The following is a 56,952-nucleotide window of genomic DNA, read 5'->3' on the forward strand; positions in this document are numbered from 1 at the left end:
TCGTCACTCTCAATGCCATCGTGCGAGATCAGACCCCCTTCAAGGCATGACACTCGCTCAACTACAGTTGCCGGAATTCGCCAGCGTATCAAAAGGCGCTCAGGCGGACGCCAGCATAGACGCCCAGCCCCGGCTGCTCGAAACCGACCGGGGTTTCGTAACGACGGTCGAACAGATTGTCGACGCGGGCGAACACGCTCGCGCGCTCGTTGAGCTTGTAGTCGGCCGCCAGATTCACCGTCGCATAGCCGGACGCCTTCAGACGCGGGACCGAGAAGCTGCGATTGCCGTCGATCCAGGAACCGACATAGAGCAAGGTGGCCGATAGATTGAGCGCCTCCATCGGCGACCAGGCGACCTGAAGGCTTGCCTTGTGCTTGGGCCGCCGCAACAGGCTGAGTTCGGTGACGTCGTTGCGAGCAATGGTGAAGGTGTAGTCCCCCCTCAACGATACCTGCTCGTTTACCCGGACCGAGACGAAGGATTCGTTGCCATAGGTCGTGGCGCGGCCAACATTCACATTGGTGGTGAAGGTCTCGTTGTAGTCGATCAGGTTGCGGATGCGGTTGTAATAGAAGGTAGAACCGATGCGCAGGCGATCTCCCCACAGAGGCTGCTCGAAGCCGAGGTCGTAGCCGCTGCTTTCTTCGGGCTTCAAATTGCGGTTGGCATAGAAGAAGGGTGTATAATCGCGATAGAGCTGGCTGAGGGTCGGCGCCTTGAAGCCGGTGCCGTAGCTCGCACGCAGCACCGTACCGGTCGCCGCGATGGTATAGGCCGGCGCGATGCGCCAGGTGAGACGGCCGCCAAAATCATCGTTGCGGTCGTAGCGCAGGTTCGAGGTGAGATAGAAATTCTCGAACCAGTTGGACTGAATCTGGGCAAAGACCGCCGAATTGCCGCTGGAGGCGGTAAGATCCTCGGTCTGGAGGCGATAATTTTCTCGTTCCAGCCCGAAAGTGACCTTGTGCGCGTCGGTAAGGGCGATCTCCTGGCGCAGGTCGAACTTCAGGCGCTCGCCGATGCTGGTGGAGGGCGGCGTCATGTTCTCCGGCGAGGGCACGCTGCGGCGGCGATCCCTGAGATAGTCGACACCCAGGACGGTGCGATAGCGCTCGTCGAGCGAGTGCCAGACCACCTCGCCGCGCGTGAGCAGCAGGTCTTCGGTCTGCGAGCTGTGCAGGGCATTCGGTCCGGTGAAGGAATCGCCGGTGAACAGGAGTTTCGAATCCGAATAGCGCGCGATCAGGCTGGCGCTGAGACTGTCGCTGAAATCTGCCCCGAGTCTGGCCGAGTAGACGGTGTTGTCATAGAGATTGCCGATGGCCCGCTGGCCCGGCGGCAGCAGGGCGACCGGCGTCACCGGCGTGTCCGTGGCGCGGAAATGGTCGATGCCGAAGGCATAGTTGAAGATCGAGTGCGAGCCGCTCAGGCCGATGCGCTGGTTGAAGGTGCCGAAGGAACCGCCTTCCAGCAGGGCCGTCAGTTTCGGCGTCCCCGATCCCTTCCTGGAGGTGATGGCGATCACACCGCCGATCGCATCGGCACCATAAAGGCCGCTTTGCGGGCCGCGCAGCACCTCGATCCGCTCGACATCGCCGGCCAGCAATTTGCCGAAATCGAAGGCGCCGTTGGGATTGCCGGGATCGCCGACATCGATGCCGTCGACCAGCACCTTGACGTGATTGGCGTTGGTGCCGCGCATGAAGACCGCGGTCTGGCTGCCCGGGCCGCCCGCCTGCACCACATTGAGGCCGGGCACGGTGGCCAGCACGTCGCTCACCGTGCGGCGCTGCGCCTTCTCGATCTCCTCGGCCGTGACGACCGTGACGGTGCTGCCGAGTTGGTTGGCGGGCGTGGGCGCTCCCGTCACGACGACGGGATCGAGTTCGATCGGTTCTTCGGCGCCTGCCGGCTGCGCCTGGGCGGGAAGGATCGACAAAACGGCAAGGGAGGCAAAAAGCCCAAGCCCGATGGCGGGCAGCTCGGCTACAGGGAAACGGTTGATCACGTCAGACCTCGTCGCGACGTCCAGTGGCCGTCACCGCGAGGAGGCCCATACCACAGCGTCTACGGACGCGAACGGTTCGGCTTCCATCGGAACACCCCGCCCGATGTCTTCACGCGTGACCACGGCTGACGGCAGGTCTCCTGGCTGGCGGATCGCCGTTTCCTGCCGCCTTCCCGGATCGCGATCCAGTGGCCGTACTGGCAGGAACTCACCGCTCACAGTTGCGGGGGCAGCCGCGCTTCGGGCGTATCCGCCCTCGTCGCGTTCCCATTTGATCCTCGAAAGGAACCGTCCCCTGACGCCGTAGTGGGGTTGGACACCATGGTCAAGCAGCAACGACAAGACATCCCCACATAAACATGTCTTTATATCTCTCTTGACTTCCGAGACGCCTTGTCGTTTGGTGTCGCGGTCGAGGTTCTTCCATTCTCGCAATGGAAGCTAAGAGGGAAGCCGGTGCGATGCCGGCGCTGCCCCCGCAACTGTAGACGGCGAGAGCTTGCCTCATCATGCCACTGCCTGCCCCGCGCAGGTGGGAAGGCAGGCAGGTTCGGTGAGCCGTGAGCCAGGAGACCTGCCCCGACGAATGTAAACGTCCTCGGGCGGGGTGTCCCGGTGGTTGCATGACAGAGCCGGTGTCCCTGGCCGCGTCAGGCGCTCCCGTACGGCCTTTGCCCCCAGTTCTCATGGGGTCTGCCGATGTTCAAGCTTCAAACTGCCATCATGCGTTACGATGCCGTCGATCCGGCTGTCCGACGACGAATGCGTTGCGGCGTGCCCTGACCGCACGCCGCCTCTCCGCCTCGACCCATTCACTCATCGCGAACCGGGACCGCAAAGGTCACCGGCCGGAGACACGCATGTCCATTCCCATTTCGACGCTCGGCACGCCACGCATCGGCCCACGCCGCGAACTCAAGACGGCCCTGGAGGCCTTCTGGGCCGGAAAGCAGGACGAAACCGCCCTGCTCTCGACGGCAGCCCAGCTGCGCGCCAGCAACTGGGCCCGGCAGAGCCTCCTCGGCGTCACCCATATCCCCTCCAACGACTTTTCGCTCTACGACCAGGTTCTCGACATGAGTGCGACGGCCGGCGTCATTCCCCGCCACTATGGCTGGGAAGGCGGCCCCGTTCCGCTTTCGACCTATTTCGCCATGGCGCGCGGCAGCCAGGGCCGTAACGATCGTGGCCATGACGATCGCGACCATGCGGGCTGCAGCCATGGCGGCCATGGCGGCGGTGTCCCCGCTCTCGAGATGACCAAATGGTTCGACACCAACTATCACTACATGGTCCCCGAATTCCGTCGCGGCCAGGCCTTCGAACTGGCCTCGGCCAAGCCCATCGACGAATTCAGGGAGGCCGCAGCGCTCGGCTTCCACACCCATCCCGTGCTGATCGGGCCGGTGACCTATCTGCTGCTCGGCAAGAGCAAGGATACGGACCTCGATCCTCTCGCCCTTTTGCCAGGGCTCCTGCCCGTCTATGCCGAGATCCTGCGCAGGCTTGCCGCTGAGGGCGCGGACTGGGTGCAGTTCGACGAGCCCTGCCTGGTACTCGATCTCGACGAAAGGACGCGAAAGGCGCTGCGCCACGCCTATGACGTTCTCACCGGCGCCGTCTCCGATCTGAAGATTATGATCGCGACCTATTTCGGCGGCCTCGGCGACAATCTCGACTTGGCACTCGGCCTGCCCAGCGCCGGCCTGCATCTCGATCTCGTCAGGGCGCCCGCGCAGTTGCGACAGGCGGTCGAACGGGCACCGGCGGACAAGGTGCTGTCGCTGGGCGTGATCGACGGGCGCAATGTCTGGCGGAGCGACCTGACCGCCTTGCTGGATCGCATCGAGCCGGCAGTTGCAGCCCTCAGGCCCAACCGCGTCGTCCTCGCCCCGAGCTGTTCCCTGCTCCACGTTCCCTACGATATCGAGGCCGAGAGCGCGTTCGATCCCGAACTTCGCAGCTGGCTGGCCTTCGCCGTCCAGAAGATCGGCGAGCTGAAAACCTTGTCGACAGCCCTGGTCGACGGGCGGCGGGCCGTCGCTGATGAGCTTGCCCAATCGGACGCGGCAGCTGCGGCCCGCCGCATATCCGCCCGTATACATGATACTGGCGTCGCTGCCCGAATGGCTGAGCTCACACCGGCCATGGGCGAGCGGCAACATCCCTATCCGCTGCGCCGCCGGGCCCAGGAGTGGCTCGGTCTGCCGCCCTTCCCCACCACGACCATCGGCTCCTTCCCGCAGACCGGCGCCGTGCGCAAAGCGCGCGCCGACCATGCCAAGGGCCTGATCGGCGATGCCGATTATTACGACTTCCTGCGCGAGGAGACCAGGCAGGCAATCGCCTGGCAGGAGAAGATCGGCCTCGACGTGCTGGTGCATGGCGAATTCGAACGCAACGACATGGTGCAGTATTTCGGCGAGCAACTGGCCGGCTACGCCTTCACCCGACATGGCTGGGTCCAGAGCTATGGCTCGCGCTGCGTGCGCCCGCCGATCATCTATGGCGATGTCTCGCGTCCTCGGGCCATGACGGTGGAATGGGCCCGCTTCGCACAATCCCTGACCAAGCGCCCGGTCAAGGGCATGCTGACCGGACCGGTCACCATGCTGCAATGGTCCTTCGTGCGGGACGACCTCGAGCGCGAGCAGGTCTGCCGGCAGATCGCCCTCGCCTTGCGCGACGAGGTCGGCGATCTGGAACGGGCCGGTATCCGCATCATCCAGATCGACGAGCCGGCCATTCGCGAAGGCCTGCCGCTCAGGCACGCCGAAAAGGAGGCCTATCTCGCCTGGGCCGTCGCCTGTTTCCGTCTCGCCGCCTCGGGGGTCGACGATGCCACGCAGATCCATACCCATATGTGCTATTCGGAATTCAACGACATCATCCATGCCATTGGCGGCCTGGACGCGGACGTGATCTCGATCGAGACTGCCCGGTCCAGAATGGAGCTGCTCGATGCGTTCCGAGCCTATCGCTACCCCAATGAGATAGGGCCCGGCGTCTACGACATCCACTCGCCCCGCTGCCCCACCGTGGCTGAAATGCGCGACCTCCTCGCCAGGGCGCAGGAGCGGATCGCCGGCGACCAGCTCTGGGTCAACCCCGATTGCGGCCTGAAAACCCGTGGCTGGGACGAAGTCCGCCCCGCCCTCGTCAACATGGTTGCCGCCGCCCGTATACTTCGTGAAGAGATCGCTCCAGCGAGAGTGGCGACATCCGCCTGAAAAAGTATGCCGGGGCATGAATTTTGTGCCCCGGCATCCTCTGTCCCCATTGAACAAAAGGGCGATACACACCATCTATTGACACATAGACACCAAAGCATACTAGATACGGTATTCACAGGTCGCCGGATTCGCCTCCGGCGCTAAGAGGGAATCCGGTAGGCCTTAGGGCAAAGCCGGGGCTGCCCCCGCAACTGTAAGCGGAGAGCGGCTGTCGATTGGCCACTGGCCGAGAGGTGGGTTTACCCCGCCCTCCCCGGGAAGGCAGGCAGTCCGCAACGACCCGCGAGCCAGGAGACCTGCCTGTGGATGCGTATCGTTTCCTCGGGCGGGGTGCCCCGACGGATCGCCTTGCTCGCGGCGCATCATCCTGCGTCGGCGCGGAATGCGCTCCTCGGCCCAAGCCTCCAACATATTGGGGTTTGCCGAATGTCTCTTGATCTCGAAACTGCCACGACCACAAAGACGCCTTTTCCGGCTGCCGGCGCCGACAGGGCGAAGCCGGCCTCGGAACCGGGCTACCAGGTCATCCGCCGCAATGGCAGCGTCACGCCTTTCGATGCCTCCAAGATTTCGGTGGCCCTGACCAAGGTCTTTCTCGCCGTCGAAGGCCATTCGGCCGCCGCCTCGCGCCGAGTGCATGACATCGTCGCCGACCTCACCGCCCAGATCGTTGCCGGCCTGACCCGCCGTGCCGACACCGGCCGAACCTTCCATATCGAGGATATCCAGGACCAGGTGGAACTCGCTTTGATGCGCGGCGAGCACCCCAAGGTGGCGCGCGCCTATGTGCTCTATCGCGAACAGCACGCCCAGGAACGAGCCCTGGAGCGCGCCGCCAAGGCGGAGGCACAGGCCGGCACTACCCCTGCTTTGCGCATGAAGACGGCGGAGGGTTCCCTGCTGCCGCTCGACCACGCGCGCCTCGCCGCCCTGGTGCTCGAAGCCTGTGCAGGCCTTGCCGACACCAACGCCGAAACGGTGCTGAACGAGACGCAGCGCAACCTCTATGACGGCATCAGCCAGGACGAACTGGCGCTGGCGCCGATCCTCGCCGCCCGCACCCTGATCGAGACCGAACCCGATTATGCCAAGGTCAGCGCCCGGCTGCTCAACGACAAGCTGCGCCGCGAAGCCCTCAGTTTCGTCGCGGGCCGTCCCGACCAGGCGACGCAGGCCGAGATGGCGAGCCGCTATGCCGAATATTTCCACGATTATGTCCGTGTCGGCATCGCCAACGAACTGCTCGATCCGGAACTCGGTCGCTTCGACCTCGCCCGCCTTGCAGCCTCCCTCAAGCCCGAGCGCGACTTGCAGTTCGACTATCTCGGCCTGCAGACCCTTTACGACCGTTACTTCCTGCATGTGCGGGGCACGCGCTTCGAGCTGCCGCAGGCCTTCTTCATGCGCGTGGCCATGGGCCTGGCCCTACGCGAGATCGACCGGGAAGCCCGCGCCATCGAGTTTTACGATCTTCTGTCCTCCTTCGACTTCATGGCCTCGACGCCCACCCTGTTCAATTCCGGAACGCTGCGCGCCCAGCTCTCCTCCTGCTTCCTGACCACCGTGTCCGACGACCTCGAAGGCATCTTCAAGGCGGTGAAGGACAACGCGCTGCTCGCCAAATATTCCGGTGGCCTCGGCAATGACTGGAGCAATGTGCGTGGGCTCGGCGCCCATATCAAAGGCACCAATGGCGAAAGCCAGGGCGTGGTGCCCTTCCTCAAGGTCGCCAACGATACCGCCATCGCCGTCAACCAGGGCGGCAAGCGCAAGGGCGCGGTCTGCGCCTATCTAGAGACCTGGCATGTCGACATCGAGGAGTTCCTCGATCTGCGCAAGAACACGGGTGACGACCGCCGCCGCACCCACGACATGAACACCGCCAACTGGGTGCCGGATCTGTTCATGGAACGTGTGGAGCAGGATGGCCCCTGGACCCTGTTCTCACCGGACGAAACGCCGGATCTGCACGATCTCTACGGCCCCGCCTTCAAGGCCGCCTATGAGGCGCATGAGGCACGCGCCGCGCGCGGCGAGCTGAAGGTCTCCAGGCAGGTCCGTGCCCAGGATCTATGGCGCAAGATGCTGACCATGCTGTTCGAGACCGGGCATCCCTGGATCACCTTCAAGGATCCCTGCAATATCCGCTCGCCCCAGCGTCACGTCGGGGTGGTGCACTCCTCGAACCTGTGCACCGAGATCACGCTGAACACCTCCCATGACGAGGTTGCCGTGTGCAATCTCGGCTCGGTCAACCTCGCTGCCCATGTCGATGCCAGGGGCCTGATGTTCGACAAGCTCAGGGCGACGGTGACGACGGCGATGCGCATGCTCGACAACGTCATCGACATCAATTTCTACACCATTCCCGAGGCACGGCGCTCCAACCTCAGGCACCGGCCCGTCGGCTTGGGCATCATGGGCTTCCAGGATGCGCTGCAGACCCTGCGCCTGCCCTACGCCTCCGAAGCCGCCGTGCGGTTCGCCGACGAGAGCATGGAAGCCGTATCCTTCCACGCCATCTCGGCCTCGACGGATCTGGCGGCCGAGCGCGGTCGCTATCCCAGCTTCGAGGGCTCGCTGTGGTCGCAGGGCATCCTGCCGATCGACTCGGTGGGCCTGCTGGCCGAAACGCGCCAGGGCGCAAGCTTCGACGTGAGCTCCACCCTGGCCTGGGACGCGTTGCGCCAGCGCGTGAAGACGGTCGGCATGCGCAATTCCAACACCATGGCGATCGCGCCGACGGCGACGATCTCCAACATCTGCGGCGTCTCGCAATCGATCGAGCCGGCCTATCAGAACCTCTTCGTCAAATCGAACATGTCGGGGGATTTCACGGTGGTGACCTCGGCCCTGGTCCGCGATCTCAAGACGCGCGGCCTGTGGGACGAGGTCATGATTTCCGATCTCAAATATTTCGATGGCTCGCTCGGACAGATCGATCGCATCCCCGAGGATCTGAAGGCTCTCTATGCCACCGCTTTCGAGATCGACACGGCCTGGCTGATCGAAGCCGCGGCGCGGCGGCAGAAATGGATCGACCAAGCCCAGTCGCTCAACCTCTACATTGCCAATCCCTCCGGCAAGAAGCTCGACACGCTCTACCGCCTGGCCTGGAAGCGTGGCCTGAAGACGACCTATTACCTGCGCTCGCGCTCGGCCACCCATGTCGAGAAATCGACGCTGAAGGGCACCGACGGCAAGCTCAACGCCGTCTCCGCCACGGTGCCGCAGGCGGCCGCGCCGATCCTGATCGAGGCTCAGCCGGACCTGGCTGCATCGGAAGCCTGGGGCAAGGCCTGCTCCATCCACGATCCCGATTGCGAGGCGTGCCAGTGAGCCGAGAACAGGGTGGAATGCGCTCCAAGAGTTCGTCCGCCAATAAGTGCCTCGAATTGGCTCGACCTTTGTCATTGCCGGGCTTGACCCGGCAATCCAGTTCCCTCCTCCGGACGACGAAGTGCGGTTCCTGGATGCCCGGGTCAAGCCCGGGCATGACAAAGGTGCCGCTTCAGTTACTTCCGGACAATGTCTCCGATGAGAAGAAAACGATGACGATGCTCGACTGGTCCGAACCCACCTCGCCCGCAAGCCAGCTTCCCCTGCCGCAGGGCGCGGCAGATGCAACCGGCCTTGGCGCCATCGACCGCAAGGGCGGCCGCGTCACGGTCGACGAGAAGCGCATGATCAATGCCCGTGCCGACGTGAACCAGCTGCTGCCGCTCAAATACAAATGGGCGTGGGAGAAATATCTCGCCGGCTGCAACAATCACTGGATGCCGACCGAGGTCTCGATGCAGGCCGACATCGCGCTGTGGAAGTCGCGTGACGGCCTGACCGAGGACGAGCGGCGCATGCTCAAGCGCAATCTCGGTTTCTTCGCCGCCTCCGAGAGCCTGGTCGCCAACAACATCGTGCTGGCGATCTACCGCCACCTCACCAATCCCGAATGCCGGCAATATCTGCTGCGCCAGGCTTTCGAGGAGGCGGTGCACACCCATACCTTCCAATACATCGTCGAGAGCCTGGGGCTCGACGAGGGCGAACTCTTCAACATGTATCGCGAGGTCCCCTCGATCACCGACAAGGCCGCCTGGGCGCTCAAGCACACCCAGCATCTCGACGATCCCGATTTCAAGACCGGCACGCCGGATGCCGACCAGGCCTTCCTGCGCGACCTCGTCGCCTTCTACGTCATCTTCGAGGGCATGTGGTTCTATACCGGCTTTGCCCAGATCCTCTCGCTCGGCCGGCGCAACAAGATGGTGGGGATCGCCGAGCAGTATCAATACATCCTGCGCGACGAGAGCATCCATCTCAATTTCGGCATCGACGTGATCAACCAGATCAGACATGAGAACCCGCATCTGTGGACGCTGACCTTCCAGGCCGATCTGCAGCGGATGATCCGCGAGGCCGCCGAGCTGGAAGCCGCCTATGGCCGGGATACCATGCCGCGCGGCTTTCTCGGCCTCAACGCGGTGTCGTGCGAACAATATATGCGTTTCATCGCCAACAGGCGCTGCGCCCAGCTCGGCCTCATGCCGGTATTTCCTGATGTCGAGAACCCCTTCCCCTGGATGAGCGAGGCGATGGACCTGAAGAAGGAGAAGAACTTCTTCGAGACGCGCGTCATCGAATATCAGAACGGCGGTGCGCTGAGCTGGGATTGATGGCGGGCATTCAAGGAGCAGGCCATTGGGCAGGAATTGCATTCCCTTGTCGTCGGGCGCGCGCTGCCCCTCACCTTACCTCTCCCCGTAAGAACGGGGCGAGGGGGCGCACGCGTAGCGAATAGTCTTCAAAACTCTCATCTCGCTCTGCCGGTGGGCGAGATGACGGGTTTTCGGCATTAAACTCGACGCCGGAGTCTCCTCGCCCCGTTCTTACGGGGAGAGGTAAGGTGAGGGGCAGCGCTACCGAGAATAATTTCATTCGCGCTTAAGCACCGCGCAAATACCTCGAAAAGAGCGTGATTGGTTGCTTTGTCGTTCCCCGCCGCGCGGGGGATGATGGACATTCGGTGTCCCCTTCCCGACCTGCCTCTCCAAGCCCTCGACAACAATGTCCTGAACACACCATCATCCGTCGCATCGTCTCTAGTCGGCGCGCCGACTCGATGTATTCTAATCCTCATTCGAGGTGCCGGTCCGCTCCCAAGGCGGCCCGGAGAATTGGGAAGCCGGTCCAAATCCGGCGCTGCCCCCGCAACGGTAGAGGAGAAGATCGCGGCAGGTGCCACTGGGTCGGGAAGACCTGGGAAGGCGTCGCGATCGGGCCGGAAGGCCGCTCCTGAGCCCGGAAACCAGCCCCGATGAAAACCGACGGACGCGGTGGGCGTTCCGGAAGGAGGTTCGGCTGTGCCTTTTCACCGGCGCAGACCGCCGGGCCGCTTTCCCCTCCCGCCGTCAAGTCAACGCATTGGTTGTCACGCGGGATTTTGACATGACAGCGCATCAGGACATGCTGGGCCGTCTCCGGACCCATCAGCCGGGCACGACACTCGAGGGCAAATTCTACACCGACCCGGAATTCTTCCGGCTGGATATGGAGAACATCTGGTATCGCGAATGGCTGTTCGCGGGCCATGACTGCGAGCTCGGCAAGCCGGGCAGCTATTTCACCCTCCAGGTCGGCGATTATCCGGTGATCGTGCTGCGCTCCGGCGACGGCGCCATCCGCGCCTTTCACAATTCCTGCCGGCACCGCGGATCGCGCCTGTGCGCAGCGGCAAGCGGCAGTGTCGCCAAGCTGGTCTGCCCCTATCATCAATGGACCTACGAACTCGACGGCCGCCTGCTGTTCGCCCGCGACATGGGGCCGGGCTTCGACGCGACGCAATACGGGCTCAAGCCGGTCCATTGCGAGAGCGTGGCCGGCTACATCTGGATCTGCCTCGCCAAGGAGGCGCCGGATTTCGAGACCTTCCGGGCCGGCGCCATGCCCTATCTGGCACCGCATGGCCTGAAGAACGCCAAGGTCGCCTTCGAAAGCACCATCGTCGAAAAGGGCAATTGGAAGCTGGTCTGGGAGAACAACCGCGAATGCTATCATTGCGCGGGCAACCATCCCGAACTCTGCCGCACCTTCCCCGAGGCCCCGACCGTAACGGGCGTGCAGGGCGCCGACAAGGATCCGCTCATCGGCCAGCATTGGCGGCGCTGCGAGGAAGCCGGCCTGCCCAGCACTTTCAGCATTTCCGGTGACGGCCAGTTCCGCATGGCGCGCATGCCGCTGTTGCGCAATGCCGTCAGCTACACGATGTCCGGCAAGCCGGCCGTGCAGCGCCCCCTCAGCCCAACGATCGAGGAAGGCAATATCGGCGCCCTCCTGCTCTTCCACTATCCCACCACCTGGAACCACGTGCTGGGCGACCATGCCGTGAGCTTCCGCGTGCTTCCGATCGGGCCGAGGGAAACCCAGGTCACCACCAAATGGCTGGTGCACAAGGATGCGGTCGAAGGGGTCGACTATAATCTCGATGAACTCACCCATGTCTGGCAGATGACCAACGACCAGGACCGCCAGATCGTCGAGGAAAACCAGCTCGGCGTCTCCTCGCCCGTCTACACACCCGGCCCCTACGCCCCCGAACACGAGGGCGGCGTGATGCAGTTCGTCGAATGGTATCGCAACGCCATGGAAGCGGCGCTGGGTAATGACGGCGTCCGCCTGCGCAGCGTGGCCTGAGGCCTTTTCACCCTCCCCTGGAGGGGGAGGGTCGGACGAAGTCCGGGGTGGGGTGAGAAACACAGCAGCCGACGAAAACACCCCACCCCGACGCTTCGCGTCGCCCCTCCCGCTCCAGGGGAGGGTGTTAGCAAAACCGATATATACAGGGGTAGACACCATGCCGACGTCCTCCGCAGCCCTGGCGAAATTCAGGCATATCGACGAAACGCCGCCCTGGAACGATCAGAGCCAGGCACTCGAATGCGTTTCGATCATCCATGAGGGCCGCGATGTCGCGACCTTCACCTTCCGCGCCGCCGAACAGGGGTGGTTCCGCTACGAGCCCGGCCAGTTCATCACGCTGGAGATCCCGGCCGAGGCCGGGCCGGTGCTGCGCACCTATACGCTGTCGTCGAGCCCTTCCCGCCCGCTTTCGATCAGCGTCACCGCCAAGGCGCAGGCCACCAGCATCGGCACGCGCTGGATGCTGGACAACCTCAAACCCGGCACGCGGTTGAAGGCCTACGGCCCGCTCGGCGAGTTCAGCTTCTCTCGTCATCCGGCCGAAAAATACCTCTTCATCTCGGCCGGCTCGGGCATCACGCCGATGATGTCGATGACCCGTTTTGCCGAAGACCACGGCGCCGCCACCGATATCGCTTTCGTCAACTGCGCACGCCGGCCCGGCGAGATCATCTTCCGCCAGGAACTGGAACGCATGGCCGGACGCATGCAGCGCCTCCGCCTCGCCTGGATCGTGGAAGAGACCGAGGCCCATGAAGCCTGGACCGGCTTCCAGGGTCGGCTCAACGCCCCGGCCCTACGCCTGATCGCACCGGATTTCCGCGAGCGCGAAGTGTTCTGCTGCGGCCCCGCGCCCTTCATGGCAGCGGTCAAGGACATGCTCGAAGCCAATGGCTACGACATGCGCCGCTATCATGAAGAGAGCTTCCAGCCGGCCGAAACGCCAATGGAGGAAGTCGGTGCGGACGAGGCCCTTGCCGGCGAAGCCAGCGTGGCCTTCACCAAATCCGGCATCGAGGTGCCGGCCTCCAGCCGCGACACCATTCTCCAACTCGCCCGTGGCGCCGGCCTCAACATTCCGACCGGCTGCACCATGGGCCTGTGCGGCACCTGCAAGGTGCAATGCCTGTCGGGGGAGACCGCGATGACCCATCAGGGCGGCATTCGCGAGGAGGAAATCGCCGCCGGCCTGGTGCTGGCTTGCTGCACCAGGCCGCTCGGCCGCGTCGAGATCGAGGCCTGAGATGACGATCGCCGCGCAGAACACCGTCGATGTCGACGCCGCCATCGTGCACTCCATCCTGCGGGCCACTCGGGATGATGGCCCCGTCATGCCCGAGGAGCGGGCCCGTACCCTCCTGCTGGCCTGGATCCTCAGCCGTGAAGACGGCGCGGACCTGGCCAGGGAAGCCGCCGATTTGAAAGTCCTGCTGCTCGAGGCCTCGACATCGGACAATCCGCTGCTGCCGCATCTGAGCAGCCTGCTCGACGAGGTGCGCGATCATGCCGGCCGGCGACGGGGCCGGCGACGTTTGCGGGCGGATGCCTGAAGAAGCGGACGAGACGTCCGCGGTCCCAGCCGAGGCGTTTCCCGCATGATACCGGACAGCATAGCGCTTGCTTTATGCTAGATAGAAGAGGTGCTGTCATTCCCGGCGCCGCCGCAGGCGGTGGGAAGGGAATCCAGGGCCGAGGCATGTCGCTCACAGCCCCTGGATCCCCTTCCCTCGCTTCGCTCGCCGGGGATGACAGGCCCGTCTTTCTAACCGGGTACGACACCTGCATTGTCTGCACCGGAGCCGTGGACTCCTGTCTGACCTTCCTATCCATCCCGCAATCCCAGACAGAAAACCGGCGCTTCCAGGACAGTTCACCTTGACCTCGCCTTTCTCGGCGCTATCATATAAGGATATCTTGATATCGTAATTCCGTTATAGGAGCTCGTTATGAGCGCTCCGGTCGAAGCCCTGTTCGCCGCGCCTGCCCAGACCGATCGGGGCGCGGAGATCCTTGCCGCCCTTACCGCCGCCGCGCGGGAGCGCATCCTGATCCTCGATGGCGCCATGGGCACGCAGATCCAGGGGCTCGGCTTCGAGGAGGACCATTTCCGGGGCGAGCGCTTCGTCGGCTGTGACTGCCACCTCAAGGGCAACAACGACCTCCTCACCCTCACCCAGCCTGCGGCGATCGAAGCGATCCACTACGCCTATGCCATGGCCGGGGCCGACATATTGGAGACGAACACCTTCTCCTCCACCTCGATCGCCCAGGCCGATTACGGCATGCAGGAAGCGGTCTACGACCTCAACCGCGACGGTGCGCGCCTTGCCCGCCGTGCCGCTATCAAGGCGCAGCAGCAGGACGGGCGCCGGCGCTTCGTTGCCGGAGCGCTCGGCCCGACCAACCGCACCGCCTCGATCTCGCCCGACGTCAACAATCCCGGCTATCGCGCCGTCAGCTTCGACGATCTCCGCATCGCCTATGCCGAGCAGATCCGCGGCCTCATCGACGGCGGCGCCGACATCATCCTGATCGAAACCATTTTCGACACGCTCAACGCCAAGGCGGCGATCTTTGCCTGCGAGGCAGTGTTCGGCGAAAAGGACGTGCGCCTGCCCGTGATGATCTCGGGTACCATCACGGATCTCTCCGGCCGCACCCTCAGCGGGCAGACGCCGACGGCGTTCTGGCATTCGGTGCGGCATGCCCGCCCCTTCACCATCGGCCTCAACTGCGCGCTCGGCGCCAATGCGATGCGGGCGCATCTCGACGAGATCTCCACCGTCGCCGATACCTTCGTCTGCGCCTATCCCAATGCCGGTCTGCCCAACGAATTCGGCCAGTATGATGAAAGCCCCGAGGCGATGGCGGCGCAGATCGAGGGCTTTGCCCGCGACGGCCTGGTCAACATCGTCGGCGGCTGCTGCGGCTCGACGCCGGAGCATATCCGCGCCATTGCCGAGGCCGTGGGTCGCCACAAGCCGCGCGCCATTCCCGAAGCTGAGCCCAGGATGAAGCTGTCGGGCCTGGAACCCTTCACGCTCGACACCACCATCCCCTTCGTGAATGTCGGCGAGCGCACCAACGTCACCGGCTCCGCCAAGTTCCGCAAGCTCATCACCGCCGGCGACTACGCCACTGCCCTCGACATCGCCCGCGACCAGGTGGCCAATGGCGCCCAGGTCATCGACATCAACATGGACGAAGGCCTGATCGATTCCGAAAAGGCCATGGTCGAGTTCCTCAATTTGATCGCGGCCGAGCCGGACATCGCCCGCGTGCCGGTGATGATTGATTCCTCGAAATTCTCGATCATCGAAGCCGGCCTGAAATGCGTCCAGGGCAAGCCGCTGGTCAATTCGATCTCCATGAAGGAAGGCGAGGAAGCCTTCCTTCATCACGCCCGCCTGGTGCGTGCCTATGGCGCGGCCGTGGTGGTGATGGCCTTCGACGAACAGGGACAGGCCGATACGCTGGAACGCAAGGTCCAGATCTGCACCAGGGCCTACAAGCTGCTGACGCAGGAAGCCGGTTTCCCGCCCGAGGACATCGTCTTCGATCCCAACATCTTCGCCGTCGCCACCGGCATCGAGGAGCATAACGGCTATGGTGTCGCCTTCATCGAGGCGACGCGGCAGATCAGGGAAACCCTGCCCCACGCCCATATTTCGGGCGGCGTCTCCAATCTCTCCTTCTCCTTCCGCGGCAACGAACCCGTGCGCGAAGCCATGCACGCCGTGTTCCTCTACCATGCCATCCAGGCCGGCATGGATATGGGCATCGTCAATGCCGGCCAGCTTGCCGTCTATGAATCCATCGATGCGGAGCTGCGCGAGGCCTGCGAGGACGTGGTGCTCAATCGCCGCGACGACGCGACGGAGCGCCTGCTGGCGCTGGCCGAACGCTTCCGTGGCGCAGGCCCGAAGGAGGCCAAGGTCCAGGATCTCGCCTGGCGGAGCTGGTCGGTGGAAAAGCGCCTCGAACATGCCCTCGTCAACGGCATCACCGACTATATCAACGAGGACACCGAGGAAGCCCGGCTGGCGGCAGAGCGCCCGCTCCACGTCATCGAAGGCCCGCTGATGGCCGGCATGAACGTGGTGGGCGACCTGTTCGGCTCGGGCAAGATGTTCCTGCCCCAGGTGGTCAAGTCGGCCCGCGTGATGAAGCAGGCCGTGGCCGTGCTGCTGCCCTATATGGAAGCGGAGAAGGCAGCCAATGGCGGGCAGGTCCGCCAGAGCGCCGGCAAGGTGCTGATGGCCACCGTGAAGGGCGACGTGCACGACATCGGCAAGAACATCGTCGGCGTCGTGCTCGCCTGCAACAATTACGAGATCATCGATCTCGGCGTGATGGTCCCTTCTGCCAAGATCCTCGAAGTCGCGCGCCAGGAGAAGGTCGACATCATCGGCCTCTCCGGCCTGATCACGCCCTCGCTCGATGAAATGGTGCATGTCGCTGCGGAGATGGAGCGCGAGGGCTTCGACATTCCCTTGCTGATCGGGGGAGCCACCACCAGCCGCGTCCACACCGCCGTGAAGGTGCATCCGCGCTATGACCGTGGCCAGGCCGTCTATGTGACGGATGCGAGCCGCGCCGTCGGTGTGGTCTCCAGCCTGCTCTCGCCGACGATCAAGCCGGGCTATGTCGAGACCGTCCAGGCCGAATATGCCAAGGTCGCGGCCGCCCATGCCCGCAGCGAGGCCGACAAGCTGCGCCTGCCGCTCGCCAAGGCCAGGGCCAACGCCCACAAGGTGGACTGGACCGGCTTCGTCGCCCCCAGGCCGAACTTCCTCGGCACGCGCATGTTCGAGAATTACGACCTCGCCGAACTGGCGCGCTATATCGACTGGACACCCTTCTTCCAGACCTGGGAGCTCAAGGGGCGCTATCCCGCCATCCTCTCAGACGAGAAGCAGGGTGCGGCGGCACGCCAGCTCTTCGACGATGCCCAGGCCATGCTCGCCCGCATCATCGAAGAGAAGTGGTTCCACCCCAAGGCCGTGATCGGCTTCTGGCCGGCCAATGCCGTCGGCGACGATATACATCTGTATACGGACGAGGGCCGCGGCCGGAAACTCGCCAGCCTGCACACCTTGCGCCAGCAGCTCACCAAGCGCGACGGCCGGGCCAACGTCGCCCTCTCCGATTTCGTCGCGCCTGCAACCAGCGGCCAGGGCGACTATCTCGGCGGCTTCGTGGTTACCGCCGGCATGGAAGAGGAAGCGATCGCCCATCGCTTCGAACGTGCCAATGACGACTATGGCTCGATCCTGGTCAAGGCCCTGGCCGATCGCTTCGCCGAGGCCTTCGCCGAACGCATGCATGAGCGCGTGCGCAAGGAGTTCTGGGGCTATGCGGCCGACGAGAACCTGGCCCCCGACGAACTGATCGGCGAGCCCTATCGCGGTATCCGCCCTGCCCCCGGCTATCCCGCCCAGCCCGACCATACCGAGAAGGGCACGCTGTTCCGCCTGCTCGACGCCGAGGCTCGCATCGGCGTGCAGCTGACCGAGAGCTATGCGATGTGGCCGGGCGCCTCGGTGTCTGGGCTCTATTTCGCTCATCCCGATGCCTATTATTTCGGGGTATCGAAGATCGAGCAGGACCAGGTCGAGGACTATGCGGCCCGCAAGGGCATGAGCGTGGAAGAGGTCGAGCGCTGGCTTTCGCCGGTGCTCAACTATGTGCCCGGCGTCAAGGAGGCGGCGGAATAGACCTGGGAGCGCGGGCGTCCTCGCCCGCCCTTGGAAGCGCTTCGCCCTCAGGACGGCAAGAGCGGGCGAGGACGCCCGCGCTCCCAGGAACACCATTGATTTCCAATCACCGCAGGATTAACTCTTCTCCCGTGGTGATTTGGCCGGCCGGCTTGCAGCCACGTTAAACAACTCGCTAAAGGGCCGCTGGATGCATTCCATCCGTGGACCTGTCGCATTGCTTTCCGGCTGGCCCAACGTCGATCGAGTGCAACATGCCTATCAAGATTCCGGATACCTTGCCCGCCTTCTCCACCCTGGTCAGCGAAGGGGTGCGGGTGATGACGGAAACCGCCGCCATCCGGCAGGACATCCGCCCGCTGCAGATAGGCCTGCTCAATTTGATGCCCAACAAGATCCGCACCGAATTGCAGATGGCGCGCCTGGTCGGGGCCACGCCGCTGCAGGTCGAACTTTCGCTGGTGCGGGTCGGCGGCCATCGCGCCAAGAACACCTCGGAAGAGCATCTGCTCGCCTTCTACGAAACCTGGGAAGAAGTACGCGAGCGCAAGTTCGACGGCTTCATCATCACCGGCGCACCGGTGGAGACCCTCCCCTTCGAGGAGGTGACCTATTGGAAGGAGCTCGAGCAGATCTTCGACTGGACCACGACCAACGTGCATTCCACGCTGAACGTGTGCTGGGGGGCGATGGCGGCCATCTGGCATTTCCATCGCATTCCCAAATATGAGCTCACGGAGAAGGCCTTCGGCGTCTACCAGCACCACAACCGCAAGCCTTCCTCGATCTATCTCAACGGCTTTTCGGACGACTTCCACATCCCCGTCTCGCGCTGGACGGAGGTGCGCGGCGAGGACGTGCGCAAGAACGCCGAGCTGGAGATCCTGATGGATTCGGACGAAACCGGCGTTTGTCTCATTCACGAGCAACAAGGCAACCGGCTCTATCTGTTCAACCATGTCGAATATGAATCGACCTCGCTGGCCGATGAATATTTTCGCGATGTCGACGCAGGCGTGCCGATCAAGCTGCCGAAGAACTACTTCCCCTATGACGACCCGTCCTTCCCGCCGCGCAATTTCTGGCGCAGCCACGCCCATCTCCTGTTCGGCAACTGGATCAACGAGATCTACCAGACGACGTCCTACGATCTGAGCGAGGTCGGCAAGGGACGCTGAGGCCTTCCGGGCACAGAGGGCGCCCTGCCCATAGACGCCAACTTGAGGGTCGGGCGAGATGACCGAGCTGGAGATTATGCTCCACGTCCGAGCCCCCTCGCCCCGTTCTTACGGGGAGAGGATAGAGGTGAGGGGCTCCGCAATGCCCGGTTTTTCAAGGTTTGCGCCGCCCCTCGTCCTTACCTTCTCCCCGTTCTTACGGGGCGAAGGAGCGTTTGGCGTCGCAGCTCTCGCCTTAGGTTCGCCTCTATGAGCATTTTGCTCGTTCCCTCCTCCTTCTCGCATCGCATTCAAAGAGCGCCCGAGACGCCCGCGCCCCCGGGAACCTCTCAATCCTTGGCGCGATCGATACGCATCAGCAACTGCTCGGTCTTGGCGTCCTCGATGCGGTTGTGCAGCCGGCCGGCCTCCTGCTGGTCGCGCAGGGTCTTGGTCAGCGTCACGCAGGTCTGGATCAGCATCACCGTGCCCATGGCCAAGTAGGCCTTGATCCAGATGTCGACCGGGATGAACAGGATGCCGAGGCCGACCATGCCGGCAGCGCCCGCGAAGGCGGCATAGGTGAAGGTCATCCAGGCATTGGAGTGCTTGATCAGGTTCGACTGTTCCATGGCATTGTCTCGATTTTCCAAGAATTGAAAGGCAGGAGTTGAAAGGATGCTGGCTCAGGCCGCCTGCGCCGCTCGCGCTTGCAGCCGCGCCAGCACGTCCTCGGCCGTCGTCCGCGTCGTGGGACCGAACCCTGCCGCTTCGAGCTTCTCGGCCGTTGCCGCCGAGCGCGCCTCGGCGTCGAGGGCCTCGAGTTCAACCTCCACATCGTCCTGATGGGCCTGCCGGTGCCTGAGGCGGGCCAGCGTCTTTTCGGCATCGGCGAGAGCCGTACCGGGCGCGGCGGCGGCGAAGCCGGACTTGAGCTTATTCACCGTCTCAGCGGCTGCAGTGATGCGCCTGCCTCGTTCGATTTCGAGAAAGCGGCGCTCGGCTGCCGCCAGCTTCGTGCGCAGCCGTCCCGCCTCTTCGGCGAATGTCGCCTGGGCGGCGGCAATCGTCGCGGCATCGTTCTCAAGATTGGCGATCTCACCAGCGGCCTCGCCCGCCAGGTCGTCACGGCCGCCGCGCAGGGCCTCGATCGTGCGATCGTTGAGATCGGCGATGCGCCGGCGCACCTCGCCGAGCCGCCGCGCCTCGGCCTTGTCCTGGGCGATGGCCACCGCCAAGGCACCCCTTCCCTGTTCGAGGCCGGCCCGAGCATCCCGAATCTGCTGGTCCAGTATCCGCACGGCATTGCGGTCGACGAGATTGTCCTCCGCTTCTGCGGCCGCACCGCGGAACAAGGTCACGATGGTCTTGAACATCACGCTCTCCGTGTTATGAACAATGTTCACAATCCGAACGTTAACCTAACCGTGAACGGCGTTCAAGATAAATTTTGAACAATGTTCAGAGAGGAGTTGCCAGGCATGGCCAAGGCAAGTGCAAGGCGGGAAGAATTACGCGAGAAGCTGATCGAAGCGGCGGAGAAAACCATTGTCACGCAGGGCCATACGGCCTTGAAGGCTCGGGCCCTCGCCGAAGAGGTAGGCTGCGCCCTCGGCGCCATCTATACGGTCTTCCCCGATCTCGCCGCCCTCGTCCTGGCGGTGAATGCCCGCAGCTTCGCTCTGCTCAGCGCCATGCTCGGCCGAGAAGCAGAAGCTGCCGCCGCCGAAGGAGGCAGCCCTCGCGCCATCGCCAATCGCACCTTGATCGCGCTCGCCAACGGTTATCTCGACTTTGCCGCCGAGCATGGCGGGCGCTGGCATGCCCTGTTCGACTTCCGCTTGCCGGACGGCCAGGATCTGCCGGAAGACCATTTGCGCCAGCAGGATGCGCTGTTCCAGCATCTGGAAGCTCCGCTCGCCGTGCTCCAGCCCGGCCTCGCTAGAGACGAACGGGCCCTGCTCGCCCGCTCCCTCTTCTCGGCCGCCCATGGCATGGTACTGCTCGGTCTGGAGGGCAAGCTGGTGCAGTTGCCCCTGCCCTATCTGCGCGAGCAGATCGCGCTGGTGGTCAGCGCCATGGGCCGGGGTCTCGAAGGCGGTTGAGACGCGATCGATAAGAATGGCTGCCATCCACTCAACAAAATCGTTCGTATACGCGCTGCCGGCAATCCCTAACGAGACTGCACCGCCCTGTCGCCGAGAGCCGAAGTAACGGCCCAGGAAAAGCCCGGCGGAATGGTGGTACGGTGGTTCCGGCCGGGCACCACCAGCGAGCGAATGGTAAGGCCTGGAAAACCGCGCGATTTGAGCTGTTTTTCGAACCTCCTGACGTCGCCGACCATGTCCTGGGTGTCGCCGCGCCGGCCCGGGTCGTAGCGGCGAATTTCGTCACCACCGACATAGATCAGGACGTTGGCCTTCAGATCACGGTTCGCCTTGGCATATTTGGCTGCCATCGCCAGGATGGCATGATCGGCAAACCAGAAGGAAGGGCTGCCGAGAATGTAGGACTGGAAGAGGCCGGGCTCGGTCAGCAGGACGCGGGCGCCGAGGAGCCCGCCATAGGAATGTCCCCAATAGAGGCGGCGCTGCACATCGGCGCGATAGGTCTTCTCGATGAAGGCAATGACGGTCTGCTTGAGATAAAGTTGATAGGCCTCGGCCCCGCCATAGCCGGGTTTGTCGGCCACCGGCGTGTAGTCGCGCGCCCGACTGGCGGCAAAGCCTTCGCCCTTGGCGTAGGAAAGACCGACCAGAATCGGCTCCTCGCTCAGCTTGCCTTCGCGATGGAGCGCTCTCACCAGTCTAAGCGCTTCCTGTCGCCGCGGCTCCTTCGTCAGGCAAGTGGAGCCGTCGGAAAGATGCCCGCCATCGGCATAATAGAGCACCGGATAGCGCCTGGCGGGCTTGGCCTCATAATCCTCGGGCAGGGTGACTTCGATGTCGTAGGATCGCCCTGTCGCCGGATCGGGCAAGGAGCGGATCCGGGTGCCCCCCAGGTCGCAGTTCACCGGAGCCTTGTCCCTGGCCTCCACCGGCACCGTCATCGCGCCGAGCAGCGCCACGCCGGCGACGGTCCAAATTTTCATCTGAAAAAACAATGAAATAACACCGAAAACGACAGCTGGACCAATGCTTCACGCTGGCACGGCGAGCCCGACAGTGCAAGCCAGGAAGCGGGGCACTGCCGACACCGCATGCACCGCCAGCCATGGAGCCGTCACTGCGACCGCGGCTCTACGGCTTCATGTTGGACTTCACGGCCTCGACCAATTGCTTCATCGAGAAGGGCTTGGGCAGGAAGGCGAACTCCTCGCCCTCCGGCATGTTCTTGGCGAAGGCTTCCTCGGCATAACCGGAGACGAAGATGATCCGCGTCTTCGACTGGCGCTTGCGCATCTCCTTGAGCAGGGTCGGCCCGTCCATTTCCGGCATCACCACGTCGGAGACGACGAGATCGATCTCGCTCTCGCCCTCGTCGATGATCTGCAGGGCCTCGATGCCGGAGCCGGCCTCGATCACCTCGAAGCCGCGCGCCGCCAAGGTGCGGGCGGAGAGCGCGCGCAGAGCTTCCTCGTCCTCGACCAGCAGGATGCGGCCGCGCCCGGTGAGATCGGTCATCTCCTTGGCCTTGGCCGGCGCCGAACCCGCCTGGTCCGGAGCACTCTCGGCCTCGACGATTGCGGCCTTCGCCGGCTCGACCAGCCGCGGCAAGAAGATCTGGAAGATCGTGCCCTTGCCCTCCACCGAATGGACGAGAATGGAGCCGCCTGTCTGCTTGACGATGCCGTATACGGTCGAAAGCCCGAGGCCGGTGCCCTTGCCGACATCCTTGGTGGTGAAGAAGGGCTCGAAGATCTTGTCGAGCACAGCGGGTGGAATGCCGCTGCCATTGTCCTCGACCTCGACGGTGACATAGTCGGCCGGTGGCAGTTCGCTGCGGTCGAGGGCGCTCGCTTCCGAGATCGGCACATTCCGCGTGCGGATGATCACCTTGCCGCCATCGGCCATGGCATCGCGCGCATTGACGGTGAGGTTCATCACCACCTGTTCGAACTGGTTGACGTCCACCTTCACCGGCCACAGATCGCGGCCATGCACGACCTCCAGCGCGACCTTCTCGCCGAGCAGGCGCCGCAGCAGCATCGACAGGTCCGACATGGCGTCGTTGAGGTTCAGCACCTGCGGGCGTAGGGTCTGACGGCGCGAGAAGGCAAGCAACTGGCGCACCAGATTGGCGGCGCGGTTGGCGTTGCTCTTGATCGCCATGATGTCCTGGAAGGCGGGATCACCGGGCTTGTGGCTGCCGAGCAGGGAATCGGCGGCCAGCATGATCACGCCGAGCACGTTGTTGAAATCGTGCGCCACGCCGCCGGCAAGCTGGCCGACAGCGTTCATCTTCTGGCTCTGGGTGAACTGCTCCTGCAGCGTGCGCTGTTCGGTGGTGTCGATCATGTAGACGATCGCCGCTTCCTTCTCGTTCTCGCCGCGGTCGACGGGCGCGAACCAGAAGCGGGCGGAGCGGCTGCCCTGGCCGACCAGGGAAGCCTCGGCCGGTTCGATGTCGCCCCGGCCGGCCATGGCGAGGCGGGTCAGTTTGCTCAGCCCCTCGCGGTCTCGCTCGATGACGGCCTCAAGCAGGGAATGGCCCGGCGCATCGCCGTTGAGAGACTCCTTGAACAGCCGCATGAACGCTGCATTGGTGCGCACGATCCGGGCATTTTCGTCAATGGTGGCAATGGCCAAAGGCGAATTGTTGAAGAAGCGGGCAAACCGCACTTCCGCCGCCCGCAGACCTTCGGAGACGTCGCCGCCCGGGCCGCGATAGATCACCAGAGTGCGCGACGGGCCGGGCTGGCCGTCGGCGGCGAAGGCGATCTTGTGGAACAGGCGCACGGGCATGATGGTGCCGTTGCGGCGCCGCAAGTCGATGTCGAAGATCTCGGTGCGCACGCTGCCCGGTTCGCTGGCCTGCGTCACCACCAAGGCGCCGGCATTGCCGGGGGCGATGTCGGCCAGCGTCAAACCACCCGTGCCGAACTGGGCAAGGTCATAGTCGAGCCAGCCGGCGAGCGTGGCGTTGAGATAGACGATCTCGCCCGAGGGATCGGCGGAGAAGAAACCGGCCGGCGCGTGGTCGAGATAGTCGATGGCGTGCTGCAGTTCCTGGAAGACGTTTTCCTGGCGCTCGCGCTCGCGCGTGATGTCGGCAACCGTCCAGACCGTCTCGCCCGCGCCGGACGGACGCGCGATCGGACGCACGCGCACACGGTACCAGGAGGCCGTTCCGGAAGGTGGAGCCGAGGCGATGCGAAATTCCTCGGCGAGGCGCTGCCCGGCCCGAGCAGCTTGCGCCAAGCGATAGGTCGCCTCGGAAACGTCGGGGTCTCCGGTGAAAGCCCGCTCCACCGTACGGATATCCTGCTCGCCCATCGCACCGGTCAGCGTTAGATACGCCTCGTTGGCATAGATGATGCGGCCATCCTTGTTGGTGACGAGGATGCCTTCCGGCGAATCGTCGGCAATCAGCTTGGTGAGATCGTTGCGCGCGATCGAAGACTGGCCGAAATGCGCGATTCCCATGGCCCAGGCGAACATGGCGATCACACCGGCCACCGCGAAGACAGCAAGAATGACCGGGCTCGCGATCTTGCCCCAGTCGTAAGGCAGCAATGCCACCCCTATGGCGACGAGGATCAGCATTCCGGCAAGCACCAGCACCCAGAAGATGCCGCTGGGCCGTTCGCTGCGATCGACCGCGGCGCCGCGTGCCGCCGCCTCCTCGCCTTCAGCCATGTTCAACCCCACCGCGCATCGTCAAAGGGCGATTCGCTCCAGCGAACCGCATAATGGTCAGTTTGGCTTAGCAGTTCACATTTCAAAATGTGTTAACCTCGTTGACCAAAAATATCCTGGCCCTTTGCGGCGATTTAGCACCATCCAAAGGTGTGCCGGGCCATGGTGCATCCCAGACGAAACAGCCGAGAGGGAAGAAAAATCCGCCTCTTTTGCGGCATTTCTCCGGTTTTTTAGCCAAATCCAAGGGACAAGCCTCAGTTTAGCGACTTTGCTGTTGATTCTTGCACGTTAACCGTCTTCTAAGAAACCAGCCCGGAAAGAGTACTGGTCGCATCAGGCTGCCATCCCCTATCGGCACCGGACCAGATCTAAGGAATTATATCGATGGATTCGTTGAACTCTTGGCTGCCCGCGCAGTTGTTCACCTTGGCTGGCCTGCTGTTGGTGGTGGGCGTCGTCTTGATGTTCATCTGGCGCGCCATCAACCGTCCTCAGGTCGGCGGCGCCAAAGGCGGACGGCAGTCGCGGCTCGGCGTGGTTGATTCCTATGGCGTCGGCACCCGCCAGCTCGTGCTGGTGCGGCGCGACAATGTCGAACACCTGATCATGATCGGCGGCCCGAACGACGTCGTCGTCGAATCCAGCATCCTGCGCGCCCGCCCGGCCGGCCAGGCTGCACGCCCGGCTTCGCCCGGTGCAACACCGCCTCCCGTCCAGGAGCGTACGGCCGCCGTCGCCGTCCCGCCGCGGCAGGTCGAGGAAGATTTCGTCCGTCCGGCTCCCGTCGAGCCCCCGCCTATCGCCAAGATCGATACGTCAGTTCCAACACCGGCCACAACACCGGTGAGCAGGACCTCTCCTGCCGCCGCGACCACGGCCCCTATGCCTTCGACGACCTCCACTACGCGTCCGAGCGTGGTGCCCCCGCGTGAACCGGGCTTCTTCCAGCGTGCCACGTCGCGTTTGCCGAATTTCGGCCGGCCGGCGGCCACGGCGACGCCAGTTCCCGTCGCACCGGCGGTGCCTGCGGCCGAGGAGCCCCGCGCCACCATCGATACCGCGCATTTCGAAGAGCTTCTGGCCGGCGATCAGCCTGCAACCACGCCGGCGCAAAAACCGACCGTCTCTGCCGCCCCTGCTGCACAGACGACGGCCGCTCCCAAGCCCAAGGCTGATCTCGATTTCGAAGTTGCGGAAGGGCTCGATCTCGAGCCCGCGCCCGAAACGCGCGAACCGCCGGCACCAACCACCACCACGCGCCTGACGCTGCCCGAGATTCGCCTGCCGGATCTGCGCTTGCCGGAATGGCGCCGCCCCGAGTCGACACCCGCTCCGACGCCGGCCCCGCGCCAGGCGCCGGACCTTCGGGTCGAGCCTCGCTTTTCCGCCGATCCGCGCCCGGCCGGCGAGACTTCACCGACTCCCGGCGGTCGCATCGAGCCCTCGCTTGGCACGCCGGCGCCACGTCCCCAGGCCGAACCGACGCGTACGGAACCCTTCCGGGTTGGTGAAAGGCTGACGACGCCGACACGCCCGGCCACCACGCCGCCGGCGCCTGTGGGGAGCACGACAGCCGCGCCGGCCGCCACGGCAGCGCCGACGCCGGCACCGACAGCAGCCCCCGCTCCGACGCCCCCCCCGGCGCCGACGACCACGCCGGCCCCCGTCGAGGTCGAAGATCCCTTCGCCAGCCTCGAGGAGGAAATGGCGAGCCTGCTGGGACGAAGCAGGGACGACAGCAAGAAGTCCTGAACGGGCAAGCGATCAACGGGCGGATCTTCCGCCCGTTTTCTTTTGGTGTCGTAGGTGCAACCCGACACGCCGGCAGATCCGGGAAACACGATAGGAGCTGGGATATCTGCGTTTCCGGCCAGGACCAACACGATATCCAGGCCGGCTGGGCTGGACGCCGCTGTTGATCCGAGATGTGGCTTGCGCATTTCTTGGCAACGGCCGAATAAGGCCATCTCGCGCCCTGCCGCTCCGCCTCTCAGAGAATTCCGGTTTCCCTGCCATGCGTTCCTTCCTTGCAGATCTCAGCGGCCAGTCGGTCGGCATGGGCGTCCTCACCGCTGTGGTCGGCTATACCAGTTCGGTGGCGGTCGTCATCAACGGCATGAGCGCCGTGGGCGCCTCGCCGGGGCAGATCGCTTCGGGCCTTGCCGCTTTGTGCGTGACCATGGGCCTGTGCGGCGCCGGCCTCAGCCTCGCGACCCGCATGCCGGTCTCAACGGCCTGGTCGACGCCCGGCATGGCCCTCCTGGCGGGCCTTGCAGCGCCGGCCGGGGGCTATCCCGCCGCCGTGGGCGCCTTTCTGTTCACCGGCGTGCTGATCATGGTGGCTGGCTTGTGGTCCCCCCTCGGCAAGCTGATTACCCGTATTCCCCGTCCCATCGCGGGAGCGATGCTGGCCGGCATCCTGTTCAAGCTTTGCCTTGCCCCGGTCATCGCGATCGGCCAAGTTCCGGAATTCGCCATCCCCGTGGTACTGACCTGGCTGGTGGTCGGGCGCTTCTATCGCCTGTGGGCCGCGCCCGCAGCGCTCGCTGTCGCCTTGGGCGCTATGGCCTTCGACGGCCAGGCAAGTTCACTGCCGCTGGCTCTCCCGTCGCTTGAGTTCGTGACTCCAAGCTTCGATTGGCAAACACTGATTTCGATCGGGCTGCCGCTCTTCATCGTCACCATGGCCTCGCAGAACATTCCAGGCCTGACCGTGCTGGCCGCCTATGGCTATCAGGTATCGACACGGCCCGCCTTCCTCGTGACCGGAGGCATGTCGGCCCTCTCCTCGCTGCTGGGCGCTCCCACCATCAACCTCGCCGCCATCACCGCCGCCCTCTGTGCCGGTCCGGACGCCCATATCCGACCCGAGCGGCGCTACATTGCGGCGGTAGTCGCCGGATTGTTCTATGCAGCGATCTTCTCGTTGCTGTCGGCGATCGCCGCCGGCCTGGTCACAGCCTCCTCCCCGATCCTGATCGAAGCGGCGGCGGGACTGGCGCTGGTGAGCGCTTTCGGAGCCTCCCTGCTCGGTGCCGTCCAGGAAGAAAGCCAGCGTCTGCCGGCGCTTGCAACGTTCCTGGTCACGGCCTCAGGCTTCAGTCTCTACGGCATCGGTGCCGCCTTCTGGGGCCTTTGCGCGGGGCTTGTCGTGCATATGCTCTATTCCGGCGCAAACAGAGGCACGACAAAGGCAAAAAAAAGCGCTACATAGATATGCGATGTTCCACGTATCTCCACAGGGCTGAGAGGTGCGGGACGCTTGGGCCCATCCTGGATGCAAGCCCCTGCGTGATGAGTTCCGGCCGGCTGACAGGGAAGCCGCCCGACGCTCCAATCGCCGAACATTGAAGCGGTCTGTCCGCATCACACGAGCTGGCCGGTATGTTTCTGCCGGACCAGGATTGTGCTTGAGCTGCCATGATCATTGTTGAGATACCCTGGTTCGATCCCCTAGAAGCCGCGGCCGCCATGGCCGGCCAGCCGCGACTGGCCCTGCTCGACAGCGCCATGCCTCATGAAACGCTGGGGCGGTGGTCCTATCTGGCCGCCTCCCCTTTCGGCCGGTTCCAGGTCGTCGACGGTGTTGCGCGCTGGAACGATGCCGCCATCGACGGCAGCCCCATGGAGGCCTTGCGTCATCTGCTGCGGCAATACGCCCGGCCACCCCTGCCGGGAGCGCCCCCCTTCAGCGGCGGCGCCATCGGCAGTTTCACTTATGAAGCGGGCCATCTGTTCGAGCGTTTCGGACCATCGGTTCCACCAGCCGCGCCAGGCGTTCCCCAGATCGATCTGCCGTTCTACGACCACCTCCTTGCCTTCGATACCATCGAGAAGCGAGCCTTCGCCATCGCGCCGAACCAGGTGGGCATCGAGCGGCTCGTCGAGGGGCTCGAGGCCCAGCCCCACCGGGCATCGGCGCCACGTGCACTGACCTGGCGCGACAGCCGCAGCCGGAGCGAATACGAAGCCGAGGTCGCACGCGTGGTCGGCTATATCCGCGACGGCGACATCTTCCAGGCCAATCTCTCCCATCGCTTCAGCGCCACGCCCCAGGACGGCGCCGATCCGCTGGCAACTTATCTCGCCCTGCGGCGGTCCAATCCGGCACCTTTCGCCGCCCTGCTGGTCGACGGCACCGGCTTCATCGCCTCTACCTCGCCCGAGCGTTTTCTGCGCCTGGACGCCGGCAGGGTCGAGGCCCGGCCGATCAAGGGCACCAAGCGCCGCTGCACCCATCCTGCCATGGATATCGCCATCGCCCAGTCGCTCGCCCGCAGCGAAAAGGACCGGGCCGAGAACATCATGATCGTCGACCTCCTGCGCAACGACCTGTCGCGCGTCTGCGATGCGGGCAGCGTCGAGGTTCCCCTGTTGTGCGGCATCGAAACCTATGCCTCGGTGCACCATCTGACCTCGGCGGTGACGGGCCGCCTCAAGCAGGGGCTCGATGTCACCGACCTGATCGCCGCCACCTTCCCCGGTGGCTCGATCACCGGGGCACCGAAGATCCGCGCCATGGAAATCATCGGAGAACTCGAACGTGAGCCGCGCGGCGCCTATTGCGGCGCCATCGGCTGGATCGGCTTCGACGGCGCGGCCGACCTGAACATCGCCATCCGTACGCTCAGCTATGACGGCAAGGACCTCTCGGTCCGGGCCGGCGGCGGCATCACGCTGCTCTCCGATCCCTTTGCCGAATATGACGAGACCCTGGCCAAGGCCGAGCGGCTCATTGCGGCCTTCGAGGATCCAGCCCGCGCGGAGGAAGCGGCATGATCCTGATCGTCGACAATTACGATTCCTTCGTCTTCAACGTCTCCCGTTATTTCGAGGAGGCCGGTGCGAGGACCCATGTCGTCCGCAATGATGCCGTGAGCGCCGATGACGTCATCCGTCTCGGCGCCAAGGCCCTGGTGTTTTCGCCTGGCCCGAAGGCGCCGCGCGATGCCGGTGCTTCGCTCGACCTGATCAGGCTCTTTTCCGGCAAACTGCCCATCCTCGGCATCTGCCTCGGCCACCAGTGCATCGGCGAAGTCTTCGGTGGGCGCACAGCCCATGCCCGTACGCCCATGCATGGCCGCGCCTCGCGCATCGAACATCGGGGCGGCGGCCTGTTCGCCGGGCTGCCGCAGCCCTTCGAGGCGGCACGCTACCATTCGCTGATCGTCGAGATCGACGAGGATGGCCCGCTGGAGGTCACGGCGCGCAGCGACGAGGGCGAGATCATGGCACTTACCCATCGCCAGCATCCCACTTTCGGCGTGCAATTTCATCCGGAGTCGATCCTGACGCCACAGGGACACCAGATCATCCGCGCGTTCCTGGATCGCGTGCAGTGAGCTTCTTTCTTCATCGTCTCCTGGCGGACGGCAATGCCGACGCCCCGCTGGTCAATGCCCTCGATCGCGGCTTCCAGCTCGGGGATGGCGTATTCGACACCATGAGCTGCTTCAAGGGACGCCCTCTTGCAGAAGAGCGCCACCGCGCCCGACTCATCCAGCATGCTGCGGCCATCGGCATCGATGTCGACCCCAACCGGCTGAAAGAAGCGCTTGACGGCCTGCTGACAGAGTTGGGCGAACGCCATGCCATCGTGCGCACGACGGTGACGCGCGGACAGGCTGCCAGGGGCCTATGGCCGCCGCCGGGCAATCAAGCGCCAAGCAATTCCCCTACCATACTGGTGACGGCCCAACCCTGGAGCCCCGCCCTGGCCGGCCAGCCTGCGCGTCTCGTCGAAGCCGGCCTGCCGCGCAACCAGCTCTCGCCGCTCGCTCGCCTGAAATCCCTCAACTACCTGGAAAATATCCTGGCCGCGCGCCGGGCCGCCGAGGCCGGCGCCGACGATGCCCTGATCCGCAATCTCGACGGCAATGCCGTTTCATCCACAATCGCCAATCTCTTTGCCATCATCGATGGCCGGTTCGTCACTCCTCCCTGCGCCGATGGTTGCCTTGACGGCATGATGCGCGAACTGGTGCTGGAGGAAGCGAAGACCCTTGGCCTGGAGGTCAGCGAGGCCAGCCTCACACCGGCCTTGCTCGAGCGCAGCGAGGCTCTGTTCCTCACCAATTCCGTTCGTTTGATCCGTCCGGTCACGGCGCTGGGCAATCGGAGCCTGGTCCCGCCTCCCGAGGCAGCCTTGTCCATCAGCCGTCTCTTCAATGCCCTCCTGGCGCGCATCGACCACGACACCGGCGCGCGCCTGGACATAGCCCTTCCCATCCAGTGAGCAGTGTTTCCATGATCTACGTCGCCCTCGGTGCCAATCTTCCATCCTCCGAAGGAGCTCCCCGGGAAACCCTGCGCCGGGCGGTATCCGCCCTGGCGGCCCGTGGATTGACGATTTCCGCGCGTTCGCGCCTGTTCCTGACCGAGCCAGTGCCGCGCTCGGACCAGCCCTGGTATGCCAACCAGGTCATCGCCATCGAGAGCACCCTCACGCCCCATCAGATTCTCTCCGTCCTGCTCGACGTCGAATTGCAGTTCGGGCGCGAACGCAGCGAACGCAATGCCGCCCGCACGCTGGATCTCGACCTGATCGGCTATGGCAGCGACATCATCGACACGCCGGACCTCGTGGTGCCGCATCCGCGCATGCATGAGCGGGCCTTCGTCCTCGCACCGCTTGCCGACATCGCCCCGAGCTGGCGTCATCCCGTCAATGGCGAAACCGTCAGCCTGATGCTGGCGCGCAGTGATCGAGCCCATGTGCGAGCGCTCAGGACGGTGCCGCTGCTGATGGGCATCGTCAACGTCACGCCCGATTCCTTCTCCGACGGCGGACGCTATGACAATGCCGAGACGGCCATCGCCCATGCCCGCCAGTTGATGGAGGAAGGCGCCGACATTCTGGACATCGGTGGCGAGTCGACGCGTCCGGGGGCCTCCCCCGTTGACATCGAAACCGAATGGCAGCGCGTCGGCCCCGTGATCGAAGCCCTCGCCGAGGAGGCCAAACGACGCTACCGCCTGATCTCCATCGATACTCGCCACGCCGAGATCATGGCCCGTGCACTCGCCGCGGGCGCCACCATGATCAACGACGTCACGGCCCTGGACGATCCAGCCAGCCGCCGGGCCGTCGCCGATCATGATGCCCCCGTGGTGCTCATGCATATGCAGGGCGATCCGCAGAGCATGCAGATCAATCCTGTTTATGCAGACGTGGTGAAGGATGTCTGCGCCGAGCTGAGCTTCAAATGCGAGCGCGCCATCAAGGATGGCATCGCCGCCTCACGCCTGTGGCTCGACCCCGGCATCGGCTTCGGCAAGACGATGGAACACAATTTGGCCCTGCTCGACGCCACCCCGCAATTGCGTGCCCTCGGCTTTCCCGTGCTGATCGGGGCTTCCCGCAAGATCTTCATCCGCGGCGTCGACCGCCATGGGCCGGCCTCGGAGCGCGTAGCCGGATCGGTTTCCGCCGCTCTCTCCGCCGCGCAGCGCGGCGCCGATGCGGTACGCGTCCACGATGTCGCACAGACGCGGCAAGCCCTGGCCGTCTGGAGCGCGGTCGAAGGGCAGGCGATGAGCTGATTTAAAGTGTTTTCCAGAAAAGTTGATAGACTTTTCGATTAAGAAAACGCGTCGAAACAAGGAGTTAGAGCAAAACAACGATCGGAGAAAAGTCGTTTTGCTTTAAGTTTCAGACGACCCGGCGCAATCGTGGCTGGCGGTCGAAGAAGCGAAACAGGAGCAGGCCAGCCAGGAAGCCGCCTATGTTACCCGGCCAGCCGGGCATCACCTGCGACGTGGTGAGGATCAGCGGGCTGACGGCATTCCAGGCCGTGATGAAGGCGAAGACGGCGAGCCAGATGCGTACGTTCTGGTCTGCCAGAGCGTCCCTTAAGGTCCAGGCCGGCTTGCGAAAGGCCGCACCGCCGGCGACCCGAAACGCCGCCATCGCCGATCCGCCCTTGAAGAGAAAATGGATCGAAGCCGCGAACAGGCCCGACAGGCCGCCACCTGCGCCCACCATGGCGGCAGCACTGCCCCAATAGAACAGCAGGCAGGCGAACGAGCCTGCAACGGTACACAGGGCGGTGAAGGCCAGAAAGCGCCAGGTACCGAAACGCCAGGCTACCGCAGCACCCAGGATCAGCAAGGCCGCACCATTGATCATCAGCGTGCCTGGATCGGACTGAAGAAAGAAACAGGTCAGGAAGCCGGCAATATCGGCAAGATGTCCGCCGGGCCAGGCAATGCTCTCCCCGATCGAGGGATCGTAGCGCAAGGGCGTGAAGGCGAAGACCCCGACCAGCCAAGCGCTCCAACTTCCGGGTATCACCGCCCGGGCAATGTGAACGAGGACAATGAGGCCCGTGAGCAGCAGCACGACCGCCGGCACGTTGAAGGCCGCCGGCGGATCGATATTGCCGCGCGATTTCAATGACAAAGACATATCTCCTGAAGCAGGAAGCAAACTGTGGTCATCCGCCCGGTCATTCTTAACATCGATTCGGCTTCATTAACCTTTTGTTAACATTAATAATTCGTTTCCAGGCGGTAACCATCCTCCCCCCTGCCGTCCGCTCCCATGCCAGTGCTATCGTCACCTCCTCGCCCGCCTATGACGGGCAGGAGCGGCGTTCGAACGAAGGTCGCTCGCATCGCTGAAGCACGGGCACGGGCCGACCTCGATCGGAACATGCCACCGGCGCCTTGTGATCCGGCAGATACGCCGTGAACCACGGGACGCTCTAGCCAATCCGTCGGGTTGGCTTGGAAACAGAGAGTTAGAGCAAAAGGCGTTCAGCCGAACGCTGCTCTGGGGGCGGCTGACCAATGAAGAATACGGCGACACGCGATCTCTACGGCTACTGGGACCAGTTGCGTGGTCAACGGCCGGCTCCCGAACGTGTCGACATCGATCCGGGCGCCATCCGCCGCGTGCTGGGCGATACCTTCATCGTGGAGATCGACAAGAACCGCAGCTTTCCGTTCCGCCTGGCCGGAACCCGGATGTGCGCCCTGCTCGGCCAGGAACTGCGCGGTGCTTCCCTGCTCGATCGCTGGACCGATCGAGCCAGCCTGGCGGAACTGGTAATGGCGGTATCGTCGGACCTGACGGCACGGGTGATTGCGCTGAGCGGCAGCACGCTGCAAGGCCATCATCTCGATCTGGAATTGCTGCTCCTGCCACTCCACCATCGCGGCAAGGCCAATTCGCGTATCCTCGGCAGCCTGACGCCAGGCGAGGCCCCCTATTGGATCGGCCTGCATCCCATTTCGCGTTTCGATATCGTCTCGGTGGAAGAGATCCCGGCAACCGCGCGCGTTCAGCGACGTACGGCCCTGCCTACAGGTACCCGGCGTTATGGCCATCTCACCCTGGTCGAAGGCGGCAAGGCCAGCGCCTGACCGGGCGTACGTTTCTATTCAGAGGCATTTTCTCAATCGAAAAGCCTATCGGCTTTTCTGGAAAATGCCTTAATGCAGCCGATAAGCCTGATCGCGCAGCGAGCCCGCCCGGCTGCAACGAAGCAAGTCGCCACCCACGCCATCATCGGACAAGCGATCACGAATGGTGGTGAAACGATCCAGTTCGTGATGATAATCATCGGCGAGAACCTGCCAGTCCTCGACCTCTTCGAGCCTCGAGGCGGCGAAGCGGTCCGCAGCAGCCGCCATATCGGCATAGGCCAGCGCCACCGGCGAGGTCCGGAACAACGTGGTTTCGTTCAGGGAAACTTCGCCGGTATCGAGATCGCGAGCCTGAACGAGAAAGCCGTCAGACTGCGCGATGACTTCGTAGCACCAGCCCTGCCCTTCTGTACTTGCGATCAACATGGCGTCCTCCATCCACTCAACTTACGGCCATGATGCCAGAGCGGTGAAACTTCGAAGTGCCATCCTGCACACGTCATGGTTAACGCTTGATAACCAACAATGTTCAGGTACCCGGCGATTGCGTGCCATAATGACGCATGGAGTGTGACTATAGCGTGAACGCGCCTTGCAGCATTCTCGCAGCCGTCCTGGACGGCCCGAGAGCTACACGAGGCCGATGGTGCGCAACTCGCGCTGGAGCTCGATGGGCAGGTCGGCGTCAGCCGAGCCGGCCATGGCGAGATCGGGCGGCGCATCGGCCGCGCTGAGATAGCGCCAGCCCTGGAACGGACCGCGCGGGCGGGGATCGACGGCGACGACCGCCGGATCGAGCACGATGTCGCAACGCGAGATGCCGTCCTCGTCACGGCGCGCGCGCAAATCCGTGATGCGCTGGCGGCACGAGACAATGCCCTTGATCACCCAATAGAGCGAGCCGCCGTCGAGAATCGCCTCGCGGTTCTTCGGCATCATGCGCGTGGTGTGGATCTGTTCACCCGCCAGGCGCAGGCGCAGGGCGATCCATTCCTCGAGGTCGGCGATCGATTCGGCGCCGACACATAGCTTGATCAGGTTGAGGCTCATCACACTGAATCAATATCGACGATCGTTTCGGTTTCCTCGAGGGCTGCCGCTTCCCACTCCCGCCACATCGGCGTTGCCATCACCGCGTCCATGTAGCGGCGTACAGCGGCCGGCACCTTGATGTCGTAGGCGTGCAAGCGGTTCACCACCGGTGCCCACATCGCATCGGCATTGTTGAAATGCGCACCGAACAGGAAATCGCCACCGCCGCCGAAACGCGTTCGGCAATCGATGATGAGATCGACCACCCTTTCCACACTCGCCAGGGTCTCGTCATCGAGAGCGATGGCCTTGGGCCGGCGCTTGATGTTCATCGGGCAATTGCGGCGCAGAGGCAGGAAACCGGCATGGATCTCGGCGCTGATGGCACGGGCGTGAGCCCGGCTCTCGCGATCCTCAGGCCAGAGCTGTGGGGCGATCTCGGCCAGATATTCGAGGATGGCGATGGATTCGTGCACCATAATGTCGCCATGGATCAGGATCGGCACCTTGCCGGCCGCCGAGGTCGCCTTGATCATCGCCGAGGTTTCGGGATGGCGCAGCCAGATGATCTGCTCCTCGAAGTGCATGCCGGCCGACTTTGCCGCCAGCCACGGACGCATGGACCAGGAGGAATAATTCTTGTTGCCGATGATCAGTTTCAAGGGGTGCACTCCAACACGGGCCGCACCATGCCGCCTCCTGCGCGGGCACGCAAACGGAGATTTGCCTCCGTCAACATGCCGTAGGGGCCTGCAGTTTGACGACCCGGTTGCCAAACATCCGGTTGCAAGCCGGCGGCAGCGCCTTCATTGTCCCATCCACGAACTGCAATGTATCTGAGAGTCGTGCCCATGAAGAAGATGGTCTTGCTTGCCGGCCTGCTCACCCTTCCCCTGGCCAGTTGCGCCGTACCGGGAGGCGGTGGTTCCGATCGGCCCTATTACAGCGATCCTGGTTATTATGGCGGCGGCTACTATGGCGATCACCGTCGCGACCGCCGCGATCGTTATCCTGGCAGAGCGCGCCCCGGCCGGCCAAATCCAGGAGAGCCAGGTGCGGGTACAGGCCCCGGGCCCGGCCCGGCTCCGGGTGGCGATTTCAGCTGGCGGAATGCCCCTCCCGGTTCAAGGCCACCGGTCACCTCCAACGTCGGTGGCACTCCCGGCTTGTCTCGTCCTGGCTGGTCAGCCCCGGCCCCTCGAATCGGGAGCCCCTCGCCAACACCCAGCGCGCCTCGGGTCGAAAGCCCATCGCCGGCCCCCAGCGCGCCAGCAGGCGCCGGCCCGGTCCATGATTGCCCGCCGGGTACAACCGGCTGCTGAACAAGGTCGCCCTAAGCAAGAAACGACCTCCAAGTGAAACGGGGTCTGCGTTTCAAATGCAGAGAGCGGTTTTCGTTTCAAGGAATGGAAACCGCTCTACATTTTCATGGCGGGCACTAGCCGCTCTCCCCATCCAGATCGCGAGTTCAATGGTAGACAAGGACCTCCTGGAACAGACGGCACTGCGTCTGATCGCAGCCCTGCCGGCCGGCAAGACGATGGCGCCCGCCGACATCGCGCAAGAAATCGCGGGCAAGGCCGCCGATCAGTGGGGACCGTTGATGCAGCCGCTTCGCCGCATCGTCGTGCGCCTGGCCAAGGAAGGCCGGCTGGTGATCTATCGCAAGGGTGCGCCAGCCGATCCCGACGATTTCAAGGGCGTCTACCGGCTCGGACCGGTGCGGATCGACTGAGGCGAGGCGTCACCGGCGCTTTCAACGGTATTGAAGCTCAATTGGCGGCGATACTGCCGGTGGCGACGTTCTGGGCCAGGAAGTCCTGCCATTGCTGCTCGGAACCGGCAAAGGCGTTGCGGTCGACCTGCCCCTGGACGCCGGGCACCGAACCGGTGGCGGTATATTGCCAGAAGGCCCAGGAACGCTTGCCGTAGCGCCCGGAAGGATGGCCCTTCACCGAGCGCACCCAGAAGGGATAGCTCTCCAGTTCGCCGGTCAGGATTTCGCGGTGGAAGTCCACAGTGGTGTAGATGATCGGCTTCTTGCCATAGAAGCGCTCCATCTCGCGCAGGAACACTGCCATGTCGGCATGGATCTTCTGGGCAGGCGGACGCAGCTTGCAGGTCGGCGAGAGGTGGTTCCACTCCATGTCGAGAACCGGCGGCAGGGCATCGCTTGCCGGCGGCACATGGGTCTTGAACCAGGCGACCTGGTCCTCCACCGGCCGGCAGAAATAATAGAAATGATAGGCACCGGTCGGTATGCCCGCGGCGCGGGCTCCTTCCCAATTGGCCTTGAACTTGTCGTCGACGCGATCGCCGCCTTCCGTCGCCTTCAGATAGGCGAAGCGTACGCCTCCGCGAGCGGCAGCATTCCAGTCGATGACACCCTGATATTTCGAGACATCAATGCCGTGCACCGGAAACCTGTTCGCCTCGGGATAGGCTTGCTGAACGGTCGAGCAGGCACTGAGAACCAGCACACCTGCTGCGATGAGCCCATGGCGCATGAAGCACGACAGCGATCGCATTGTGAAACCCATTATGAATGGCCGTTACATCCGGCACTTCAACGACTGGAACACAGGGTAGAGAGAGAAGCTTAACCGCTCCTCACTGTCGACAAAAATCTTTGAAGACTCGGCCCGAAAACACGCCTATCAGGCGAATCATCCCCCATTACCGGTCAAATCCTATCATGAAAGTCCTGGCCCTAGCTGCCGCCCTCGCCTGCGCCCTGACTGCACCCAGCCTCGCCGGCTGCCCGCCCGAGGCCCTGGGCGTGTCCCGTACGCTGCCCGTCGGCACCGTCGGCGGCGGCGCAGTGGGTTTCAAGACCTATCCCCAGACCCTGCGGCTGGCCCCTGGAGAGGTGGTACTGACCTTCGACGACGGGCCGATGCCAGGGCGCACGGAAAAGATCCTGGATGCTCTTTCAAGCCAATGCGTGAAGGCCACCTTCTTCATGATCGGCCGCAACGCCGCTGCTGCTCCCGCCCTGGCCGCCAGGGTCGCAAAGGAAGGACATACGGTCGCCTATCATTCGATGACTCACCCAGTGCTGCGGCGCCTGCCATTCGAGCGGGCTCGCGCCGATATCGTGAGCGGCTATCGTGCCGTCGACAAGGCGGTATGGGGCGCAGCCAGCGAGCGCCCGCACCAGCCCTTCTTCCGCTTTCCGGGCTTCGCCGACAGCCCTGCCCTCGACCAATGGCTCGCCTCGCTGGACATGGTGGTGTTCGGGGCCGATCTGTGGGCCAGCGATTGGGAACCTGAGACGCCTCAGGAGGAGCTCAAGCTGGTTCTGGGGCGGCTCGAGAAGAACAAGGGCGGCATTGTGCTTCTGCACGACATCCAACCCCGCACCGTGGCCATGCTGCCGCAATTTCTGCAGGAGTTGAAGATGCGCGGATTCCGGATCGTGCATATGGTGCCCGGCCCCGGCGCGCTCGAAACGACACCGGCTCCCGCTGGCTGGTTCTCCCAGACCGAGCGCATCCTCGCGGGCCAGGGCAGACCGGTCGGCAAGGTGCGGCGCCCATTGTCGCAATAGCTATCGACAAACCAAAAAGGCGATCCGTTTCCGGATCGCCTTTGGAGCCAAGCTCGAATTTGGTGCGGTCAAGAGGACTCGAACCTCCACTGGTCTCCCAACTACCACCTCAAGGTAGCGCGTCTACCAATTCCGCCATGACCGCGGTTGCTGCACAGGGCCGGCTCGAAGAACGCGCTGCCATGTGAAGCGGCGCATCGTCTAACAGATCGATCACAGGGCAGCAAGGGCAATTCACGCTTTTCCTTCACTTAGCATGCAAGCCCTTGTCGAAGCCTCGAAATCCGCCGATATGAAGGGCTTGTTTCCCCGATTGGAACCGATCCAGTGACCAGCCGCAATGCCCTCGACCACAGTTTCCTGCCCGGACGCGATTCTCCGCCGGTGGAGTGGCAGGTGATTGCGGGCCTCAGCCCCTATGAGCAAACCATTGCGGCCATGGAGGCCAGGGCAACAGCGATCGCGGACGGGACGGCCGACGAATGCGTCTGGCTGCTCGAACACCCGCCCCTCTACACCGCCGGCACCTCGGCCCGGCGAGAGGATCTGGTTGCTCCCGATCGTTTCCCGGTGCACCAGACCGGGCGCGGCGGGCAATATACCTATCACGGTCCCGGCCAGCGCGTGGCCTATGTCATGCTCGATCTCAAGCGCCGCCGGCAGGACGTCAGGCGGTTGGTGACGGCACTGGAGGCCTGGTTGATCGAAACGCTCTGGTCCTTTCACGTGCGAGGCGAGCGCCGCGAGGACCGGGTCGGCGTCTGGGTGAGGCGCCCGGAGCGCGGCGAAGGGGCCGAAGACAAGATCGCGGCTATCGGCATCCGCCTCAAGCGCTGGGTCTCCTTCCACGGCATCGCCATCAATGTGGAGCCCGATCTCGAGCATTTCTCCGGCATCGTTCCCTGCGGCGTCCGCGACCATGGCGTGACCAGCCTGGTCGATCTCGGCCTGCCGGTGACGCTGGAGGATGTCGATCTTGCCTTGCGCCAGACCTTCGAGCCGATCTTCGGGCAGACGCACCTGCCGCGTGCCGAAACCGATTCGGGAAATGCCGCCAAGGCACTGGGATCATGCGCCTAAAATATTTTGCGGTTTGGTGAATCACCAGGAATTGCAAAGACGCCTTAGCCAATCCTTTGGATTGGCTTGGGAACAAGGAGTTGGAGCCAAATAAGCGTTCACGCTTGTGCGGGCTTTGCTCCGGGCCGGAGCTGACCTTGCGGCTACCAGCTCGTTCTCGTGCTGGAGGCGAGCCCGCTTCCGGGAATGATCGCCAATGCGATCAGCCAGCCGACCATGGGACCGCTGAACAAGCTGAATGTCGCCAGGGCCTGCTGCCAGGACGCCAAGGCCCCCCGGTCGAGAACGAAGATCGCAATGGCGACCGCCAGCAGATAAAGACCCAGAAAAGCTGGAATTACCAGACCGGACCAGCCGAAATCATGGAGGCGCTTGCGTGAGAGACAGATGGCGGACCAGGCGATGGCAGCCACAAACGTAAAGGAGCCCAGGCCATAAGGACCGCTCCAGCCCTGCAGGGCATGATGCCCCCCGACGGCGAGCGCAGCCAGCAGCACCACACCGGTGGTGAAGGCAACGCGATCGATCGCGCCGGACGGTGAAAGCAGCAAACGCAGGATGACGACTGACAGCATTGTCCTGACAACGCGATGAACCCAAGCTGGATATGCTTGTAACATCCGCGGGTTAACGTCGTGTTTCGAAGTTTTGATTCGGCCGGATCGCAAAATGCTTCAGAGCCGGCCGGTTGCCACCCGCATCTTGTCGGCCAGGCCGCCGCCTATCCGCCGGTAGAGGGCATGTGCGATCTGCTCATCCCGTTTGCACAGTGCCTTGAGCTTGTCTTGGTCGAAAGCCAGCACCCGCACGGCATTTTCCGTGACCACCGTGGCGGTCGCCGGCACGCCGGTAGCAAAGGACACGTCCCCGACGAAGGCCCCGGCGCCGACATGGGCAACGAGCTGGTCGCGTACACGCACTTCCGTCTGCCCTTCACAGATGAAAGTGAGCTCATGCACCGGATCGGCCTCGGTGGTCACTACCGAGCCAGGCTCCAGAGTGCGCCATTCCGCTGTCCGCAGAAGCTGGGCGATCTGCGCCTTGTCGAGGTCTCCGACGATCGGCTTGATGAAGGCCTGTTCGTCGGCCGAGAGCTTCAGGCTGAGACGGTCGCGCAGGAGAATGCCGAGCTGTACCAAATTGATCAGGATGAAGGCGCTGTCCCAGGCGATCGAGGGCCAGACGGCCGAACCGCTGAACAGGAAATAGACAACCTCCAGAGCGATGCCGACTACCGCAGCAAGCCTCAGCCAGAAGATGTTGGTCAGGAGGTAGGAGATGGCGATGATGGCATAGGCGATATGGCCGGGGAGCGCGCCCCAGCTGAAGAACTGGTCCCAGACGCTCAAACCCACTCCCCTTGCAATTCGACGACCTGACTCTCAGGCGAAATCCATGATCACCGCATCGACGGCCAGCGTATCGCCCGGCTTGACGCGGATCTTCTTGACGGTCGCGTCACGCTCGGCACGCAGGACGTTCTCCATCTTCATCGCCTCGACGACGCAGAGCGCCTCCCCGGCCTTGACCTCCTGCCCCTCCGTGACCTCGATGGCCCGGACCAGCCCGGGCATCGGACACAGCAAGGCAGTCGTGAGTGCCGCGCTGCTCTTGACCGGCATCAGGCGGGCGAGCTCGGCTTCGCGCTGGGTGTAGATGCGAATGTCGGCGGCGGCGCCGCGATGGGCCAGCACCACGCCGTTGGCAATGGCGTGGACCAGCATGGATACCGGCTCGCCATGGATGCGGCCCGACCATACCGGCTGTCCGGGCTTCCAATCGGAGGTCAGAGTCACCAGGCGTTCCGGCGCTCCCTCCGGCGAGAGGAAGGTCACCTGCATCTCTCCGCGCGCTTCGTCGACCTCGACGGTGAAAGAGGTATCGCCGAGAACAGCCACGCGACGGCGCTCGAACACCACCGGCTTGCCGACCATCTGCCCGCTGATGCCGCGCTTGCGCTGGTTTTGGATATGGTCGATCGCGGTCGCGACCGCCGCCAACCGGTCGGCGACTGCACCCTGGGGCGGGCTGACCGAAAAGCCGCCCGGAAATTCCTCGGCGATGAAGGCGGTCGACAACCGCCCCTCCTGCCAGCGCTCGTGCTGCATGAGAGCCGCAAGGAAAGGAATATTGTGGCGGATGCCTTCAATGGCAAAGCTGTCGAGCGCGTCCGACATGGCGGCGATCGCACCGGCGCGCGTCGGAGCATGGGTGCAAAGCTTGGCAATCATCGGGTCGTAGTGGAGCGAGATCTCGCCCCCCTCGAACACGCCGGTGTCGTTACGCACCGTAACGCCCTTCTCGCGCCGCTCGGCCGGCGGGCGATACTGGGTCAGCCGGCCGATCGAGGGCAGGAAATTGCGCAGGGGATCCTCGGCATAAACGCGCGATTCCACCGCCCAGCCCGACAGCTTGATATCGGACTGCTTCAAGGCCAGTTTTTCACCGGCGGCAACCCGAAACATCTGCTCGACGAGATCGATGCCGGTCACCAGTTCGGTCACGGGATGCTCGACCTGAAGGCGGGTGTTCATCTCCAGGAAGTAGAAGCTCTTGTCCTGCCCGGCCACGAATTCCACGGTGCCGGCGGAATCATAATTGACCGCCTTGGCGAGCGCGACGGCCTGGGCCCCCATCAAGGACCGCGTCTCGGCGTCCAGCAATGGCGAGGGTGCTTCCTCGATCACCTTCTGGTTGCGGCGCTGGATCGAGCATTCGCGCTCGCCAAGATGGATGACGTTGCCATGCTTGTCGCCGAGCACCTGGATCTCGATATGGCGCGGCTCGACGATGAATTTTTCGATGAAGACGCGGTCGTCGCCGAAGCTCGCCTTGGCCTCCGAACGCGCCAGGCGGAAACCTTCTTCGACTTCGGCCGACGAGTAGGCGATGCGCATGCCCTTGCCGCCACCACCAGCAGAGGCCTTGATCATCACCGGATACCCGATCTCCTCGGCGATGCGGATGGCGGCCCGGCCATCCTCGATGATGCCGAGATGCCCCGGCACGGTGGAAACGCCCGCTGCTGCAGCCGCCTTCTTGGATTCGATCTTGTCCCCCATCGCAGCGATGGCATGCGGATTGGGACCGACGAAGATGATGCCGGCTTCCTTGAGTGCCGTGGCGAAGGCCTCCCGCTCCGACAGGAAGCCATAGCCGGGATGCACCGCGTCGGCGCCGGTCTTGCGGCAGGCCTCGATGATCTTCTCGATCTGGAGATAGGATTGGGCGGCGGGTGGCGGGCCGATATGGACGGCTTCATCGGCCATCTCGACATGCAGGGCGTCGCGATCGGCATCGGAATAGACGGCAACCGTGGCGATGCCCATCCGCCGTGCCGTCTTGATGATGCGGCAGGCGATTTCCCCACGGTTGGCGATCAGGACTTTGGAAAACATGCCAGCAATCACCCAGAATGCCTTTTTGGGCCCGCTGCCCTTCTCTAGGGCGTCTCATAGATTGCGGCCGCACGCAATAAGCCCGCGGGGAGATTCAGACGGCGTGCACCGCTGATCGCGGGGCCTCTGGGGATTCCCGCCACAACGCTGTTCCCTCCTCGCTTTACGCCCCCTGCCCCTTTGCTAAGATCCGGACTGGCTTCAGGGGTGGTGGGGACCACATGCGCATGAGGATCGTCCATATCAGGGCCGTGCTGTCGGTCGCGATATTCGTCGGCCTGTGGGGCTCAGCCGGCGTGGCCCATGCCGACAAGCGCGTTGCCCTGCTGATCGGCAATGCCCGCTATCAGAATGCCGAGATGCTGACCAATCCGCCCAATGACGTCAGCGGCATGAAGGCAGCATTGAGCCAGGCCGGCTTCACCATCATCCAGCCTGAAAACGATCTGCCCCGCCAGGGCATGGTGCAGGCTTTGCGAGCCTTCGAAACGCAGGCCACCACGGCGGACGTGGCGGTGATCTATTATTCAGGCCACGGCATGGAACTCAACGGCGTCAATTATCTCCTGCCGGTGGACGCCCGCCTCGCCTCCGACCGGGACGTCGAGGACGAAGCCGTGACCCTCGACAGGGTTCTGCGCTCGATCGAAGGAGCCTCTCGCCTCAAGCTGGTGATCCTGGATGCCTGCCGCAACAATCCCTTTCTGCCACGCATGAGCCGCAGCAACGCCAATCGGGCAGTCTCGCGCGGTCTGGCTCGCGTCGAGCCAGCCGGCACGAACACCCTGATTGCCTATTCAGCCGCCGCCGGCACCGTGGCCGCCGACGGCGACGGTCTGAACAGTCCCTTCACTGCCTCGCTGATCAAGCGCATCGTCGAACCCGGCATCGATGTCCGCATCATGCTCGGTAATGTGCGCGACGATGTCATGTCCGATACCGGGAACCAGCAGCAGCCTTTCGTCAACGGATCGCTCGGCGGTGGCGTCCTGTCCCTGATGGAAGCACCGGCCTCGGCCGGTGCTTCTCCCGCAATGGACGCGCTCTTCGGCGAGGCTGCACAGGTCTGGCCAGCGCTGCGGGGCAGCACGGATGTCGGTGAACTCGAGACTTTCCGCAAGCGCTACGCCAACACCTTCTTCGGCGAACTGGCCGACAAACGCATCAAGGAGCTGTCGGTGCCGGCGACGACAAAGACGGCGCCTCCTGTCGTCCCGCAGACGGCGTCGGATCCCGCCGCCGGCCAGAAGCAGGCGGCAGCCGTCACCCCGGTGAGACCGGCAGTTCCACCGCCTGAAACCGAATGCGACAGGCTGGCCGCCGGCCCGCTGGATCCGGACCGGGTCGGTGCCGGCGTGCTGTTCGGGCAGATCGATGCCGCCCGGGCCGTCGCGGCCTGCAACGATGCCCTGCATCAATATCCCGGCACCAGGCGGCTGCTCTTCCAGTATGGGCGCGCCCTCGATGCCGCCAAGCGCCACGCCGAGGCCTTCGCCACCTATCAGCAGGCCTTCGCCGCCGGCAGCCTTGCCGCGGCACACAATCTCGCCTTCCTCTATCGCGAGGGCAGCGGCGTACCGCGCGATTATGCCGAAGCCTTGCGCTGGTTCCGCAAGGCCGCCGATGGCGGCTATGCCAATTCCTATGTGAGTATCGGCTATCTCTACGAACTCGGGCTCGGTGTATCCCGGGACTATACCGAGGCCATGCGCTGGTATCGCCAGGGCGCCGACCGCGGCGACGTGGAAAGCCATGCCAACATCGCCCTGCTCTACGAAGGCGGCAAGGGCGTGAAGCGGGACTATGCCGAGGCCCTGCGCTGGTACCAGAAGGCTGCCGATCTCGGTGACACCAACAGCCTGGCCAGCCTCGCCTCCTACTACAACAACGGACGGGGCACGGCGAAGAATCCGATGGAAGCCGCCGACTATGCCTTCAAGGCCCTGGAGCGCGGTTCCGAGTTCGAACTCAACGAGCTGCTGACTAACGCCAAGGCCTGGTCGCCACGCTTCCATTCCGAGATGCTGCTCAAGCTCAAGGCCCGGGGCTATTATGACGGCCCGATCACTTCAAGCTTCAACGAGCAGGCGCGCGCCGCCCTGCGCAAATTGGCGGGCAGATAAGACGAGGCGATAAGATTTGGGATGAACAGGCTGATGCCGAGATTCATCCATGGCAGCCAACACCTTGCCGAAAAAGCAGAATGCCGGCCCAAGGGCCGGCATTCGATGAGATGGATTCGAGTGGATCGAGCCAATCAGATCATCTGGCTGATCGACTGCTCCCAATTGTTGGTCGCTGCCATCTGGCGCGGGTCGACCAGGGCCAGCAGGGCCCGCTCGGCGCGGCTCACCCGACCATCGTGCTGGATGCGCCGGTTCAGCCAGGCACTATCGCGATCGGCCAGAACGACGGGCGTAGCCAGCGAACGGCCGCCCGTATTGCTCGGCTGGTTGGTCGCCAGCAGATGGGCCTGAATGGTCTCGGCAAACAGCCCGTCCCAGGCCGGGTCCTCGCTGTTGCAGCCTTCGGCCATGTCGAACAGCATCTCGGCTTCCTGGCGCGAGACGATACGACGCTTGGCGCCCTTCTCGACCTGGAAGAGGCGGGCCATGTTGGCGATGTCCTGCGTATCGATCACGCGGGAGAAATGGATGCGGCCCTTGGCGGCCGGTCCCTCGCCCGTCATCGCGGCATGCTGGATCTGGTGCAATGCGAAGCTGGCGAGATCATCCGGTACGCTGTCGGCCTGTTCGACCAAGTGGATCAGCAAGCCGAGCTCGGCGGCATTGGCCACCAGTCCCTCGCCGCCATCGAGCATCGAAAGCACCCAGGCTCCTTGCTCCTTGGAAATACTGCCCTTTGGCTCGTTGCGATCCAGGACGAAAGCCGTCAGCATTTCCTCAAAGAGGGCGTTGAAACCCTTGTTGCGCCCGGCCAGTACGCCCTGAAGCGCAAAGAGTGCGTCGGCATCGGCGGCCTGGAGCTGCACGCCGTCCTGCCAACGCTGACGCATTTGCTGGACTTCGGAATCCTCGATCGAACCGCGCTCCAGGGCGGGTTGAATCAGAGTTGCGATAGGTGACGTCACCATAGTGTCGTGCCTTGCCTTGGTTTGCGCCAAACTCGCGGCGCCTCATGATGCCAATTTGAGCCTGGACCACTCAAAGTGGCGTTAATGAGTCTCACCCTAAGGGCCGCACATGGCCAAAGAATGTGCGGTTCGCCACAATCCTGTGGCAATGTCGGGCCGAAATCCGATCATTCACAGCTTCTGGCTTGGCGGCCACCAAGGGCTCGACGATAGAGCCGATGTAAAGAGGCCGATCCGTTACACCCGATATCTATCTGATATCAAACCCTTTTCAGGGTTCAGCCATGCCACTGCCGCAGGCCTGCCCTGCGAGGCGCGCTTCGCAGGGCAGGCCTGCAGGAAACGCTGCGCGCGGGATTCACCATGTTTTGTCATTTTCCCCTACGGCAGGCAGAATAACCGATAGGGCCGCCTCACTATAGCGGGATGTTGTCGTGCTTCTTGCGGGGAGCCTCGACATGCTTGTTACGCAGCATGGCAAGGGCCCGTGCCACGCGCTTGCGTGTCTGGGACGGCTGGACCACTTCGTCGATATAGCCGCGCTCCGCGGCGACGAAGGGCGAGAGGAATCGATCTTCGTAGCCCTTGACGTGCTTGGCGATCTTTTCCGGGTCATCCATGTCCTGGCGGAAGATGATCTCCACGGCGCCCTTGGCCCCCATTACCGCGATCTGGGCCGTCGGCCAGGCATAGTTGACGTCGGCCCCGACATGTTTGGAGGCCATGACGTCATAGGCACCGCCATAGGCCTTGCGGGTGATCACCGTCACCAGCGGTACCGTAGCCTGCGAATAGGCGAACAGCAGCTTGGCGCCATGCTTGATCAGGCCGCCATATTCCTGCGCTGTGCCGGGCAGGAAGCCGGGAACATCGACAAGGGTGACGATCGGGATCTCGAAGGCGTTGCAGAAGCGCACGAAGCGCGCGCCCTTGCGGCTGGCATCGGAATCGAGCACGCCGGCCAGCACCATCGGCTGGTTGGCGACGATGCCGATGGTGCGCCCCGCAATGCGCGCAAAGCCCGTGATGATGTTGCGTGCGAACGTCGACTGGATCTCGAAGAAGTCCCCCTCGTCCGCCAGCTTGGTGACGAGTTCCTTCATGTCATAGGGCTTGTTGGGATTGTCCGGCACCAGCGTGTCGAGCGAAGGCTCGAGCCGTTCGATATCGTCGAAGGACGGGATCTCCGGCGGTCCCTCGCAATTGTTGGCCGGCAGGAAATCGATGAGCCGGCGCATCTGCAGCAGGGCCTCGACATCGTTCTCATAGGCGCCATCCGCTACGGAGGAGCGTACGGCATGCACGGATGCGCCGCCGAGTTCCTCGGCCGTCACCGTCTCGTTGGTGACCGTCTTGGTGACGTCGGGGCCAGTGACGAACATGTAGCTGGTGTCCTTCACCATGAAGATGAAGTCGGTCATGGCCGGCGAATAGACGTCCCCGCCCGCGCAAGGCCCCATGATCAGCGAAATCTGCGGGATCACGCCGGAGGCCAGCACGTTGCGCCGGAAGACCTCGCCATAGCCTCCCAGCGCTGCCACGCCTTCCTGGATGCGGGCACCGCCGGCATCGAACAGGCCGATGATCGGCGCCCGATTCTTCAGCGCCATGTCCTGGATCTTGTTGATCTTGTTGGCGTGGGTCTCCGACAGCGAGCCGCCGAACACCGTGAAATCCTTGGCGAAGACGAAGACTTTGCGGCCATTCACCGTGCCCCAGCCGGTGACGACGCCATCGCCGGCGATGTGGGTGCGATCCATGCCGAAATCGACGGCGCGGTGCTCGACGAAGGCATCGAATTCCTCGAAGGAGCCAGCATCGAGCAACAGTTCCAGGCGTTCGCGTGCGGTGAGTTTGCCCTTGGCGTGCTGCGCGGCAATGCGCTTTTCGCCGCCGCCCAGCAGGGCCTGGGTGCGGCGCGTGTCGAGTTCGGCCAGGATATGCTTCATGAAGGGCGCTTCCCGCGGCTCTTGTTGGAACCTGCCGCGCCTTGTTCCATACAGCGATATCGCCCGGATTTCACCGTGCTCGGCCATTCCCCGGGGAAATTCCACAGGAACCGGCGCTCGCCGGCGCAAAACGCAACTTGAGCAGGAGAGCTGCAGCCAGAGTGACGGCGGCCAGCGCCAGCGAGAAAGCAAGCGCTCCCTCGGGACCCCACCAGTCGATCGCGCGGGCATAGATGACCGGCGCCCCGGCCGAGACGACGAAGCTGGGGGCGAGAAGGCGTCCGGTGACGGCCCCATAGGCGCGATGATCGAACAGGACGAGCGGGACCGTGCCGCGTGTGATCGTTGCGAGGCCGTTGCCGGCGCCATAGCCGAGTGCGAACAGCATGGCCGCCGTGAGTGAATAGCCACCGGCAAATCCGGCGGCGAAGGAAAGCGGCAGCAGGGAGCATGCAAGCAGATTGAGCGCGAGCGGATGCAGGCGCGTGCCAAACAGGATCTCGGCCAGCCTGGCGCAGGACTGGCCGATGCCCCGCAGGGTGGCGACCCAGACCGCCGAGGCCTGAGCGAGGCCGAGCCCCGCCAGGATGGCGATCATGTGGGAGGACATGCCGGCATTCAGAAAATTCATGATCGTGGTGATCAGCGCGTAGAGCACACCGGCGAGCAGGAGCTCCGAACCAGGCCGGTCAGCCCTCTGCCGGGACGTGTCGACATCGGGCACCGGCCCAACAGGGCGCCGGACAGCAGGCAGTGTCAAGGCAAGCGGCACCGTCGCCAGCATCAGGCCGGCATAGACGAGCACGGCTCCTCGCCAGCCTAGGCTGTCGGCCAGCGCCGTCCCCAATGGCCAGAAGGCAGTAGAAGACAACCCGCCCGGCAGCGTGATCTGCGCCATCGCCCGGCGCGCCTCGGCTCCACCGGCCCGCGCCAGAGCGGCAAAGGCGGCATCATAGAGCGTCAAGCGCATGGCAACGCCCAGGACGAGCCAGGCGGCGAAGTAGGCCGGCAGAGAATGGCTGAAGGCGAGCCCGACACAGGCCAAGGATGCGAGCACCGATCCGGTCGCCATCATGCCGCGACCGCCATGCCGATCGATCAGCCGTCCGCACAGCGGCGAAACCAGCCCCATCACCAACAAAGCGAGGGCGAAGCCGCCATAGACGATGTCGCGCGACCAGCCAAGGTCGGCTGCCATCCGCTCACCAAAGCCGCCGACCAGATAATAGGTCGCGCCCCAGGCCACGAACTGGAACAGGCCGAGGCAGAGCACGGTGTGGCGGGGAATCACCGCCTGGCCTCGCCGTCGAAGGGTAACCCGCCGTTCCCGATTCCGAGCGGACGCTGCATCAGCACGGTATCGACCCAGCGCCCGAACTTGAAGCCGACCGACGTCAAGACTCCCACCTCCGAAAACCCCAGGCGCCGGTGCAAGGCAATCGATCCGGCATTGCCGCTATTGCCGATCACGGCCAGCATCTGGCGCCAGGGGCCAGCCTCACAGCGGGCGATCAGTTCCTCGAGCAGGAGGCGGCCAATGCCCCGCCCGCCCATGTCCGGGGCGACATAGACGGAATCCTCGACGGTGTAGCGATAAGCCGGCCGCGGCCTGTAGGCCGTGGCGTAGCTGTAGCCGACCACGCGCCCCTCCATCTCGGCCACGAGATAAGGCAGTCCCTGGGCCAGGACGCCATGGCGGCGCGCAACCAACTCCTCTAGGCTCGGCGGCACCTCCTCGAAGCTTGCCAGCCCCTGCAAGACGTGGCGGGCATAGATTGGCTGCACCGCTGTCATGTCCTTCTCACGGGCGTCCCGCACGAGAACGGCCGCTGCATTGGCGGTTGGATCCATTCGATTCGCTGTCATTGCCGTCGCCTGATTGCATTTCTTCATAGCAGGATCGCCCCTCCCCGCCACCGGCAGCCCAACCAGCGCTTCCAGTCTGGTAAGGCCGATATCCGCAAGCAGTCGATCGTCGAGCTCGCGCAGAGCGGCCCGCTGATGCAGGCGTGACCGGGGAGACAAAGCGAGATAGCGCCCGCCTTCCCGGACGGCTGCTACGCACGCTGCCTGAAGCGACAGGCATCTTGCCATCCTATCTTCTCTCCGGCTCGTGAAACCTGCCGTATTGTCTTCCTCCGCCTCGGATAAAGGAAGCTTTGGAAAATCATGCTAAGTATAAGAAAATCTTTGGCATGAGAACGACTTCGATATGGACCGGCTCAACCTCGATCACCTCAAAACCTTCGCCGATGTCGTCGAACTCGGCAGTTTCTCGGCGGCAGCCGATCGGCTGAGCCTGACGCAACCCGCCGTCAGCCTGCAGGTCCGCCAGTTGGAGCGGCGCCTCGGTACGATGCTGATCGAACGCGTCGGCCGCAAGGCGAGGCCGACAGCAGCCGGCACGGAATTGCTGCTGCATGCCGCCCGCATCGATGCCGCCGTGCAGGCCGCGCTCGAAGCGGTGGCTCGCCAGAGCGAAGGGGTGATGGGGACGGTGCGCATCGGCACCGGCGCGACAGCCTGCATCTTCCTGCTGCCGGCCCTGCTCCAGCGCCTGCGGCGACGTCATCCCCGACTGGAGATCGTCATCACCACCGGCAATACCGGCGAGATCGCCCGTGCAGTCGAGGACAACAGGCTCGACCTTGCCTTGGTTACCATGCCCGTCTCGAGCCGCTCGCTCGAGCTCGAGCCGGTCCTGGAGGACCCTTTCATGGTCATCGCGCCGCCGCAGACCCAACTGCCTGTGCCAGCTTCTCCTGTCACCCTCGCCGAATTGCCGCTACTGCTGTTCGAACCCGGCGGCAATACGCGGCGCCTCACCGATGAATGGTTCGCGCAAGCCGGCCTGTCACCGCGTCCCGTGATGTCGCTCGGCAGCGTCGAAGCGATCAAGGAACTGGTAAGGGCGGGCCTCGGCTGCTCGATCCTGCCCGGCATCGCCGTTCGCGGCGACGCGGCCTCCGGCGCCTTGACCGTACAGCCGCTCTCCCCGCCCCTGTCGCGCGTGCTCGCCATCATCGTCCGGCGCGACAAACCCCTGCATCGCGGGCTCAAGGAAACCCTGGGAGCCCTGCGAGAACTATCCGGCTCACCATCTGCTTCCGCAACGTCCGACGCCATATGCGAAGATTAACAATTTGTAATCCGCCACATCGAAGCGCCTTTGCTGGTAGCGGTGATGTCCAACCTTCCGGAATTGGCGGTCTACGGAGCACAGTTGCATTCGTCCACATGAAATCATCGCCCTGTCGAGACGTGAGCTCCAGTTGGCGACGACAAATCGTCGTGCAATAGTCTGAGCAAGCCTTTGGCGCCGGGCTCCCATCCGTCGGCGCGTATTCGGAATGGAGAGCCGTTCAAAACGACAACAATGAACGCATCCGACTATCCGGATCTTTCGAAGGCCTGCATCCAGGGAGGATCGTATGACCAAGATTCGGACGACCGGCGAAGGACAATCGTCCCGCCGTAAATTCCTCGGCGAGGCCGCTGCCGTCGCGGCCGTCGCCATTGCGGCCCCATCCATCGCGCGGGCGCAGACCCCTACCAGCATGCGCTGGCAGAGCACGTGGCCGGCCAAGGATATCTTTCACGAATTCGCCCAGGACTACGCCAAGAAGGTCAATGACATGACTGGCGGCGAACTCAAGATCGAGGTCTTGCCGGCTGGCGCCGTGGTTCCGGCTTTCGGCCTGCTGGACGCCGTGTCGAAGGGAACGCTCGACGGCGGCCATGGCGTGATGGTCTATCACTACGGCAAGCAGACCGCCTTGGCCCTGTGGGGCTCAGGTCCTGCTTTCGGCATGGACGCCAACATGCTGATGGCATGGCATAAATATGGTGGTGGCAAGGAGCTGCTCGAAAAACTCTATGCCTCGATCGGCGCCAATGTCGTCTCCCTGCCCTATGGCGCCATGCCGACGCAGCCGCTCGGCTGGTTCAAGAAGCCTGTCGGCAAGCCGGAGGATCTCAGCGGCCTGAAATTCCGCACCGTCGGCATCTCCATCGACGTGTTCTCCGGCATGGGCGCGGCCGTGAATGCCTTGCCCGGCGGCGAGATCGTCTCGGCGATGGACCGCGGCCTGCTCGACGCCGCCGAATTCAACAATGCCTCCTCCGATCGTGCCCTGGGCTTCGCCGACGTCTCGAAGGTGTGCATGCTGCAGAGCTATCACCAGAATGCCGAGCAGTTCGAAATCCTTTTCAACAAGACCAAATATGACGCCCTGCCCGACAAGCTGAAGGCCATCATCGCCAATGCCACGGAGGCCGCCTCCCAGGACATGCAGTGGAAAGCGATCGACCGCTATTCCCAGGATTATGCCGAGTTGCAGTCCAAGAACGGCGTCAAGTTCTACAAGACGCCCGAAGCGCTTCTGAAGAAGCAGCTCGAAGTCTATGACGAGGTGGTGAAGAAGAAGGCGGCCGACAATCCCCTGTTCAAGGAGATCCTGGATTCCCAGATCGCCTTCGCCAAGCGCGCCGCGCGCTGGGAGCAGGACACGGTGGTCAATCGGCGCATGGCCTTCGATCACTATTTCGGGGCCAATGGCGCCGCAAAGAAGATCTGACGCTTCTGCGGGCACATGCCTGGCGCGGCTCTCAGGGATCGAGGCGCCTGCCTTAGTCATGCCCGGGCTTGACCCGGGCATCCAGGCTTTTCGTAATGGCGGTCGAAAGGTCGCGCAATTGCTTTCGCCATTACGCCAAGCACCTGTACCGTCGACCGGTCCCCGTTCATCGACGCGGCAGCCAAGCCGCATCGGCTCCTCCGCTTCCCCTCCGGCCGGACAGTCGCATGCATACTCAGCGTTTACTTCACGGGATCGACGCAATCAGCACCTGGGTCGGCAAGGCAGCGGCCTGGCTGATCATCGCCCTGATGCTGCTGGTGTGCGCCGAGGTCTTCAAGCGGTACATCCTGAACCAGCCGACCGCCTGGATTTATGACGCCAGCAATATGCTTTACGGCTCGTTGTTCATGCTGGCCGGCGCTTATGCCCTGGCGCAGAACGCCCATGTCCGCGGCGACTTCCTCTACAGCTCCATGCGCCCGCGCACCCAGGCGAGCTTCGACCTCATGCTCTATCTCGTCTTCTTCCTGCCCGGCATCGCGGCCCTGGTCTACGCCGGCTATGACTATGCCGCCGCGTCCTGGCGCATCGGCGAGCATTCGAGCGTCACCGCCGACGGGCCGCCGATCTATCACTTCAAGACGGTGATCCCGATCGCCGGTGCCCTGGTCATGCTGCAGGGCCTGGCCGAGATCACGCGCTGCGTTCTGTGCCTCAGGAACGGGCAATGGCCGGAGCGGCTCAAGGACGTCAACGAGATCGACGTCGTCGGCGAACAGCTCGAGAACAGCCAATATGTCGATGCCAAGGAGCGCGAGGCGGCCATCGCCGCCATGCAGCGCATCGATGAGGCGGCGCGCCAGCGCGGCATGGGCGGAGAAAAACCGGGCGGAGAGAAACCGGGCGGGGAGCAACCCTGATGAGCGATCCCGCACTCGGCCTTCTCATGCTCGGCCTCATCGTGGTGGTGATCATGATGGGCTTTCCGACAGCCTTCACCCTGATGGGCCTCGGCATCTTCTTCGGCTTCTACGCCTATTACGACCCCGCCCAGCACTGGATGGACAACCGTGTCTTCGACCTGATGGTCCAGCGCAGCTACGGCGCCATGACCAATGACGTCCTGATCTCCATCCCGCTCTTCGTGCTGATGGGCTATGTGATGGAGCGCGGTGCCTTGGTCGACAAGATGTTCTATTCCATCCAGCTCTCCTTCCGGCGCCTGCCGGCGGCGCTGGCGGTGACGACGCTGATCGTCTGCACCTTCTGGGGCATTGCCAGCGGCCTGGTCGGAGCGGTGGTGGTGCTGATGGGGGTGATCGCCCTCAATCCGATGCTGCGCGCTGGCTACGACGTCAGGCTCGCTTCCGGCGTGATCACCGCCGGCGGCACGCTCGGCATCCTCATCCCGCCCTCGGTGATGATCATCGTCTATGCTGCGGTCGCCGGCCAGTCGGTGGTCAAGCTCTATGCCGCCGCGATGTTTCCAGGCTTCTTCCTCGCCTTCCTCTATCTGATCTACATCGTCGGCTGGGCGCTCCTCAATCCGCGCATCGCCCCGACCTTGCCGGCTGACCAGACCAAGGTGCCGGTCCCGGCCTGGATGCCGCGTTTCCAGGCCCTCTACACGCGGAACATGCCGGCGGGCCTGCTGCGAGCCCTGTTCTCGCCCCGGCGCGCCTTGGCCCTGGACACCGAAACCGGCCGGCTGACCTATTGGCAGATCCTCAAGAATTTCGCGGCCACGCTGGTACCCCTCGCTTTGGTCGCCGGCACGCTTGCCCTGGTGTGGTGGTATGTGGTCATCCACGGCCAGGCCGGCACCGAAGCCAGTGCCGCAGCCGGCCTCGAGCAATTGGGCTCGGCGCCCGAACAGCTCGGCGGGCCCGAACCGCTGGGAGGCCCAGAGCCGTTGGGAGGCCCAGAGCCGTTGGGAGGCCCAGAGCCGCTCGGCACACCGGACTCCAGTGGCCAGGCCGCCCCGGTCCAGGGCGGACCCGCGACCGCTTTCTTCGTGACCTTCGGCATCATCGCCGCCATGGCTGCGGTGATCCTGGCACGCTACTACCGTGCCATGGGGCCGGAACGGCTCGAGGTCATCAAGTTGCTCACCTCATCGGTGATGCCCCTCGCCATCCTGACCGTGCTGGTGCTGGCGGTGATTCTGTTCGGCATCACCACCGCTACCGAATCGGCGGCCGTGGGGGCGGCCGGTGCCTTCCTGCTCGCTTTCAGCGCCCGCACGCTCAACTGGAAACGCACCAAGGAGGCCGTGTTCCTCACCGCCAAGACCACGGCGATGGTGTGCTGGCTCTTCATCGGCTCGGCCGTCTTCTCTGCCGTCTTCGCCATTCTCGGCGGCCAGGCCCTGATCGAGCAATGGGTGCTGTCGCTCAACCTGACGCCCCTGCAGTTCATTATCCTGTCGCAGGCCATCATCTTCCTGCTCGGCTGGCCCCTGGAGTGGACCGAGATCATCATCATCTTCGTGCCGATCTTCCTGCCGTTGCTGAAGCATTTCGAGATCGATCCGATCCTGTGGGGCGTCATCGTCTTCGTGAACCTGCAGGCCGCCTTCCTGTCGCCCCCTGTCGCGATGTCGGCCTTCTATCTCAAGGGCGTGGCGCCGTCGCATGTGACGATCAACCAGATCTTCGCCGGCATGATGCCTTACATGCTGATCGTCATCGTCTGCATGGTGCTGATGTATCTGTGGCCCGGCCTGACGCTCTGGCTGCCGCAATATCTCTATGGCCGGTGATTTGGTGCCGACCATCGATGCAAAGGCTCGACTCGGGTGCCATTGCGCTGTAGTGCGACGTTCATCATCGTCCTCAACAGGAAATTGCCATGTCGAGCCTGGCCGAACTGCGCCCCGATGCCCTCGCTGCCCTCCATGGCGAACTGACGCGCGAATATGAGGCCTTGAAAGACCGCAAGCTCTCCCTCGACATGACGCGCGGCAAGCCAGCGCCCGAGCAGCTCGACCTCGCCGAAGGCATGCTCGCTTTGCCCGGCAATCGCGACCACCTCAGCGAGGCCGGCGAGGATACCCGCAACTATGGCGGCCTACAGGGCCTGGCCGAGGTACGCAACCTGTTTGCCCCGGTGCTCGGCGCACCCGCCGCCCAGGTCATCGTCGGCAATAATTCCAGCCTGGCGCTGATGCATGACGTCCATGTCTATGCGCTGCTGCGCGGCGTCCCCGGGGGAACGAAGCCATGGAGCAAGGAAGAGGAGATCGCCATCCTCTGCCCGGTACCGGGCTATGATCGGCATTTCGCCCTGAGTGAATCCTTCGGCATCAAGCTCATCCCGGTGCCGCTCACCGGCGAAGGCCCCGACATGGACGAAGTCGAGCGCCTGGCTGCCGACCCGAAGGTCAAGGCGATCTGGTGCGTGCCGCAATATTCCAATCCGAGCGGCGAAACCTATTCGGATGCCGTGGTCGAACGCCTGGCGCGCATGAAGACGGGTGCCGCCGACTTCCGCATCCTGTGGGACAATGCCTATGCCCTGCACCATCTCGGCGAGACCAGGCCGCATCTTGCCAACATCCTGGAGGCCTGTGCAGCGGCGGGCCATCCCGACAGGCCGATCGTGTTCGCCTCGACCTCGAAGGTCACCATAGCCGGTGCGGGCCTCGCCTTCATCGCCGCCTCGCCCGCCAATGTGCGCTGGTATCTCGACAATGCGAGCAGGCGTACGATCGGGCCCGACAAGCTCAACCAATTGCGCCATGTCCGCTTCCTGCGCGACCTCGACGGCATTCATGCCCATATGGAAAAGCACCGCGCCTTGATCGCCCCGAAATTCGCGGCGGTGGAGGAGGCTTTCGAGCGTCGGCTCGCCAGCCACGGCTTCGCACGCTGGACCAGGCCTGCCGGCGGCTATTTCATCATCCTGGACGTGATGGAGGGCACGGGCTCCCGCGTGGTCGCCCTCGCCAAGGCGGCCGGCCTGGCGCTTACCCCGGCTGGTTCCACGCATCCCTATGGCAAGGACCCCGAGGACCGGACCTTGCGTATCGCACCGACCTATCCGAGCCTCGCCGAGGTGAAGCTGGCCGCCGACGCCGTGGCGCTCTGCACCCTGCTGGCAGCGTGTGAAAAGCGCATGGCGGGCTAGGACTTCCTGGGACCGCCGGCATCCTGCCGGCCTCTTGGAACCGCTGCGCTTGCAGGAAAGGAAGAGCCGGCAGGATGCCGGCGCAGACTGCTGACAAACCAGTAGCGTTAGTCAGCAGTTTTTGATTCAGTGGGTCATGTTGAAGAAACCCGGCCCC

General features: G+C 63.9%; 42 protein-coding genes, 1 tRNA gene, 1 pseudogene and 5 riboswitches. Of the genes and pseudogenes, 25 read left to right on the forward strand and 19 right to left on the reverse strand.

The window, feature by feature from the left end:
- Positions 1–88: 88 nt before the first annotated feature.
- Entirely contained in the window at positions 89–2,011 is a 1,923-nt protein-coding gene (locus ABXS05_RS33065) for a TonB-dependent receptor plug domain-containing protein (protein WP_367626824.1), read from the reverse strand.
- Positions 2,012–2,124: 113 nt separating this feature from the next.
- Positions 2,125–2,319, reverse strand: a riboswitch (cobalamin riboswitch).
- A gap of 90 nt (positions 2,320–2,409) precedes the next feature.
- Positions 2,410–2,607: riboswitch (cobalamin riboswitch) on the forward strand.
- Between the two features lie 264 nt (positions 2,608–2,871).
- Between ABXS05_RS33065 and metE the strand changes: the two genes are divergently transcribed.
- The 8 genes from metE (at position 2,872) to metA (ending at position 18,835) form a co-directional block, all read left to right on the forward strand.
- Positions 2,872–5,241 (forward strand): 5-methyltetrahydropteroyltriglutamate--homocysteine S-methyltransferase, encoded by a 2,370-nt coding sequence (gene metE / locus ABXS05_RS33070; RefSeq protein WP_367626825.1) that lies wholly within the window; start codon positions 2,872–2,874, stop codon positions 5,239–5,241.
- 102 nt (positions 5,242–5,343) lie between these two features.
- Positions 5,344–5,562: riboswitch (cobalamin riboswitch) on the forward strand.
- 108 nt (positions 5,563–5,670) lie between these two features.
- Positions 5,671–8,583, forward strand: a complete 2,913-nt coding sequence (locus ABXS05_RS33075) for a ribonucleoside-diphosphate reductase subunit alpha (RefSeq protein ID WP_367626826.1) — start codon at positions 5,671–5,673, stop codon at positions 8,581–8,583.
- Between the two features lie 218 nt (positions 8,584–8,801).
- The gene (locus ABXS05_RS33080) at positions 8,802–9,917 is read left to right on the forward strand and encodes a ribonucleotide-diphosphate reductase subunit beta (RefSeq protein ID WP_367626853.1); all 1,116 of its coding nucleotides are present in this window, start codon (positions 8,802–8,804) and stop codon (positions 9,915–9,917) included.
- Between the two features lie 450 nt (positions 9,918–10,367).
- Positions 10,368–10,572: riboswitch (cobalamin riboswitch) on the forward strand.
- 117 nt (positions 10,573–10,689) lie between these two features.
- Positions 10,690–11,934 (forward strand): aromatic ring-hydroxylating oxygenase subunit alpha, encoded by a 1,245-nt coding sequence (locus tag ABXS05_RS33085; protein WP_367626827.1) that lies wholly within the window; start codon positions 10,690–10,692, stop codon positions 11,932–11,934.
- Positions 11,935–12,094: 160 nt separating this feature from the next.
- Positions 12,095–13,183, forward strand: coding sequence for an FAD-binding oxidoreductase (locus ABXS05_RS33090; RefSeq protein WP_437178719.1), 1,089 nt, complete (start codon positions 12,095–12,097; stop codon positions 13,181–13,183).
- A gap of 1 nt (position 13,184) precedes the next feature.
- Positions 13,185–13,490: a hypothetical protein gene (locus ABXS05_RS33095; protein WP_311938674.1), complete on the forward strand. Its 306-nt coding sequence runs from the start codon at positions 13,185–13,187 to the stop codon at positions 13,488–13,490.
- 396 nt (positions 13,491–13,886) lie between these two features.
- Positions 13,887–17,657, forward strand: a complete 3,771-nt coding sequence (metH, locus tag ABXS05_RS33100; protein WP_367626828.1) for a methionine synthase — start codon at positions 13,887–13,889, stop codon at positions 17,655–17,657.
- 121 nt (positions 17,658–17,778) lie between these two features.
- A riboswitch (SAM riboswitch) is annotated at positions 17,779–17,856 on the forward strand.
- A 55-nt stretch (positions 17,857–17,911) separates the two neighbouring features.
- Positions 17,912–18,835 carry a homoserine O-acetyltransferase MetA gene (gene metA, locus ABXS05_RS33105; protein ID WP_367626829.1) on the forward strand — a complete coding sequence of 308 codons (924 nt, stop codon included), beginning with the start codon at positions 17,912–17,914 and terminating at the stop codon, positions 18,833–18,835.
- A 329-nt stretch (positions 18,836–19,164) separates the two neighbouring features.
- On the opposite strand, the gene ABXS05_RS33110 is transcribed toward metA, so the two are convergent.
- On the reverse strand, positions 19,165–19,446 hold the full coding sequence (locus ABXS05_RS33110; protein ID WP_367626830.1) for a YiaA/YiaB family inner membrane protein: 282 nt from the start codon (positions 19,444–19,446) through the stop codon (positions 19,165–19,167).
- 54 nt (positions 19,447–19,500) lie between these two features.
- Positions 19,501–20,190, reverse strand: a complete 690-nt coding sequence (locus tag ABXS05_RS33115; RefSeq protein WP_367626831.1) for a PspA/IM30 family protein — start codon at positions 20,188–20,190, stop codon at positions 19,501–19,503.
- A gap of 105 nt (positions 20,191–20,295) precedes the next feature.
- Here ABXS05_RS33115 and ABXS05_RS33120 point away from each other — a divergent pair, with 105 nt between their 5' ends.
- Positions 20,296–20,919 (forward strand): TetR/AcrR family transcriptional regulator, encoded by a 624-nt coding sequence (locus ABXS05_RS33120; protein WP_367626832.1) that lies wholly within the window; start codon positions 20,296–20,298, stop codon positions 20,917–20,919.
- A gap of 68 nt (positions 20,920–20,987) precedes the next feature.
- Here the strand turns inward: ABXS05_RS33120 and ABXS05_RS33125 are convergent, their stop codons facing one another.
- Complete coding sequence (locus ABXS05_RS33125) at positions 20,988–21,905, reverse strand: alpha/beta hydrolase (RefSeq protein ID WP_311938663.1); 918 nt, start codon at positions 21,903–21,905, stop codon at positions 20,988–20,990.
- Between the two features lie 148 nt (positions 21,906–22,053).
- Positions 22,054–24,612, reverse strand: a complete 2,559-nt coding sequence (gene cckA, locus ABXS05_RS33130) for a cell cycle histidine kinase CckA (protein WP_367626833.1) — start codon at positions 24,610–24,612, stop codon at positions 22,054–22,056.
- A gap of 387 nt (positions 24,613–24,999) precedes the next feature.
- Between cckA and ABXS05_RS33135 the strand changes: the two genes are divergently transcribed.
- The 6 genes from ABXS05_RS33135 (at position 25,000) to folP (ending at position 32,157) form a co-directional block, all read left to right on the forward strand.
- Complete coding sequence (locus ABXS05_RS33135) at positions 25,000–26,367, forward strand: hypothetical protein (protein WP_367626834.1); 1,368 nt, start codon at positions 25,000–25,002, stop codon at positions 26,365–26,367.
- Positions 26,368–26,629: 262 nt separating this feature from the next.
- Positions 26,630–27,829: a benzoate/H(+) symporter BenE family transporter gene (locus tag ABXS05_RS33140; protein ID WP_367626835.1), complete on the forward strand. Its 1,200-nt coding sequence runs from the start codon at positions 26,630–26,632 to the stop codon at positions 27,827–27,829.
- Between the two features lie 206 nt (positions 27,830–28,035).
- The gene (pabB, locus tag ABXS05_RS33145; RefSeq protein WP_367626836.1) at positions 28,036–29,394 is read left to right on the forward strand and encodes an aminodeoxychorismate synthase component I; all 1,359 of its coding nucleotides are present in this window, start codon (positions 28,036–28,038) and stop codon (positions 29,392–29,394) included.
- A complete protein-coding gene (locus ABXS05_RS33150) occupies positions 29,391–29,957 on the forward strand; it encodes an anthranilate synthase component II (protein WP_367626837.1) in 567 nt (188 codons plus the stop codon). The genes pabB and ABXS05_RS33150 overlap by 4 nt, the downstream gene beginning before the upstream one ends.
- On the forward strand, positions 29,954–30,850 hold the full coding sequence (locus tag ABXS05_RS33155) for an aminotransferase class IV (protein ID WP_367626838.1): 897 nt from the start codon (positions 29,954–29,956) through the stop codon (positions 30,848–30,850). The genes ABXS05_RS33150 and ABXS05_RS33155 overlap by 4 nt, the downstream gene beginning before the upstream one ends.
- Before the next feature lie 11 nt (positions 30,851–30,861).
- Complete coding sequence (folP, locus tag ABXS05_RS33160; RefSeq protein WP_311938650.1) at positions 30,862–32,157, forward strand: dihydropteroate synthase; 1,296 nt, start codon at positions 30,862–30,864, stop codon at positions 32,155–32,157.
- Between the two features lie 109 nt (positions 32,158–32,266).
- Here the strand turns inward: folP and ABXS05_RS33165 are convergent, their stop codons facing one another.
- Positions 32,267–33,016: a rhomboid family intramembrane serine protease gene (locus tag ABXS05_RS33165; protein WP_367626839.1), complete on the reverse strand. Its 750-nt coding sequence runs from the start codon at positions 33,014–33,016 to the stop codon at positions 32,267–32,269.
- 389 nt (positions 33,017–33,405) lie between these two features.
- Here ABXS05_RS33165 and ABXS05_RS33170 point away from each other — a divergent pair, with 389 nt between their 5' ends.
- Positions 33,406–33,981: a PAS domain-containing protein gene (locus ABXS05_RS33170; protein WP_311938647.1), complete on the forward strand. Its 576-nt coding sequence runs from the start codon at positions 33,406–33,408 to the stop codon at positions 33,979–33,981.
- A 69-nt stretch (positions 33,982–34,050) separates the two neighbouring features.
- Here the strand turns inward: ABXS05_RS33170 and ABXS05_RS33175 are convergent, their stop codons facing one another.
- From ABXS05_RS33175 to ABXS05_RS33185, 3 genes are all read right to left on the reverse strand, one after another.
- Entirely contained in the window at positions 34,051–34,422 is a 372-nt protein-coding gene (locus tag ABXS05_RS33175) for a hypothetical protein (protein WP_367626840.1), read from the reverse strand.
- A gap of 192 nt (positions 34,423–34,614) precedes the next feature.
- The gene (locus tag ABXS05_RS33180) at positions 34,615–35,034 is read right to left on the reverse strand and encodes a DUF1489 family protein (RefSeq protein ID WP_367626841.1); all 420 of its coding nucleotides are present in this window, start codon (positions 35,032–35,034) and stop codon (positions 34,615–34,617) included.
- Positions 35,034–35,678: a glutathione S-transferase gene (locus ABXS05_RS33185; protein WP_367626842.1), complete on the reverse strand. Its 645-nt coding sequence runs from the start codon at positions 35,676–35,678 to the stop codon at positions 35,034–35,036. The genes ABXS05_RS33180 and ABXS05_RS33185 overlap by 1 nt, the downstream gene beginning before the upstream one ends.
- An 809-nt stretch (positions 35,679–36,487) precedes the next feature.
- On the opposite strand from ABXS05_RS33185, the gene ABXS05_RS33190 reads away from it, so the two are divergent.
- Positions 36,488–36,751, forward strand: a complete 264-nt coding sequence (locus ABXS05_RS33190) for a DUF3253 domain-containing protein (RefSeq protein WP_367626843.1) — start codon at positions 36,488–36,490, stop codon at positions 36,749–36,751.
- A gap of 37 nt (positions 36,752–36,788) precedes the next feature.
- Here ABXS05_RS33190 and ABXS05_RS33195 read toward each other — a convergent pair whose 3' ends face one another.
- Positions 36,789–37,544: a glycoside hydrolase family 25 protein gene (locus ABXS05_RS33195; RefSeq protein ID WP_311938637.1), complete on the reverse strand. Its 756-nt coding sequence runs from the start codon at positions 37,542–37,544 to the stop codon at positions 36,789–36,791.
- Between the two features lie 167 nt (positions 37,545–37,711).
- Here ABXS05_RS33195 and ABXS05_RS33200 point away from each other — a divergent pair, with 167 nt between their 5' ends.
- Complete coding sequence (locus ABXS05_RS33200) at positions 37,712–38,566, forward strand: polysaccharide deacetylase family protein (RefSeq protein ID WP_367626844.1); 855 nt, start codon at positions 37,712–37,714, stop codon at positions 38,564–38,566.
- A gap of 60 nt (positions 38,567–38,626) precedes the next feature.
- Here the strand turns inward: ABXS05_RS33200 and ABXS05_RS33205 are convergent.
- Positions 38,627–38,711 (reverse strand) — tRNA-Leu (locus ABXS05_RS33205).
- 182 nt (positions 38,712–38,893) lie between these two features.
- Here ABXS05_RS33205 and lipB point away from each other — a divergent pair.
- Positions 38,894–39,646, forward strand: coding sequence for a lipoyl(octanoyl) transferase LipB (gene lipB, locus ABXS05_RS33210; RefSeq protein ID WP_367626845.1), 753 nt, complete (start codon positions 38,894–38,896; stop codon positions 39,644–39,646).
- 143 nt (positions 39,647–39,789) lie between these two features.
- Here the strand turns inward: lipB and ABXS05_RS33215 are convergent, their stop codons facing one another.
- The 3 genes from ABXS05_RS33215 to ABXS05_RS33225 all read right to left on the reverse strand — a co-directional run bounded on the left by ABXS05_RS33215 (position 39,790) and on the right by ABXS05_RS33225 (position 43,044).
- Complete coding sequence (locus ABXS05_RS33215) at positions 39,790–40,221, reverse strand: DUF805 domain-containing protein (RefSeq protein WP_311938631.1); 432 nt, start codon at positions 40,219–40,221, stop codon at positions 39,790–39,792.
- Between the two features lie 99 nt (positions 40,222–40,320).
- A complete protein-coding gene (locus tag ABXS05_RS33220) occupies positions 40,321–40,995 on the reverse strand; it encodes a Crp/Fnr family transcriptional regulator (protein ID WP_311938629.1) in 675 nt (224 codons plus the stop codon).
- Positions 40,996–41,028: 33 nt separating this feature from the next.
- Positions 41,029–43,044, reverse strand: a complete 2,016-nt coding sequence (locus ABXS05_RS33225) for an acetyl-CoA carboxylase biotin carboxylase subunit (RefSeq protein ID WP_367626846.1) — start codon at positions 43,042–43,044, stop codon at positions 41,029–41,031.
- Positions 43,045–43,265: 221 nt separating this feature from the next.
- Between ABXS05_RS33225 and ABXS05_RS33230 the strand changes: the two genes are divergently transcribed.
- Positions 43,266–45,167, forward strand: a complete 1,902-nt coding sequence (locus ABXS05_RS33230; RefSeq protein WP_367626847.1) for a caspase family protein — start codon at positions 43,266–43,268, stop codon at positions 45,165–45,167.
- Between the two features lie 134 nt (positions 45,168–45,301).
- On the opposite strand, the gene ABXS05_RS33235 is transcribed toward ABXS05_RS33230, so the two are convergent.
- From ABXS05_RS33235 to ABXS05_RS33255, 5 genes and pseudogenes are all read right to left on the reverse strand, one after another.
- Positions 45,302–46,138 (reverse strand): hypothetical protein, encoded by an 837-nt coding sequence (locus ABXS05_RS33235; RefSeq protein ID WP_311938623.1) that lies wholly within the window; start codon positions 46,136–46,138, stop codon positions 45,302–45,304.
- A 416-nt stretch (positions 46,139–46,554) separates the two neighbouring features.
- The gene (locus ABXS05_RS33240; RefSeq protein WP_311934480.1) at positions 46,555–48,087 is read right to left on the reverse strand and encodes an acyl-CoA carboxylase subunit beta; all 1,533 of its coding nucleotides are present in this window, start codon (positions 48,085–48,087) and stop codon (positions 46,555–46,557) included.
- Positions 48,088–48,157: 70 nt separating this feature from the next.
- The gene (locus tag ABXS05_RS33245; RefSeq protein WP_367626848.1) at positions 48,158–49,378 is read right to left on the reverse strand and encodes an MFS transporter; all 1,221 of its coding nucleotides are present in this window, start codon (positions 49,376–49,378) and stop codon (positions 48,158–48,160) included.
- A complete protein-coding gene (locus tag ABXS05_RS33250; protein ID WP_367626855.1) occupies positions 49,375–49,953 on the reverse strand; it encodes a GNAT family N-acetyltransferase in 579 nt (192 codons plus the stop codon). The genes ABXS05_RS33245 and ABXS05_RS33250 overlap by 4 nt, the downstream gene beginning before the upstream one ends.
- A gap of 102 nt (positions 49,954–50,055) precedes the next feature.
- Positions 50,056–50,181: pseudogene (locus tag ABXS05_RS33255) on the reverse strand (hypothetical protein); the annotation flags it as partial.
- Between the two features lie 118 nt (positions 50,182–50,299).
- Between ABXS05_RS33255 and ABXS05_RS33260 the strand changes: the two are divergent.
- From ABXS05_RS33260 to ABXS05_RS33280, 5 genes are all read left to right on the forward strand, one after another.
- The gene (locus ABXS05_RS33260; RefSeq protein WP_367626849.1) at positions 50,300–51,226 is read left to right on the forward strand and encodes a LysR family transcriptional regulator; all 927 of its coding nucleotides are present in this window, start codon (positions 50,300–50,302) and stop codon (positions 51,224–51,226) included.
- Positions 51,227–51,518: 292 nt separating this feature from the next.
- Positions 51,519–52,664: a TRAP transporter substrate-binding protein gene (locus ABXS05_RS33265; RefSeq protein ID WP_376717642.1), complete on the forward strand. Its 1,146-nt coding sequence runs from the start codon at positions 51,519–51,521 to the stop codon at positions 52,662–52,664.
- A 227-nt stretch (positions 52,665–52,891) separates the two neighbouring features.
- Complete coding sequence (locus ABXS05_RS33270; protein ID WP_367626850.1) at positions 52,892–53,587, forward strand: TRAP transporter small permease subunit; 696 nt, start codon at positions 52,892–52,894, stop codon at positions 53,585–53,587.
- Positions 53,587–55,428 carry a TRAP transporter large permease gene (locus ABXS05_RS33275; RefSeq protein ID WP_367626851.1) on the forward strand — a complete coding sequence of 614 codons (1,842 nt, stop codon included), beginning with the start codon at positions 53,587–53,589 and terminating at the stop codon, positions 55,426–55,428. The genes ABXS05_RS33270 and ABXS05_RS33275 overlap by 1 nt, the downstream gene beginning before the upstream one ends.
- A gap of 89 nt (positions 55,429–55,517) precedes the next feature.
- A complete protein-coding gene (locus tag ABXS05_RS33280; protein WP_367626852.1) occupies positions 55,518–56,795 on the forward strand; it encodes an aspartate aminotransferase type Ic in 1,278 nt (425 codons plus the stop codon).
- Positions 56,796–56,952: the final 157 nt, after the last annotated feature.

This window comes from Labrys neptuniae (genome assembly GCF_040797145.1).
GTDB lineage: Bacteria > Pseudomonadota > Alphaproteobacteria > Rhizobiales > Labraceae > Labrys > Labrys neptuniae.

Excerpts from the sequence above, each read along its gene's own strand:
- metE (WP_367626825.1), top strand. The coding sequence starts at position 2,872 with ATGTCCATTCCCATTTCGACGCTCGGCACGCCACGCATCGGCCCACGC.
- ABXS05_RS33115 (WP_367626831.1), bottom strand. The coding sequence starts at position 20,190 with ATGTTCAAGACCATCGTGACCTTGTTCCGCGGTGCGGCCGCAGAAGCG.
- ABXS05_RS33200 (WP_367626844.1), top strand. The coding sequence starts at position 37,712 with ATGAAAGTCCTGGCCCTAGCTGCCGCCCTCGCCTGCGCCCTGACTGCA.
- ABXS05_RS33080 (WP_367626853.1), top strand. The coding sequence starts at position 8,802 with ATGCTCGACTGGTCCGAACCCACCTCGCCCGCAAGCCAGCTTCCCCTG.
- ABXS05_RS33280 (WP_367626852.1), top strand. The coding sequence starts at position 55,518 with ATGTCGAGCCTGGCCGAACTGCGCCCCGATGCCCTCGCTGCCCTCCAT.
- ABXS05_RS33230 (WP_367626847.1), top strand. The coding sequence starts at position 43,266 with ATGCGCATGAGGATCGTCCATATCAGGGCCGTGCTGTCGGTCGCGATA.
- metA (WP_367626829.1), top strand. The coding sequence starts at position 17,912 with ATGCCTATCAAGATTCCGGATACCTTGCCCGCCTTCTCCACCCTGGTC.
- ABXS05_RS33090 (WP_437178719.1), top strand. The coding sequence starts at position 12,095 with ATGCCGACGTCCTCCGCAGCCCTGGCGAAATTCAGGCATATCGACGAA.
- ABXS05_RS33190 (WP_367626843.1), top strand. The coding sequence starts at position 36,488 with ATGGTAGACAAGGACCTCCTGGAACAGACGGCACTGCGTCTGATCGCA.
- ABXS05_RS33195 (WP_311938637.1), bottom strand. The coding sequence starts at position 37,544 with ATGCGATCGCTGTCGTGCTTCATGCGCCATGGGCTCATCGCAGCAGGT.
- ABXS05_RS33135 (WP_367626834.1), top strand. The coding sequence starts at position 25,000 with ATGGATTCGTTGAACTCTTGGCTGCCCGCGCAGTTGTTCACCTTGGCT.
- ABXS05_RS33275 (WP_367626851.1), top strand. The coding sequence starts at position 53,587 with ATGAGCGATCCCGCACTCGGCCTTCTCATGCTCGGCCTCATCGTGGTG.
- ABXS05_RS33075 (WP_367626826.1), top strand. The coding sequence starts at position 5,671 with ATGTCTCTTGATCTCGAAACTGCCACGACCACAAAGACGCCTTTTCCG.
- ABXS05_RS33215 (WP_311938631.1), bottom strand. The coding sequence starts at position 40,221 with ATGCTGTCAGTCGTCATCCTGCGTTTGCTGCTTTCACCGTCCGGCGCG.
- ABXS05_RS33170 (WP_311938647.1), top strand. The coding sequence starts at position 33,406 with ATGAAGAATACGGCGACACGCGATCTCTACGGCTACTGGGACCAGTTG.
- ABXS05_RS33240 (WP_311934480.1), bottom strand. The coding sequence starts at position 48,087 with ATGAAGCATATCCTGGCCGAACTCGACACGCGCCGCACCCAGGCCCTG.
- folP (WP_311938650.1), top strand. The coding sequence starts at position 30,862 with ATGATCTACGTCGCCCTCGGTGCCAATCTTCCATCCTCCGAAGGAGCT.
- ABXS05_RS33150 (WP_367626837.1), top strand. The coding sequence starts at position 29,391 with ATGATCCTGATCGTCGACAATTACGATTCCTTCGTCTTCAACGTCTCC.
- ABXS05_RS33085 (WP_367626827.1), top strand. The coding sequence starts at position 10,690 with ATGACAGCGCATCAGGACATGCTGGGCCGTCTCCGGACCCATCAGCCG.
- metH (WP_367626828.1), top strand. The coding sequence starts at position 13,887 with ATGAGCGCTCCGGTCGAAGCCCTGTTCGCCGCGCCTGCCCAGACCGAT.
- ABXS05_RS33140 (WP_367626835.1), top strand. The coding sequence starts at position 26,630 with ATGCGTTCCTTCCTTGCAGATCTCAGCGGCCAGTCGGTCGGCATGGGC.
- ABXS05_RS33120 (WP_367626832.1), top strand. The coding sequence starts at position 20,296 with ATGGCCAAGGCAAGTGCAAGGCGGGAAGAATTACGCGAGAAGCTGATC.
- ABXS05_RS33180 (WP_367626841.1), bottom strand. The coding sequence starts at position 35,034 with ATGAGCCTCAACCTGATCAAGCTATGTGTCGGCGCCGAATCGATCGCC.
- ABXS05_RS33270 (WP_367626850.1), top strand. The coding sequence starts at position 52,892 with ATGCATACTCAGCGTTTACTTCACGGGATCGACGCAATCAGCACCTGG.
- ABXS05_RS33235 (WP_311938623.1), bottom strand. The coding sequence starts at position 46,138 with ATGGTGACGTCACCTATCGCAACTCTGATTCAACCCGCCCTGGAGCGC.
- ABXS05_RS33265 (WP_376717642.1), top strand. The coding sequence starts at position 51,519 with ATGACCAAGATTCGGACGACCGGCGAAGGACAATCGTCCCGCCGTAAA.
- ABXS05_RS33225 (WP_367626846.1), bottom strand. The coding sequence starts at position 43,044 with ATGTTTTCCAAAGTCCTGATCGCCAACCGTGGGGAAATCGCCTGCCGC.
- pabB (WP_367626836.1), top strand. The coding sequence starts at position 28,036 with ATGATCATTGTTGAGATACCCTGGTTCGATCCCCTAGAAGCCGCGGCC.
- ABXS05_RS33110 (WP_367626830.1), bottom strand. The coding sequence starts at position 19,446 with ATGGAACAGTCGAACCTGATCAAGCACTCCAATGCCTGGATGACCTTC.
- ABXS05_RS33250 (WP_367626855.1), bottom strand. The coding sequence starts at position 49,953 with ATGACAGCGAATCGAATGGATCCAACCGCCAATGCAGCGGCCGTTCTC.
- ABXS05_RS33175 (WP_367626840.1), bottom strand. The coding sequence starts at position 34,422 with ATGGAGGACGCCATGTTGATCGCAAGTACAGAAGGGCAGGGCTGGTGC.
- ABXS05_RS33125 (WP_311938663.1), bottom strand. The coding sequence starts at position 21,905 with ATGAAAATTTGGACCGTCGCCGGCGTGGCGCTGCTCGGCGCGATGACG.
- ABXS05_RS33095 (WP_311938674.1), top strand. The coding sequence starts at position 13,185 with ATGACGATCGCCGCGCAGAACACCGTCGATGTCGACGCCGCCATCGTG.
- cckA (WP_367626833.1), bottom strand. The coding sequence starts at position 24,612 with ATGGCTGAAGGCGAGGAGGCGGCGGCACGCGGCGCCGCGGTCGATCGC.
- ABXS05_RS33260 (WP_367626849.1), top strand. The coding sequence starts at position 50,300 with ATGGACCGGCTCAACCTCGATCACCTCAAAACCTTCGCCGATGTCGTC.